The organism is Mesorhizobium sp. M1217, assembly GCF_040318275.1.
Classification (GTDB): domain Bacteria; phylum Pseudomonadota; class Alphaproteobacteria; order Rhizobiales; family Rhizobiaceae; genus Mesorhizobium.
The window spans coordinates 1-56,930 of the sequence record NZ_JAMYMA010000028.1; the positions used below are offsets into that span (position 1 = coordinate 1).

Here is a 56,930-nt window from a genome sequence, read left to right on the forward strand (position 1 = left end):
GGGCGACGACGGACTTGCCGCCGACTGATGACAAACCGCTCAGCGGCAGCGCAAGATCGTTCATGGTGGGTGTGGTCTCCGGGAAATGGTTCGGATCGGCTTAAGCAACCAAATCCTACGTCATTTCAACGATCAGATCCCGAGCAGCCAGTCAGTATTCGACCGTCGCTGGCGCCTCCGCCCACTGAGGCCTTGTGCTTCCTCCAGCGAGTCAAGCCGATCACCATGCGTGTCGCCAGTTCTGGTGCTCACCCACGTGCCATTTGCGATCTTGTGTCGGTGAGAGCACCGCAAGCACCTCCCCTGCTAGAGCGCAAGGCGGCTCGCGTCGCCGTGTTGTTACTATTCTTCGCTGTGGTCGGAGTTTTTTCCTTGGCTTCGGAATCGGGACATTCGGCTTTGCAAAAAAATAGGCCATCGTGGTCGATCGTCACGCCCCCGAGTTCGGCGGCACGATGGGACGACAACGGCAGCGCAAGCTCCATTTGCGCGAGGGGCTCGTCCCTTCAACTACTTGATGCATTTGCGCTTTGCGTACCTCCGTGCATGTTGCTCGATGCCAGGCGGAGATCTCCGTCTCAAACGATCGCGCATCGATGCAACGCCCACGCGTTGATCGCCATGATCGCGGCGATCGCTTTGCCGCGATCGCCGCCGCCGTTTTCGAGCACGACAATCATGCCGGCGGTTCGGCAGCGATGCGCATGCAAAAATTCACAGATGCATTCTAGCCAAATGCTAGCTGCCCAGCAAATGTCCGGCATTTCGCAAGGCCCCTAGGAAGAGACTGGCATGGCCGTTGGCATCGATCTTGGCCTGCATCGACAGGGGCATGCTGTGCCAGGTCTCCAAGGGCGCAATGAAATGTGAGAACGTACCGTTGACGATGCAATGGTGGGTAACAAGGCCCTGTCTGTCCAACGCCAGCACGCCGATCTGGTCGCCCTGATATCGGATGGCTGCGACCCGCTGGACCCCCGCATGACCGTCGACCCGCACGTCGAAAAGCAGGATGCCGCGGCTCCTGGTGGCTACCTCGGCGGCCTTTTCAGCGAAGCTTAAGGAGAGCGAGCGGACGCTTTCGACCGCCAGCCGTAAAACCATCAAATCCAGTTCATCCACTGCCATAAGGTACCTGCGCGCAACACATGGGTGATAGCAATCGACCACACCGCTTGTTCACAGATGTCGGCTCACGACCGATCATTCAGGGTTTGCCGGTCGTCCATTGACCGAGGGCGTGCTCCGGTTCGAACCGATCCTGAAGCGGAATGCGCTGGATCTACGGAACCCGAGGCCAAAGTTGCCGCGACAATTGATGTCGTGATCATTCCAGACATCTGCATCGGCGTCGCTGAACATCCCACTGGTAAGTCCGTTCTCTTGCGGCAAGCCCATCTTCGGGCCGTCTTGTACCTGAAACCCTCGCGGTGGCGTCCCTCGAAGCTCTGGACCGCCGGGCGCTTGATCGTCGAGAACTTTGTTTACGAAGGTCCGGACCTCCTGCAGAGCATATTCCGGTGCGCTCGCCTTTGAGCATTCCGCTGAAGCGTGACGTTTCGCTAGTCCGTGTTCCTTGCAGGCTCACCGCGAGGGCGCCTTGCACACAGCGGCACGTCAGCGCATGAAACTCGTCCCCCGTTCACTTCACAAAATGGATTTCCTGAAGTACTGGGAGCGCAGAGAAATCTCCGGTCGCAGCCTACCCGGTTAAAACAAGGACCCAAAAATGAAGACTCTCGTCGTCTGCTCCGGCGGATTGGACTCCGTTACCCTTGCTCACAAGGTGGCAGCGGAGCACGAACTCGCCGGCCTCCTATCTTTCGATTACGGCCAACGGCATAGGAAGGAATTGGGCTTCGCCGCCCTTTGCGCGGAGCGACTGAGCGTCCCGCACCGCATCATCGACATCCACGAGATCGGCGGCGGCCTTTCCGGCTCCGCGCTGACCGATAATGTGGACGTGCCCGACGGGCACTACGCCGAAGACACGATGAAGGTCACGGTGGTGCCGAACCGGAACGCCATCATGTTGGCCATTGCCTTCGGCTTCGCCGCAGCGCACGGCGCTGAGGCGGTGGCGACGGCCGTGCATGGTGGGGATCATTTCATTTATCCCGACTGCCGTCCGGCCTTCATCGACGCTTTCCAGATGATGCAGGACCACGCGCTCGACGGCTACGCGGAGATTCGCATTTATGCACCCTATGTGAATCTCACGAAGGCGGACATTGTTAGGAATGGAGCAGCATACGGCACGCCGTTTGCGCAGACCTGGTCCTGCTACAAGGGCGCCGAGCGTCACTGCGGGAGGTGCGGGACCTGCGTCGAGCGGCGCGAGGCGTTTCATCTCTCTGGGCAGCCGGACCCCACCGACTACGAGGACTCCGACTTCTGGCTCGATGCGCTGCGAAGGAGGACCGCGTAATGTTCCGCATCACCAAGGAATTCCACTTCTCAGCCTCGCATCAGCTCACCTCGTTGCCACCCGATCACCAATGCGCGCGCCTGCACGGGCATAACTACATCGTTGAAGTGGAGCTTTCAGCGAATGGACTGAACGACAACGGCTTCGTGCGCGACTATCACGATTTGGCGCCATTCAAACGCTACATCGACGAGAGCTTCGACCACCGACATCTCAACGACGTGCTGGGACATGAGCAAGTCACGGCGGAATATCTGGCCAGACATTTTTATGAATGGTGCAAGGCACGCCTGCGCGAAACCTCGGCCGTGCGGGTGAGCGAAACGCCGAAAACCTGGGCGGAATACCGGCCATGACCGATACGCATCCCGCAATCCGCGTGAGTGAGATTTTCGGGCCGACGATCCAGGGCGAGGGCGTGCTCATCGGTTTGCCGACGGTCTTCGTCAGAACCGGCGGGTGTGACTATCGCTGTTCCTGGTGCGACAGCCTGCATGCGGTGGACAATCAATTCCGCCATGAATGGGAGATGATGTCCATTGGCGCGGTGTGGCAAAACGTGCTTGCGCTTTCCGGTGGCCGCCCGCTGATGGTGTCGCTGTCAGGCGGCAATCCGGCCATCCAGCCGCTCGGCGCGCTCATCGAGCGAGGCCATGGTGAAGGTTACCGTTTTGCGCTGGAAACCCAAGGTTCGGTGGCCAGGGACTGGTTTGCCGACCTTGACGTGCTAGTCCTCAGCCCAAAGCCGCCGTCAAGCCAAATGACGACCGATTGGGCCGCTTTCGAGGCGTGCCTCCAGGCGGCACAAGGCAGGCCGCAAGTCGTGCTCAAGCTCATTGTTTTCGACGAAAGTGACTACGCCTACGCGAAAGACGCCGCTGCGAGATTTCCGCGGCTTCCGATCTATCTGCAACCCGGCAATCACACGCCGCCACGCCCCGCAAATGAAGACGCGCCTGTCGACCTTGACGGAATATTGAAGCGCATGGAGTGGCTGGTTGATAGCGTGACCCGCGACAGGTGGTTCGAAGCCCGTGTGCTGCCGCAGCTGCACGTTATGCTCTGGGGTAACAAGAGAGCTGTGTAGCCTAGGCCCGCTTTTCACTGAAACTGCGCCGACGAATATTCGGGTGGACGGGTTGTCCCACGCTTGACGGCGCTGCCGGGGTGCTTGCGGACTTCTGCCACCGGCACCAAGAGCGTGGCCAGCCGCTTACGATTAGGATTGTTGCCGAGGCTCGGTTTCGACGGGCGTCGGCCTGGCGGGAACCAATCAAAGGTTAGCGCGAGCCACGGGTGGAATAGTATGGTGTTGCGATCCGGCGGCGCCTGCTGCAGCTGGCACGGTCCTTGCGGATTCTCGTTGCAAGGCCGAAGGGAGCTGTCGGCCGACAACCATGATCTGGCCAGGACGATTGTCGACTGCTTCCGATACAGAAAAGAGGCCACTCGACGTGGCGCTTCAGGGACTGCGAAATGGAATACGGCGCCGGAAGGCACGACCGGACGATATCGTCGCTATGCCAAGACGCGTCTGGTCCGCTCCGAATCCTGTCTTGACACGACGGTCGCCGGTCAACAGTGAAAAATGTAGCGCAATCGGTTCACGATCGACTGAGAACCATGACCGTTCCTCTGCGGTGCTCAGACTGCCGCTGAGTGCCTGGCCGTTCCACTTTCGAAATATTTGTCGAACTTTGCCGCGATGCTCCTGACAAAGGGCCGGCTTTCCGCAGGCACGACGAAGCGGTCACCATCAAGTTCAAGCAACCGCGCAGGATCTTGGAGGGCCGTGGAACTCGCCTTGAGGAGAAGTCTTTGGCCGGCTTCGCCAAAGCGCTCCACCAGCTCAATCGCCGAGAAGGCGAAGTCACACATCAATCGCTCGATGATCCAGCCGCGAACACGGTCGTCGTCGGAAAGCGCGATACCCCGAACAGCGGCCAGCCCGCCATCAGCAACCATGCGTCCATACTCGGCGGTCGAAGGCATATTCTGTGCATAGCCCTGGCGAAACTGGCTGATGGACGATGGGCCAAGGCCGATCAAGGTCTCGTAGCAGTCCTCGGTGTAGCCTTGGAAGTTCCGGTGCAAAGTCCCGGCGCGTGCCGCAAGCGCCAGCGCATCGCCCGGCTTGGCGAAATGATCGAGCCCGATTGCTTCGTATCCCTGGTCCATGATCGCCCGCGCTGCCAATTGCGATTGGGCAAACCGCTCCGCCGGACCCGGCAACCAGGCCTTGTCGATCATCGTCTGATGTTTCTTGAACCACGGCACATGGGCGTAGCCAAAAAGCGCGATCCGATCCGGTTCCAGGGTCAGGGCCTGTGCAACTGTGGAGGCGACGCTCTCCCTGGTCTGATGCGGCAGGCCGTAGAGCAGATCGAGATTGACGGATTCGACGCCGCGCGAACGAACGCCATCAACAACTGTCTTGGTCTGCACAAAGCTCTGCTCGCGGTTGATCGCTTTCTGCACCTTCGGGTCGAAATCCTGGACGCCGAGGCTCGCCCTTGTCATGCCGATTTCGGCAAGTGCATCGAGGCGGGCATGGTCCATATCGTTGGGTTCGATCTCAACGCTGATCATTGCACCGGGGAGAAAGGTGAAGCTGTTGCGCAGGACGGTTCCCAGCGCCACCAGATCCTCCGGTTTGAGCATCGTTGGCGAACCGCCGCCGAAATGGACGGCACGCACGCGGCCCTTGCCTGCGACAAGACTGGAGACGGTTGCGATCTCGGCATGCAGTGAGCGCAGATATGTGGTCACTGGTTCGTAGTGGCGTGTCTGCTTGGTATGGCAAGCGCAGAACCAGCAAAGCTTGTCGCAATACGGGATGTGCAGATAGAGCGAGATCTCATCGCCATCGTTGAGCGCCTGCAGCCAGCCACGACAAATTGCAGCATCAATGCCGGTATGAAAATGCGGCGCTGTCGGATAACTGGTATAGCGCGGGACGTTCTCGCCAAGTCTGGCAGCTAGCTCCAGTCGCATGTCGTGGTCCACCGTGTTTGCGTCGCCGGAACTGTGGATGCTTGGATGAGCCTAAGCCCTGATTTCGATCAACGTTCAGCACGGACAAACTGCCGCAAGGATTTTTCTACCGTCGATTGCTATCCTGCCCGCAAGTGGACCGGAGCGATCGAATGACATTACGGCAGGACATTCACAGTTCCGGCATTCCCGTTCTTTGCCTGTCTTGCGAGGCACGGCACCGCGGTGTCTGTGGTGCGCTCGAACCAGACCATTTGGCTCAGCTCGCCAAGACGTCGTCGCGGCACAATATCGAGCCGGGGGTCGAACTGATCGGCGACGCCGAGGCGGTCGACTGTTATTCAAACGTGCTTTCAGGCGTGGTGAAGCTCACGAAGAGCCTTTCGGACGGCCGCCAGCAGATCGTCGGTCTCCAGTTCGCGCCGGATTTTCTGGGACGGCCCTTCAAGATGAAAAGCGCGATCAATGCGGAAGCGGCAACAGCTGTCTCGCTATGCTCGTTTCCGAGAGCGGCCATCGAACGGTTGATGAAGGAATCACCGGAATTTGTGCATCGCCTGTTCAAGCAGGCGCTGAACGAGCTCGACGAGGCACGCGAATGGATGGTGACTCTGGGGCGCAAGACCGCACCGGAGAAGGTGGCGAGCTTTCTCCTCATGATCGCCCGGAACATCGGTTCCAGTGTTGACCCGGCGGCCAGGTCGGCGTGCTTCGAGCTGCCGATGACGCGTGCCGACATCTCTGATTTCCTTGGAATTACAAACGAGACCGTGAGCCGTCAGCTGACCAGCCTGAGAATGGACGGCGTGATTCGGATCGAGAACAACCGCCGTATCACCGTGGACAGCATGAGCCGGCTGGAACGGCGCTGCGGCGGCCGAGGCGCAACCGCCGTTTGAATGACACCGAAGCTGCATGGCCTACGTCACTTACTTCGTTCGGGGCAGGGCATGCTCGCGTTGGGCGTTAGAAGAAGTCGCATAGCGACAGCCCGCTCTCCATCCGATCGCATGAGCCAGGTGCGTTTCGGCCAACTCGTCGGCGAAGCATCCATCCTCGACGTGCTCGACGTGCAACCGGCTGTTCCAGGCAGGATCGCACTCGGCCGAAGTCAATACGCTTCATACGCAGGGGAAAATCGCCGTCTCCCCGAACCATGTATGTCACGAAGTTAGCGCAACGCTGGCGCTGGCTGTCCCAAGGCATTGAAACGATCGACGTTCGGCAAGGCATCGGCCTACTTTCCAGCGTCACAGAAGGCGCGCTTCCCACACCTCCAAACCCGGCCCGACCTGGGACGCCGGGCCTGTCCATAAGCGTGGCGGCCGGTGCCGCGCTTCCACATTCGATCGCCACAGTCTGATCGCACCGAACTCGATCCTGCTCGAAGCAAAATCGTGCGGCTCTGACATGGATCAGGGCGAGCAGGCCACGGCTGCGCAATAAGGCACTGCGGTTTGGCGCCCGCCGGAATCGGAAATCGGGGCTTGCGATGAAATTCGGCACAGAGATCGTCCTTCTAAGCCTGTTTGCGTTTGCGGCCCTGGTGGCTGCCGGCTTCGGCGTAGATGAACCTTTTCGGCGGCATATGTGGGTTTTGTTCTTCGCCGTGGCTGGCTTCACGGCGATTCTGTTGCGCAACACGGAGTTCAAGCCGGCAGTTCCGATCGACCCCGCCGCTTACATGGATGGGCCGATCCGCTACGGTGCCATCGCCACCGTATTCTGGGGCGTCGTCGGCATGCTGGTCGGCGTGGTCATCGCCCTGCAGCTCGCCTACCCGGATCTCAACATCCAGCCCTGGTTCAATTTCGGCCGTTTACGGCCATTGCATACGTCGGGCGTCGTCTTCGCCTTCGGCGGCAATGCGCTGCTCTGCACGTCGCTGTATGTCGTCCAGCGCACCTGCCGCGCTCGGCTGTTCGGCGGCGATCTCGGCTGGTTCGTGTTCTGGGGCTACCAGCTCTTCATCGTCATGGCGGCGACCGGCTACCTGCTCGGCATAACCGAGAGCCGCGAATACGCCGAGCCCGAATGGTATGTGGACCTGTGGCTGACCATTGTCTGGGTCGCCTATCTCATCCTGTTCCTCGGCACGATCCTAAAGCGCAAGGAACCGCACATCTATGTCGCCAACTGGTTCTACCTTGCCTTCATCGTGACCATCGCAATGCTGCATGTGATCAACAACCTGTCGATGCCGGTCTCCTTCCTGGGCTCCAAGAGCTATTCAGCCTTCTCCGGCGTACAGGACGCCCTGACGCAGTGGTGGTACGGCCACAACGCCGTCGGCTTCTTCCTGACCGCCGGCTTCCTCGGCATGATGTATTATTTCGTTCCCAAGCAGGCCAACCGACCCGTCTATTCCTACCGGCTGTCGATCATCCACTTCTGGGCTTTGATCTTTCTCTACATCTGGGCCGGTCCGCACCACCTCCACTACACCGCCCTGCCGGACTGGGCCCAGACCCTCGGCATGGTGTTCTCCATCATGCTCTGGATGCCGTCATGGGGTGGCATGATAAACGGCCTGATGACGCTCTCGGGCGCCTGGGACAAGCTGCGCACCGACCCGATCATCCGCATGATGGTCATGGCCATCGCCTTCTACGGAATGTCGACCTTCGAAGGCCCGATGATGTCAATCAAGGCCGTCAACTCGCTCTCGCACTACACCGACTGGACCATCGGTCACGTCCATTCGGGCGCGCTCGGATGGGTCGGCATGATCTCGTTCGGCGCGATCTATTTCATGGTCCCGAAGTTATGGAACCGCGACCGGCTTTATTCGCTGCGGCTCGTCAACTGGCACTTCTGGCTGGCGACGCTTGGGATCGTCGTTTACGCCGCGGTGATGTGGGTCTCCGGCGTCATGCAGGGCCTTATGTGGCGCGAATACAACGAGCAGGGCTTCCTGGTCTACTCCTTCGCCGAAACCGTCGCCGCCATGCATCCCTACTACATCATGCGTGCCATCGGCGGCGCGATGTATCTGTCGGGCGCCCTCATCATGGCCTGGAACATCGCCATGACCATCCTCGGCTACCAGCGCGAGGAGGATCCGATGCCGCGCTCCATCCCCGCCCTCCAGCCTGTGCGATCAGGAGCCAGAAAATGGGCCTGATGGACAGACACGCGGTCATCGAGAAGAACGCCACACTTCTTCTCCTCGGGTCCCTGCTGGTCGTAACAATCGGCGGTATCGTCGAGATCGCGCCGCTCTTCTATCTCGACAACACCATCGAGAACGTGGAAGGCATGCGGCCCTATTCGCCGCTCGAGCTCGCCGGGCGCAACATCTATGTGCGTGAGGGCTGTTACCTCTGCCACAGCCAGATGATAAGGCCGTTCCGCGACGAGGTCGAGCGCTACGGCCACTATAGCCTGGCGGCCGAGTCGATGTACGACCACCCGTTCCAGTGGGGCTCGAAGCGCACCGGGCCGGATCTCGCCCGGGTCGGCGACCGCTACTCGAACGGATGGCACGTCCAGCATCTCACCGAGCCGCGTTCGGTGGTGCCGGAATCGATCATGCCGAGCTACGCGTTCCTGAAGGACATGCCCATCGAGGTGAAGGATTTCTCGACGCATCTGATCGCCAACAGCCGTGTCGGTGTGCCCTATTCAGACGACATGATCGCTCATGCCAATGCCGATCTCATGGCGCAGGCCGATGCGAATGCCGACACATCGGGCCTGGAGAGACGCTATCCGAAAGCCAAGGTTGGGGACTTCGACGGCGATCCGCAGCAGGTCACCGAAATGGATGCGCTGGTCGCCTATTTGCAGATGCTCGGCACGCTGGTCGATTTCAGGACCTATGACGAAGCCGCCGGTTACCGCTGAGGAGAATGGCGATGACCTACAATTTCATGCGGGAGTTTGCCGACAGCTGGGGCCTGCTTGCCATGGCGCTTTTCTTCCTCGGATGCGTTGCCTTTGCACTTCGTCCCGGCAGCCGCAGGCAAGCCGAGAGAGCCGCTCACATTCCTCTCAAGGACGACTGATCATGGGCAGCGAGCATATCGACGAGGTTTCGGGTATCTCGACGACCGGCCATGAGTGGGACGGCATCAAGGAACTCAACAACCCGCTTCCCCGCTGGTGGGTCATCACCTTCTACATCACCATTGCCTGGGCGATCGGCTACACCGTCGTCTATCCGGCATGGCCGATGCTGACTTCCGCGACCAGGGGTGTGCTGGGGTATTCGAGCCGCAGAGACGTCAAGAATGAACTGGCCGCGGCCGAAGTGGCCAAGGGTAAATTTGTCGCTGCCATTCAGGCGAAGACCGTCTCCGAGATTACTGCCGACGATACGCTACGCGAATTCGCCGTCGCCGCAGGTGGCGCCGCGTTCAAGGTCAATTGCGTGCAGTGCCATGGCTCGGGCGCTCAAGGGTCCAAGGGTTTTCCCAACCTAAACGACGACGATTGGCTGTGGGGTGGCAACGCCGAACAGATCCAGCAGACGATTGCGCACGGCATCCGCTTCGCATCAGACCCGGATACGCGCCTGTCGGAAATGCCTGCTTTTGGCGACATCATCACGACGGATCAGATCAAGCAGGTCGGCGCCTATGTCGCAAGCCTCTCCGATCCTGTTCAGGACACAAGCCTGATCGAACTCGGCGCAAATGTTTTCGCCGAGAATTGTGCGGCTTGTCATGGCGAGAATGCAAAGGGCAACAGGGAGCTCGGCGCACCCGACCTGACCGACGCGATCTGGCTATACGGGTCTGGCGAAACAGCCATCGCCGCGCAGGTCCGCGCGCCGAAGCACGGCGTCATGCCGGCCTGGATCGGGCGTCTCGGCGAGATCAAGGCCAAGGAACTCGCGGTCTATGTCCATTCGCTTGGTGGCGGAGAATAGGTACGCAAGCCTATTCTCGTCCTCCCCGCACCGCCAAGCGACGAGGCCCGGCGCGAGCCGGGCCTCGGCATCATCCAGAAACCGATGGGTCGGGCTTCCGGCAAAATCGTCGCTGGTGACTGGAGCTTCTCGTGCTCGATAACACGCAAATAGAACGGCTCGAAGCCGATGCGGTCAACTCCGCCAAGACCCGTCAGCCGCTCTATGCCGCACGCAAGAAGATCTTCCCGAACCGGGCCTCTGGCAGTTTCCGCCGCTTCAAGTGGTCGGTGATGGCAATCACGCTGGGGATCTACTACCTGACGCCCTGGCTGCGGTGGGATCGCGGGCCATTTGCCCCGGACCAGGCCGTGCTGGTCGATCTTGCCAACCGCCGCTTCTACTTCTTCTTCATCGAGATATGGCCGCAGGAATTCTACTACGTCGCCGGCCTGCTGGTCATGGCCGGTATCGGCCTTTTCCTGATCACATCCACCGTCGGCCGGGCCTGGTGCGGCTATACGTGCCCGCAGACCGTGTGGGTCGATCTGTTTCTGGTCGTCGAGCGAGCCATCGAGGGCGACCGCAACGCGCGCGTCAAGCTCGATGCCGGTCCCTGGACTGCGCGCAAACTCGTGGTGCGAACATCGAAACACGCCATTTGGCTGGTCATAGGGGTGCTGACCGGCGGCGCCTGGATCTTCTATTTCGCCGATGCGCCGACGCTGCTTGGGGAACTCTTCACCGGCACCGCCGCCCCCGTTGCCGACATCACCGTGCCCGTGCTGACGGCGACGACCTATACGTTCGGCGGGCTGATGCGCGAGCAGGTCTGCACCTACATGTGCCCATGGCCGCGCATCCAGGCGGCCATGCTCGACGAGAATTCCCTCACCGTCACCTATAATGACTGGCGCGGCGAACCGCGCTCGCGTCACGCCAAGAGGGTCCTTGCCGCCGGGCAGCCCGTCGGCGACTGCGTCGACTGCAATGCCTGTGTCGCGGTGTGCCCGATGGGGATAGACATTCGTGATGGCCAGCAGCTTGAATGCATCACCTGCGCGCTCTGCATCGATACCTGTGACGGTATCATGGACAAGCTCGGCAGGGAGCGCGGACTGATTTCCTATGCGACGCTGGCCGACTACAACGCCAACATGATGCTGGCGACCCCGGGCGGCTCCGGTTCAGTCAACCCGTCACTGGTCAGGAGCGCTGACGGCCTGTTCTCCGACAAGGTGGCCCGTTTCCATATCCGCAAGATCTTTCGACCGCGCACCTTCGTCTACATGGGCGCCTGGTCGGCGGTCGGTCTCGCGCTGCTCTATTCGCTGCTGACCCGCGAACGGCTCGAATTGAATGTCCTGCACGATCGCAACCCGCAGTTCGTGACGCTGTCCGACGGTTCGATCCGCAACGGCTACATCGTCAAGCTGCTCAACATGATCCCCGAACCAAGAACGATCATTGTCACGATGCGGGGCCTGCATGGAGCCGAAATGAGCGTTGTCGGCATCGACCTGCCGGCGGATCGCTCCTTCGCCATCCCGGTCGAACCCGACCGGCTGAAGATGCTCAAGGTTTTCGTGCGTCAGCCGGCAGATCAGGTTCGGGGTGCAGCGCAAAGCTTCAAGTTCCGGGTCGAAAACAAGGCAACGTTCGAGTCGGACGAATACACGGCCACTTTCAACGCACCGGAGATCGCCAGATGAGCGACACCTCGCGACAATCCCGCGAATTCACCGGCAGGCATATGCTGTTCACCATCCTTGGCTTCTTCGGCGTGGTCATAGCGGTCAATCTGACCATGGCGACGCTCGCCAACACGAGCTGGACCGGCCTTGTCGTCGAAAACACCTATGTGGCGAGCCAGCAATTCAACAAAAAGGCCGAGCAAGGGCGAGCTCAGGCAGCCCTCGGCTGGACTGGCAAACTAACCATCGCAGGCGGTGAGGTCCGCTATGGCGTCACCGACGCCGCCGGCAAGGCGGTTCCCTTGCATGGCGTCAAAGTGCTGTTTCGCCATCCCGCTTACGAGAAAGAAGATGAGTCCATCACGCTCGCCGCCGCCTCGGGCCAGGAGTTTGTACTGCAGCACATCCCAAGGGACGGTGTGTGGATCGTCGAAATCGACGCCGATGCCGGTCTGGCAAGACCTTTCCGCGACGTGCGCAGGATCATGATCTCCGATGGAGCGCTGCAATGAGCTGCTGCGCGCCAGGCGCCGAAATGGCATTGGACCTGGAAAAGGTCACACTGATCCTGCCTTCTGGCCAGGAAATCAGACTGGCGAGCCGCTCGATCGGCGAAAATCTTCGCCAGACCGACCTCTCGGTGCCGGCTGTACATTGTGCTGCCTGCATCCAGACGATCGAGACGGCGATCGGCAAGCTGGATCGCGTCGAAGACGCACGTGTCAATCTTTCGACGAAACGTGTTTCGGTCCGGTGGCGCGGCGAGGAGGTTCCGCCATTCGTCGCCACACTTGGACGGCTGGGCTATGGCGCGCACCTGTTCGATCCCGAGGCTGACGGGAAGGACAAGATGCTCTCGGAACTGATCCGCGCCGTCGCGGTCGCCGGCTTTGCGGCGGGCAACATCATGCTGCTATCAGTCTCCGTCTGGTCCGGCGCGCAAGGCGCGACCCGCGACCTGTTCCATTGGGTCTCGGCCTTGATTGCCATTCCTGCGCTCGCTTTCGCCGGCGGCATCTATTTTCGCTCGGCCTGGAATGCGCTGCGCCACAGCCGCATGAACATGGACGTGCCGATCGCGGTCGGGGTATCGCTCGCTTACGCGATGAGCCTCTACGAGACGATTAACCATGGCGACCATGCTTATTTCGACGCGTCGGTGTCGCTGCTGTTCTTTCTGCTGATCGGCCGCACGCTGGATCACGTGATGCGGGAACGGGCACGGACGGCCGTAAACGGACTGGCTCGGCTGGCGGCGCGCGGCGCCATGGTGCTGCGCGAGGATGGTTCGCGCGACTACTTGCCGGTTGGCGAGATCGAACCAGGAATGGAGCTCTTGATCGCGGCCGGCGAGAGGATGCCCATCGACGGCAGGATCATTGGCGGGGCGTCGGATCTCGACTGTTCCCTGGTTTCCGGGGAAAGCACGCCCATAACGGTGGGCCCGGGGGCGCAGGTCCAGGCCGGTACGCTCAATCTCACCGGTCCGCTGACCATCGAGGCGACGGCCGCCGCGAAGGATTCCTTCCTGGCCGAAATGGTTCGGCTGATGGAAGCGGCAGAGGGCGGCCGCGCCCGCCATCGCAGGATCGCCGATCGCGTCTCCGCGCTCTACGCCCCCGTGGTCCACCTCACCGCCTTTGTGACGTTCCTCGGCTGGATGGCGGCGACCGGCGACTGGCACCGGGCAATAACAATCGCGATCGCCGTTTTGATCATCACATGCCCGTGCGCGCTCGGTCTCGCCGTGCCGATCGTGCAGGTGGTCGCTGCGCGGCGGCTGTTTGAAAGCGGCGTCATGGTCAGGGACGGCTCCGCCATGGAGCGCCTGGCGGGGATCGACACGGCATTGTTCGACAAAACCGGCACGCTTACGCTCGGACTGCCCAGGCTGATCAATGCGCCGTCCATCGATCCGACGATGCTCGCCATGGCGGCCGAGATGGCAGCGCATTCCCGCCATCCCTTTTCGAAGGCAATCGCTGGCAATGCAGCCTTTGCCGGCCAGCCGAAACTCGCGTCCGTCAGCGAGCATCCGGGCTTCGGCATCGAAGCCATCGCCGAGGGCAGTACCTGGCGGCTGGGTCGCCGCGGATGGGCTGAGTGGAAAGCCCGGACCGGCGGCGAAGGCAAACAAGGCTATGGCGGAACCGTTCTGACGAAGGACGGGGTCATTGTCGCGACTTTCGATTTCGAGGATGAGCTGCGTGCCGATGCCAAGGCGGCCATCGAGCAACTGAACGGCGCCGGCGTGTCGGTGGAGATGCTGTCGGGCGACACAGAAGCTGCCTGCGGCGAAGTCGCGGAAGCACTGGGCGTCGAGCGCTTCGTTCCCGCGCTGCTTCCCTCCGGGAAGGTCGAACACATCGAAGCATTGACGCGAACTGGCCACAAGGTGCTGATGGTCGGCGATGGGCTCAACGACACGCCTGCATTGGGCGCCGCACACGTTTCGATCGCTCCGGCCACGGCGGCGGATATCGGTCGCAACGCCGCGGATTTCGTGTTCCTGCGTAAAAGTCTTCTGGCGGTCCCACTTGCTTTAGACATTTCGCGGAAGGCCGGACGGCTGATCCGGCAGAACATCGCCATCGCGATCGTTTACAATGGCATCGCCGTGCCGGTCGCCATTCTGGGGCACGTTACGCCACTGATCGCGGCGGTCGCGATGTCCGCCTCGTCCCTCCTGGTCATCGGCAATGCGCTACGCTTGCAAGGTTTCGTGTCAAATGCATCGGTGCAAGATGCCCGACATGACAAGCACTCCGACATTGGCGCACTGGCACAATCCTCATGACGACGCTCGCCTACCTCATACCTGTGGCCCTGTTCCTCGGAGCGCTTGGGCTGGCCGGGTTCCTGTGGGCCTTGAGGAGCGGCCAATATGAAGATCTCGATGGCGCCGCCGAGCGGATCCTGATCGACCGCGACGAGCCACGCAGCTGACCCAGCCTGTCCTGCGACGACTCGCTCGAATATTTTCCGCGGTTGCTTCGCGTCATGCCGATTTCGGCGCGCGACGGGTGCGAACGGATCAGCCAGAATACGTTGCCGAACTTTCGGCCAGGAAAGGGCCGCACCGAACGGGAAGCCGGCCATTCGATGATGACCTGACCAGACCATGGCGTGGCGATCGACCAGTCGACCGTGAACCCGCCGTTGCCGTGTTTATCGAGCCTGGTTGATCCACATCAGGGTTATCTCTTCATAGGCATGGTTTATTGAGCATTTTTGAACGGAGAACGGATGTCTAACGGACGGTTAGGTCGCGTGGAGACGCTTGGGGAGATGAGCCGCAAACCGTGGATCGATTGCGATGCGTTCCAGTGCCCTTCGTCGCAGATAGCCGACGCAATGGCGGCACGCTGATGGCCGGCTCTGTCGATAGATTCGACGTTATTGTCGTCGGAGCCGGGCCGGTCGGACTTTCCTTCGCCGCATCGCTTGCCCAGAGCCGACTCAAGGTGGCAGTGGTTGAACGGCAGTCGCTCGAAAGCCTGGCGAATCCGGCTTTCGACGGTCGCGAGATCGCGCTGACCCACGCATCGGTTGGAATCCTTCGCGAGCTCGGCGCCTGGGATGCCATCCCCGCTTCGGACAAATCACCGCTACAAGGCGCGCGCGTGCTCAACGGATCGAGCCCTTTCGCCCTGAGCTTCGATTCTCCCAGCGGATCTGGGGAACCACTCGGAATTCTGGTCCCAAATTGTCGGATCCGCGACGCCCTGTTCAAGATTGTCCGCTTCCAGGATCATGCCCGGCTGCTGTGCGGCCACTCGGTCGTCAATGCAACAACCAGCCACAAAGAAGCAGTCATAACGCTCTGTGATGGCAGGCAATTGGCCGCTCGGCTGCTCGTTGCAGCGGATTCGCGTTTGTCCGCGACGCGCGACCTGCTCGGCATTGGCGCCGACATCAATCGGCTTGGCAACTCCATGCTGATTTGCCGGGTGAGGCACGAGCGCGCCCATCACCAGATCGCGGTCGAATGGTTCGATCACCATCAGACGATAGCGATGTTGCCGCTCATGGAAGGCGTGTCGTCGCTGCTTCTCACTTTGCGCTCAAGCGAGGCCGACAGACTGCTTGCTCTCGACGACGATTTGTTCCTCATGGAATCGACGAGCCGGTATCGAGGACGCCTCGGAGAGATGACCTTGGCAAGCACCCGCCATGCCTATCCGCTGGTCACGACCTGGGCGCACAAGTTCTGGGCTCCGAGTGCGGCACTGATCGGCGATGCTGCCCTCGGCATGCACCCGGTGACCGCGCATGGCTTCAACATCGGCCTCAGTGGCCAGAAGCAACTCGCCGATAGAATCCTGGCGGCATGTCGCGAGCGCCGCGACATTGCTGATCCCGAGATACTCGGCAGATACGAAAGCCGGCTGCGTCTGTCGGCGGCACCGCTCTATCATGCTACGAATGCGCTTGTCGCTCTCTACTCAGGCGAGCACCCGGCGGCACGGCTTGCAAGACATGCAGGGCTTCGCTTTGCCCAATATCTTCCCTTTATCCGCCATGGCATTTCGGCCATGCTCAGGCGGTGAATCGCAGGCAGCGCTGCCGCTTTGGAACGCTATCTCGGCCCGGCTTCCTTTTGTCTCGCCGGGCGCGTTGATACCGTTGGCAGGGCTGCTTCCATGGTGACGTTGCCGATCCTGGGATGATTCGGATCAAGGCACGCGTGCGGGCAAGAGCTCGATGGTCAGACGGCAAGGCCAAGAGCAGACGTGCGCCCCGAAGACATGGTGAGCGCACTGGTTACCCCCGCTGGATAGTTAACCCGTCCTTCAGTGGGCCTGCGTAAGCTTGTCCTCGCGAACAACGATGGGAGCAAGCTGGTCCGTCCATGGCCCCGAAGAAAGTAGACACGCTGGAGGCCAAAATCCGTCAGGATCAGCTTGCTGACCTGAGGACCGGCCTCTTCGTGTCGATGCCGATAAGCGGTATCCTGTCAGGCCTGATTTGGGCGGTGCACGCCCTTTCTGGCAGCGGCTTTGCCGCTGCAATCTGGTTCCTGGTCGTCAATGCGATAAATGCCGCCCGCCTTGCACTCGCGCGTTATCAGCTAAAGGAAACGGGGCGCCATGACGGTTTAGTGGGGGTTTTGCCGCGGCTTCGCTGGTTTGGCATCCTTGCTCTTCTGGCAGGGTTTGCCTGGTCCTTCCTGGCCGTCCTGACTGTTGGATACACGACACCTCAAGCACCGCTGCATCTGGTCATTCTGGCGGGCATTTCCGCTGGTGCGGTTACATACGGCAGTTCGTATGCCGCGGCGGCGACCAACTTCATCACACCTCCGCTCCTCATCACGGTGGCTTGCCTTTTGGCGAAAGGCAATTTTGAAGACTACATTCTGGCTTTTACCGTTCTGCTCTTCATGGGCGGCTTGGTTCGAGCTTCGTTTGTTGGGCAAGCACGGTTCCGCGAAGCGAGCCGCCTGAGGCATGAGGCCGAGCGGCTTGCGGCGGAGATGAAGGCCAGTTCCAGGCAGGACCACCTGACGGCCCTTCTCAACAGGCGTGGCCTCGAAGACGCAATCGGACGTTTCGAGACCGCGGATGGCCCCTTCGTGGCAATGCTGGTTGATCTGGACGGGTTCAAATCCGTCAACGATACCTACGGTCACAGGACCGGTGATGAACTGCTTGTCAGGATCGCCCGCCGCATAGAGGAGGAAGCACCGGAAGGCTCAACGCTCGCTCGTATCGGCGGCGATGAATTCGTGCTGTTTTTTCCCTCAACGAGGGTTTCGCTTTCTGCCAGTGATCTCGCCTCCAATATCATAGCCAAAATTGCCCGACCCTATATCGAGGTCGCGTCCGTCCGTGTCGGGGCATCGATAGGAATATACCTGGCGGAAAGCCCGGGCCTGACGGAAATGTTGTTGCGGGCGGATATCGCCCTTTATACGGCCAAGCGTCGTGGCAGGAACGAATTTTGCCTGTTCGATGCCGAACTCGACAGGGAACTGCAACGCCGCCAGTCCGTCGAACGGGACCTTCATTCGGCGATAAAGACGAGAAGCTTGCAACCTTGGTTCCAGCCGATCGTGAAACTCGACACCGAGGCCGTGGTCGGTTTTGAAGCCTTGCTGAGGTGGTCCCATCCGATTCATGGTGCCATCTCTCCACCCGAAATCATCACAGCTGCACGCGAAACCGGAATGCTTCAGCTGCTGACGCAAACCGTCTTCGCCGACTGTTGTGCTTTTATCGACGGCTTGGTGAAAGCTGACTGTCGTGATTTCCGTGTGGCGATGAATGTTTCGCCGCGCGAACTGGAAGCCGGCGATATCGACGACATGGTTTTGGATGGTCTGGCGGCAAAAGGCCTCCCTGCAACGATGTTCGAAATCGAGATTACCGAAGAATCCCCGGTGGACCCGGACAGAGTGGATGAAAAGCTCGGACGGCTTTCACATGCCGGCATTTCCATCGCGCTCGATGACTTCGGCACCGGCTTTTCCACGTTGGCATCGCTCAAGGACAGTCGGATACGCAAGGTGAAAATAGACCAGGGCTTCATTCGCGGCTTGGCCAAATCCCGAGAGGACCGACTGCTTGTCAAATCGGTCATCGATCTCGGTAACATGCTCGGGATCGAGGTCATGGCCGAGGGCGTCGAAACAGAGGCGGATCGGCAAACCCTGCACAAGCTTGGCTGCAGGACCGCTCAGGGCTTCCTGTTCTCGAAGGCGGTGCCTCTGAGCCAAGCACTAGAAATGGCAGTCAAACAGCACGCGAACCAGTTGTGACCGCTCCAGCCGCGCTGTCTCTCGCGGCCGTGCGCTCATGAATGGCGGCTATCTGAACTTCCTTGTTTGAAGAGCATGACAATCCGTGCTGTGCGTCAGCCGGCGAACAGTTCTTTGTAGCCAGTCGTCACCATCCAGTTCGCCCGGTCGATATGGCTGCGAAGAGCCTTGCGGGCGCGGACCGGTTCAAGGGCCGGGTCGATGCCGAGAATGAGATCAGCCATCTCCTCTTCGCTGGCATTGTCGGCGCAGGCATCCAGGATCCGCAGGTAGATCGTGAAATGCTCCCTGTCGTAGCTCGTGAGGTTCTCCGACCAGGGGACTTCGTCGCACAGAGTTGAGCTTCGAGTCTCATCTGTTCCCATTGATCGATTCATGCCTGCGAACCTCGCCTGTTGAGCGCCCGCAGCATATCCCAAAATGGGATAATCCGAAACCAGGATTAGTCGCTGATCCGGTCTTTACCCGACCGGTTCGCCTAAATGCCCAAATCTCTTCGATCGCCCCGCCACCAGCGGTTCCTGGCCCAGCTGGTTTCCCTGCGCAAGGCCAAAGGCCTGACTCAGGCGCAGGTGGCCGAGAAGCTTGATCGTCCCCAATCCTTCGTGGCCAAGTACGAGGGTGGAGAGCGGCGTCTCGACGTCATCGAGTTTCTCGACTTAACTGCGGCGCTTGACGCTGATCCGTGCGAGATTCTGTCCAGCCTGCGGTCCTAGCGGGCGCCCGCGCGCCTAACGGCTCGCGCCGGTGCCGTGAACCGAGCGCGCTTTTCTTCGGCAAGCTGCCATTCCGCTGCGGGTGGGTCTTTACCAGGCCATGCCGATATAGGATGATAATCCTAGGTGGGGCGATTCCTCAACGGAGATCGCAATGGCTAGGACCAAACTTTCCAGGCAGCTTTCACAGGCTGAAATCGAGCGCTTTCTGGCGGACGCGGAACGGCTGCACAAGAGCATCGTCCAGCCGCTTCTATCACCTAGCAGCGACCATTACCGGGCTCTCCAACACACCCATGAAGCGCTGTTGAAGACGGTGAAGGATATCACGGGTAAGGATGCGCCGTTCATTCAATGGTTCGGAACAGGACCGCTGAATTAGACCCGACTTGTAGACCCCATGCTGCAAACGTCGCATTCTCTCTTCGGGGAGAAGGGGCGTGGGCAACCATCGCTATCAGGACAACTCCTGGCTGGCATTCTTGCCTTCGAATCGACCCTGCCGCTGTCGGCTGCATCATCAAAGCCAATATAAGCCACAAACGGGCGAGCGCGTCTATCATGATCCCGGTCAGGAATATTACTGGGACACGCGCCTCAACCTGTTGAAAGGCGAGCGCTGGCTTTGTTCGGAGGAAGCCGCGCGCACGGCGGCGATGTCGTCGAGTTTCTCGACGTAACTGCGGCGCTTGACGATGATCCGTGCGAAAAATCTGTCCTGGCGGGCGCCCGCGCGCCTGACGACGCGCACCAGGTGCTCGTGAACCGAGCCCGCTTTTCTTCGGCAAGCTCAGGCGGTCTCGGCCATTCGGCTTCGCCCCTTGGCGTGGGCAGCCCTTCGGGCTGAGACGGCCGCCGCCCTTGCGGGCGGCGCGGTTTGTCTGTTGGCCTTTCCCGGTGGCGCGGGGTGGGCGGCACTCCCTTCTAGGCCCGCCGCGGCAGCCCGCAACCCTTCGCGTGCCGCTCAGGGTCCTCCTCTTCGTTCCGGTCCTTCGGATGCGGTCCGCCTACCACGGCGGGCCTTTCCGGTCGCGACTCGCCGCCCACCCCGCTTCCGGGGAAAGGCGCGGCGATTGGCGAGCGGAGGATGAGACGATGCATGCAAACAGCAAGCGTTGTGCCAGCACAGAGGCTGGCGCAGGCAAGGGCGGGCGCCCGGGCGCCAGCCTTTATCAGGAGATCACCGACCGCATCATTGCCGAACTGGAGCGCGGCACCGTGCCATGGGTCAAGCCATGGGGCAGCGCAAAGGCAGGCCTTGGCCTGCCGAGAAATGCATCCTCTGGGCGCATCTATTCCGGCATCAATATTCCTCATCCTGTGGGGCGCGGTCATCGAGCGCAGCTATCCCAGCCAGAACTGGCTCACCTTCCGGCAGGCGCTCGTCCTTGGCGGCAATGTCAGGAAGGGCGAGCGCGGCACGACCATCGTGCATGCCGACCGCTTTGTCCCCAAGGACGAGAAGGAGCGCGCACGCCACGAGGGCGATGAACCACAGGCCGTGCCTTTTTTGAAGCGCTTCACCGTCTTCAATGTCGCGCAGTGCGATAATCTTCCGGAAGACCTCTATGCGGCCGCCGAGCCGCTGCCTCAGTGCGAGATCGTGCCGCAGGCCGAGACGCTCATTCGCGCCAGCGGTGCGGATTTCAGGGTCGGCGGCGATCGCGCTTTCTACATGCCGGGCAGCGACCACATTCAGGTGCCGCCGCAGCCGGCGTTCCATCACCAGATCGACTATTACCGGACCTGCTTTCACGAGCTTGGCCACTGGACCGGCCACCCGACGCGGCTTGCTCGCGACCTCTCCGGCTCGTTCGGCTCCAAGGCTTACGCGCGTGAAGAATTGGTCGCCGAAATCACTGCCGCCTTCGTCTGCAGCAATCTCGGTATCGAGCCGACCGTGCGTCATGCCGATTACATCGGCTCATGGCTGAAGGTGCTGCGCGAGGACAATCGCGCCATCTTCCGTGCCGCCAGTCTTGCTTCCAAGGCCGCCGATTTCCTGTTTGGCCTTCAGGCCGATGCCGAAAGCGAGGCGCAGGAAGGGATTGCGGCATGACGATGCGCGATCCTCAACTGACCGCGAGCGAGCCGACGCCGCAAGGCGAGCAGATGCTCATTCCCGGTGTCCGGCCGATCACCACGCGCGATCGGCTCACCCTCCTGATGGACGCGCCGATGTGTCCGCGCGCGGCGCAAAAGCCGCTCGATATCGGCCTCTTCGATGAAGCCAGCAGAAATCAACTCGACCTGTTCTGACAAGGAGTCTTTCCATGATCCTGATCACCGATCCACTGCGCGCACGACTGCTCGCCAATGGCGCCGCCGAGGCCGACATCGACCATTTTCCCGTTGTGAAACTGTTTAATCCCTCAGGTGCCGCCACGTGGCTTTTGACCGAACTCGACGCCGATGGCGACACGCTGTTCGGCCTTTGCGATCTCGGCTTCGGCTTCCCCGAACTCGGCAGCGTCAGTCTGGCCGAGCTTGCATCCGTAAAAGGTCCGCTTGGCCTCGGCATAGAGCGCGACCTGCATTTCCAGGCGCGCTTTCCGCTCTCCGTCTATGCCGAAGCCGCCCGCATTTGCCGCCACATCACCGAGACCGAGCGACTTCTGCGGCAGGCAGCAGACGCCCTTTCAAAGCCCCATTCCGAGCTTCCGCCCGACACGGCGGAACAGCAGCGCCTATAGACGCAAAAACCGTCCCGCCGCGCCGGCCGTCGGCCTCTGCGGCGGGGACAACCTCAACCAAAGCGAAAGGAGAGTAACCATGCAGCTTGCCCACATTCCCTTGGATCAGCTCAACATTTGCGCGCTCAACATGCGCCATGGAAAACGCGCGCCCGACATATCCGACATCCTGCCGTCAGTGCGTGCGCGCGGCGTGCTGGTGCCTCTCCTTGTGCGGCCCAACGGCCAACCGGAAACCTTCGAGATCGTTGCCGGCAGGCGGCGCTATTTCGCCGCGAAATCGCTTGCCGACGAGCGCGGCGAAGGCGATCCCTTGCCCTGCGCCATCATGGAGGATGGCGACGACGCCGATGCGCTGGAAGCCTCGCTGATCGAAAACCTTGCCCGCCTCGATCCTGACGAAGTATCGCAATGGGAGACGTTTTCGCGGCTCGTCAGGCAAGGCCGCACCGTTCCAGACATCGCTGCGACCTTCGGCATCACTGACCTGAAGGTCAAACGCATTCTGGCGCTTGGCGACCTCTTGCCCAAAATCCGCGAAGCCTATCGCCGCGAGGAGATCGACGCCGAGACGGTGCGCCATCTCACCATGGCGTCCAAGGCGCAGCAGAAGGACTGGCTGGCACTCCGTGCCGATCCCGATCAACACGCGCCGCGTGGCTTTCAATTGAAGCAATGGCTGTTCGGCGGCCAGTCGATTTCCACCAAGGTGGCGCTGTTTGCCATCGACGAATATCCCGGCCTGATCACCTCGGACCTGTTCGGCGAGGACAGCTATTTCGCCGATGCCGACCTGTTCTGGCAAAAGCAGAACGAAGCGATTGCCGCCAGACGCGACACCTATCTCAACGACGGCTGGAGCGAGGTGGTGCTGCTGGAGCCGGGCCAGTATTTCCACCCATGGGACCACGAGAAGACCCCGAAGAAGAAGGGCGGCAAGGTCGTCATCACTGTCTCGCATCGCGGCGAGGTCGAGTGTCACGAGGGCTGGCTGTCACGCAAGGAAGCCCGCCGCGCCCGCGAGGGCGGTGAGCAAGAAGAAACAGCCGCCAAGCCGCCGCGCCCCGAACTCACCGGCCCGATGCAGAACTATGTCGATCTGCATCGCCATGCGGCGTGCGCGCGGCCATGCTCGACCATCCCGCCGTGGCGCTGCGACTCGTGGTGGCGCACGCCATCACCGGTTCCGGCTTGTGGCTGGTGCGCCGTGAGCCACAGCGCGCGGCCAACGAGACGGTGACTGCCAGCCTTGCCGGCTGCAAGGCTGAAGCTGCATTCGGCAAAAAACGGCGCGAAATGTTGGCCCTGCTCGGATCACCGGATGAGGATGGCGTGGTCGCCGGCGGCGATGGCGACGCCTTTGCTATCGCCGGCGTGTTCGCGCGCCTCTTGGCGCTCTGCGACGACGATGTCATGCGCGTTCTCACCCTTGTCATGGCCGAGACGCTTGCAGGCGTAGCGCCGTCATCGAGGCGCTCGGCAACCATCTGAACGTCGATATGGGCACATGGTGGCAACCGGACGATGCCTTCTTCGACCTCTTGCGCGATAAGGAAATCGCCAATTCGATGCTGGCCGAGGTCGGCGGCAAGCTGGTCGCGGATGGCAATGTCGCCGAGAAGGTCAAGACGCAAAAGAAGATCATCCGCGACTTCCTGGCGGGCGAGAATGGCCGCCAGAAGGTCGAGACCTGGCTGCCGCGCTGGATGGAATTCCCGGCCGAAAGCTACACCAGCCGCGGCGGCTTCCGCACCGCCGATCAGTGGGCACAAATGCAGCCGCTGTTCGTGCGCGAATGAACCCATCAGCCTCAAGCGGCGGTTCTCTCGAGTGCCGCCGCTCAGGGCGCGCGCGCCGCTCCGGGCCGCGCCGGCTGCCGATTGGTCGTCTTGTCGAGCCAGTGCCTTGCGCGAGAAATCCCGACGCCAACTCGCCCCCATTTCGGCAGCCCTGCACCGCGCCGGGTTGCTTGCCGAGGCGCTCCGCGCATGGGCCAATTGTCCGATCCGGTTGGCGACAGAGCCCCCGCAGCCAGCGCCCTGTAATGCCGCCTGCTCGTTTGTGTCACCGGATCGCGCCACCTGTCTCCATGCGTCTCAGGGACCATTCCCCTGCGGCTGGCTTGACGACCTATGGGCGGATCCGGCCCGCCCGAAACCCTCGCCAGCAGCTTTTTTCCCCGCCGCCTGCGGCGGCTTCCTCGCGCCGCTTCACTTCAAAAAAGCTGCCCGCTCGGGTCCTCCGCTATCGCTGCGGCCGTCCCGGTTCCGGCGGTCCGGACGCGCCCATCACGGTCCGCCATCGCAGGGGAATGGTCCCCGGCGAGCACCACAAGGAGACTAAAAATGACCGCGATCGGATACGTCACCAAACAGGAAAACGGCGGCTACAAGGGCCAGCTCAAGACGCTCAGCGTCCGCGCCGACATCGACATCGTGCCCAATCAGGCAAAGAGCGCCGACACCCATCCCGACTTCCGGGTGCTGACGCAAGGGGTCGAAGTAGGGGCCGGCTGGATCCGCACCGGCGAGACCTCCGGCAAGGACTATGTGAGCCTGTCGATTGCCGCCCCGGAGTTCGGCCCGCGCAAGCTCTACGCCAATCTCGGCCGCGCCGCCGGCCAGGATGACGACGACACATACGCCATCATCTGGAACCCGGTCGACTGAACCGCCAGCCCCGAGCCCCGCCCCGCAACGGGCGCGGGGCTCTTCTCAAGAAGGGGCGGCGAAAACTCGCCCCCCACTCTTCGCCCGTCCCCAAAATGATCTCGCTCGCCGATCCTCGCCTTCGCTTGTCCGTAGCGAAACGAGGACCATCATGGACGACGAAAACGAACGCGCGGCCCGCGCGAAGAAGGGCAGTCCGTTTCTCAACACCGCGCAGGCCGCCTTCTATATCGGGCTATCCCAGCGCACGCTGGAGAAGATGCGGCTCAAGGGCGGTGGCCCGCAATTTCGCAAGCACGGCCGCTATGTCCGCTATCACATCGACGAGCTCGACGACTGGTCGAAGGGACGCGCGCAGGAGACCAGGCCCGAGGATGGCGGGCACAATTCCGGCTCGGCCGGTGAGGGAGGCCGCTCATGAGCCGGCGTCCCACTATCCGTCTGATCGGCAGCCATCTGCGGCGAATTCGGGCGCGCAAGACGATCGCCGTGGCCACAATAGGCCTCGGCCTGATCGGCTTCGCCGCTTTCGACAACCCATCGCCCTGGCTGGTCTGGAACGCCTCGGCGAGTGCGCCGGTCGGCCTCTATCGCGTCGCGTCCGGATCACCGGCTCGTGGCGATCTGGTGCTCGTCCGCCCGCCAAAACCGGTCGCCGATCTCGCCGCCGAACGCTTCTATCTGCCCAGCAATGTGCCGCTGGTCAAGCGCCTTGCCGCGCTGCCTGGCGAGCATGTCTGCGCCTTCGGCGACGCCATCATCATCGGCGGCGAGATCGTCGCGCGCCGGCTGGCAACCGACACGCAGCACCGTCCGCTGCCTTGGTGGAATGCCTGCCGCAAGCTCGCCGCCGACGAGTTTTTCCTGCTCGGCACCGATAGAAATCACTCCTTCGACAGCCGCTATTTCGGGCCGGTGCCGGCCGAAAATATTGTCGGGAGGCTGGTCCCGCTATGGACCGAGTAACCCTCCTGATGCTGGGCATGATCGCGATAGCGCCATGCGCCTGTTCCGCCGCGACCGACGCTCAGCCGGCCGCAATCTCCCCTGGTCCGCAGCTGGCAAGATGGCAGCCCTTGGTAGCCGAAGCAAGCCAGCGTTTCAGCATTCCACAGCCCTGGATTTATGCCGTCATGGATGCCGAAAGCCGGGGGCAGACAAGGCTGGACGGACGGCCGATCGCCTCACACGCCGGCGGCATTGGCCTCATGCAGGTGATGCCCGGCACCTACGAGGAGATGCGCGCAGAGCTTGGCCTGGGAGCCGATCCGCACGACCCTCGCGACAACATTCTGGCAGGCACTGCCTATCTGCGCGCCATGTATGACCGCTTCGGCTTTCCCGGCCTGTTTGCCGCGTATAACGCTGGGCCGGACCGCTACGAACAGCATTTGCAGCGTGGGCGACCGCTGCCCAGCGAGACGGTTTCGTATCTGGAAGAGCTCAAGGCGGCGGGGATCTCGGCCGCCGACATGGACGCGTTCACCGGCAAATCCCGTTCCGGAAAAGCGCCGGAAATCCCGTCCGGGCAGTCGCTGTTTTTCCTGCGAAACGGTGTTTCCGCGACCGATCCGAATGGCCAAATCGTGGTGCCGCTCGGATCGGAGCGAGCAAGGTCAGGCCGGCCGGATCGCAGGTGAGGGCAGGGTACCGTGGGTCGGGCGGGGCAGGGAGGCAGGTCCGCGGAAGGCAAGATAAAGGCATCGCCTCCTGGAGCCGGCGAAGTCTTTGTCTGCACATCCTTTTTCACGGAGGCTGCCTTCAGCGTCAGGAGAGCTGCTGCCGACAAACCTCTGATTTTGCTTAAGACTACTAGGAGGCTCAATGCAGGATGAAGAGTTCAAGCCGAGCCTGGGCAAAATCGGATCGCGCGGCTCGAAGGCAGGCAAGCGTTTCGCCGGCCAGATCCGCGCCGCGATCAACCGAGCCGGCGGCGGCAGCGGTCGCCGTGGCCGCTTCATCGGAAGCCGGGCGGGGCGCGGCGGGGCTGCTGCCGCCGTTCTCAGAGCGCGCGACCCCCACGCGGCGTTTCGGCAGCGGCGCACCGTCGTCAAGGCGCGTATCGTCAAGCTGGCCGGCAAGGGTGTTGACGGGGCACGTGCACACCTTCGCTACCTCCAGCGCGACGGCGTCACCCGCGAAGGCGAGCCTGGCGAGCTCTATAGCGCCGACAGCGACCGCGTTGATGGCAAGGCCTTCATCGATCGTGCCGATGGCGACCGGCATCAGTTCCGCTTCATCGTCGCACCTGAAGACGGCATCGAGTATGACGACGTCAAGCCGCTCACGCGGCGCCTCATGGCGCAGATGCAAGAAGACCTCGGCACAAAGCTCGACTGGGTCGCTGTCGATCATTTCAACACTGGTCATCCGCATACCCATATTATCGTCCGCGGCAAGGATGACCGCGGCGAAAATCTTGTCATCGCGCGAGACTACATCTCGTCTGGCATCCGTGAACGGGCGGCCGAGCTGGTCAGCCTCGACCTTGGCCCGAGAACGGACCGCGAGATCGAGCAACGCCTGCGCCAGGAAATGGAGCGGGAACGCTTCACCAGCATCGATCGGCAGCTGCTCCGCATGCGCGACCATGAGGGGCATGTCTCACCGGCCAGCCGAGACACGTTTCGCCAGACGCTGCACCAGGGCCGCCTGCGCAAGCTCGAGCGGATGGGTCTGGCTGAGGAAGTCGGCTCGGGCCGCTGGCGCCTTGATGGCGAGCTTGAAGCGACGCTGCGCCGCATCGGCGAGCGGGGCGACATCATCAAGACCATGCACCGCGAACTGACCGGCAAGGGGCTCGCCCGCAGTGCCGCCGACTATGTTATCCATGATCGATCTGCAGAGCAGATGCAGCCTGTCGTCGGCCGCATCGTTGCGCGCGGCCTGGCCGACGAAATCACTGACCGCCATTACCTCGTCGTCGACGGCGTGGACGGCAAAAGCCACTATGTTGATATCGGCAAAGGCGAGGCCACCCAACCGACGCCAGAGGGCTGCATAGTGCGGGTCACGCCGAGGGACACCGGGCCAAGGCAAGTCGACCGCACAATTGCCGAGATCGCCACGGCCCATGACGGGCGCTACAGCATCGATATCCATCTCAAGCATGACCCGTCGGCCACCGAACGCTTTGCCGAAACGCACGTGCGGCGACTGGAGGCGATCCGCCGGGCGACCGGTGGTGTCGAGCGCGAGCCGGACGGTACATGGATCGTCGCACCGGATCATCTCGACCGTGTGTCTGACTACGAGCGTCAGCGGGCCGGGGCCGAGCCTGTCACGGTTGACAAGCTCTCATCGACGCCGCTGGAACAACAAGTCAGCTTCGACGGCGCCACCTGGATCGACCAGGAGCTCGTATCAGCTCATCCTGAGCCCTTGCGCGACTCTGGCTTCGGTCGCGAAGTACGTCAGGTCCAGGCCCGTCGACAGCAGTGGCTGATCGCGCAAGGTCTCGCGCATGAAGCGCAGGATCGGGTCATCTATCGCGCGAACATGCTTTCGATGCTGCGCCAACGCGAGTTGAACCGCGTGGCCGGCCAGTTGTCGAACGAACTCGGACTCTCGTATTCCGAAGCGCAGCCTGGTGATCGAATAGAGGGTCGATTGCGCCGCTCGATCGACCTTGCCAGCGGCAAATACCTCATAGTCGAGAAGGCGCGCGAGTTCACGCTGGTACCATGGAGGCCAGTGCTTGATCGGCATATTGGCAAGGAGGTGTCTGGTGTCATGGGTGGGGAGGGGATTTCATGGACCATCGGCCGGCAGAGAAGCGGACCAAGCATTTCGTGACATGGCTACACAACTTCTTTTGCCCGCGTTGAAACGGGTACTCAGTCCGGACGGAGTTCGCCTGCTGGTTGCCCGCGGCATCGAATTGGCGAGGGATAAATGGCTGGTCGTGCAAGATTTATCGTTCGCTCTACAAAAGCGCCGCGATCATCCATCGTGTTCCATGGTTCTGAGCCAAAACCCTCGTGCGCCACCACGGCACTCTTCCAGGTGCCACGGAAGCCGCGCCGACGACGGCGGTGCCGGCCTGGTTGCGCAGGGTTGCCCCCGACCCAAACAGTTGCGGCGCATTGAGGACATTGCAATCACTGCCGGTCCGGCCATCGGCGCGCTCAATGCGATGGTCCGCCAGCTAGAGAGGTGGGCTGGCGCCTGGTGACAGCGCCTAGGGGCTTTCGGCGGCCGCGGTACGGCGAAGCAGGCTCGCGGCGTCGAGGATGAAGCCGCACTTCGCGATGTTCTTCTGGTCACACGACCGTGAGACGAGGTCGGCGCCGCGGGCCGGATGCTATTGGCCGGGCGTGAACTGGCAGCCCATCCCGCTGAGCCCGTGACGACGAGGCGGTCAGCGACCTGGCCGGACGAGCTTCGGCAGCTTTCCGCTGCGGCATGATGACCGGCGCGATCATGACCGCCGAGCGACATCGCTTCGGCCGCACCTTCAGATGCTGGCTCGCCGACGCGGGCCCGACGGTCATTGCGGCATCTGGAGTCGAGGCCGGGTCAGACCGGGCGAAAAATCTGCTCGTCGCGCAGGAGCCCGCGTTGCGCCGTCGATCTTTCCGCCCAACTCAGCGCCGCGCCGACCAGGGCTTGCCATTCCCCCGAAACTGAGGGTTACTTTCTATGGCTGCGTTCATGTGCTTTCTTGTTTGGGGAAAGAAGGGTACGTCTACAACAATCTCGGTTTGATCTACGATGCACAGTCGGCCAAACAAGTGTTGCTGATGTTCGCTGGCTCGGTAGCAACTTCTGCAGTGGCGATGCAGCTTATATTCCTATGCTGGAGAGTTGGCTATTCAACTCGCGTAGCTCGCTTTGTCGCGGTGGAGCTTGGTCAGAGCACACTGCTGCTTTACCTGCTTCAGGGTGCCGTGTTTCGCTTCATGGATCTAATACCGTTCGGAGAGCTTTGGGATCTCACGAGCAGAATCGAGTTCGCCACTTTGCTTGGTGCGGCGATTGTTGTTACAGCGATGAGAATTCGCAGGATTGTGCGCCACCTTGGATATGTGTCGCGGAGCTATGCATAACTGATGATGTGACTGCCGACAGTTGGCATTGAAGTCATTGGCGAGCCACGCCGGCGTGGCATTCCCCTCACGGATCACTTGATCCGCCGCCCGAAGTAAGGCGTGCCTGTAGGCCGGGATCGGTCCCGAATGCTCGTAGGACGGCAATTCGCTCGGGAGCCCGATCAGATTTGAAGCTCCGCGACCGTCTGGCGCCGACCGCAGCCAATCAAAGGGCGTCTGACCGATCGTCGCGTCCATCTCCAGAAGCCCGCCTAGCAGGTTGTGGCCATTGCTGTGGCAATGCAGCAGTCCTGGATGGCTGCATCAAATAAATCCAAGATGCCCCGGGTTCGCTTCCACCGCACCACCGGGACCTTCGCTGCAGGCTAAATGCAGAAAATCCAGGCGCGCGCTGAAGCATCGTGAGAAATTCATGGATTATGTCAGCTGGTAAAATGACCCGATCCAATTTTAGTCGATCAATCAGCGCCCTTCGTCGGGGCTGTCGGTCCGCATCGCGCCTGACGGCGGCGCTATGCTGGTGCTCCTACGGCCGCCCTGTTGAACCGCTTTCTCCAGCACCGAACTGAATTGGTCCCGCTGGCGGACATTTCGATGCTTCCGCCTTGTAGGGCTTCTTTGTTGCGGCCGCCTCTGCGGCACGGCTGCGCCGACGTGACGTGCTTGGCGGCACGTTTTGTCAGGGAGGGGAAAGAGGCGCGCGGCCCTCTCCCTGCAAGCCGCCGCTGGCGGATTCCTCCGTCTGCCCGCTTCGCTCCGTGCAGACCGGGGAGACCCATAAGCGCTAACTTAGGGGTAGACTGGTCGAATCGAGATGTGATTCCTCGGCCAGATGCGAACGAATGATTCCATCGAAGCAGACTGGCAGGCACTGATATCGGGGCTGTCGCAATCCATTGATCTTGACGCGACGGCGCGGGCGACAGGAGCGCTCGTGCGTCGTCGCAATGTTGCGGACGCGGCAACATTGCTGCGCCTGGCATTAGCTTATGGCCCCGGCGGGATGAGCCTGCGCTCGGCTGCCGCCTGGGCCGGGGTGAACGATGTTGCAAGCCTTTCGGATGTTGCTCTTTTGAAGCGCTTGCGCGGAGCCGCCGATTGGCTCGGCTGCATCGCAGGCGCCTTGCTCGAAAACGCTTGTGCCAAAAGCACCGTGCCGAAGGGGCGTCGGCTGCGCATTGCCGACGGCAGTTCGATCTCGCGTCCCGGCAGTGCTGGCACGGACTGGCGGCTGCATGCCACCTACGAACCTGCGCTTGCGCGCTTCACGCATCTGGAGATCAGCGACGTCCACGGTGGTGAGAGCTTCTCTCGTGTTCCGCTTCGCCAAGGCGACATCGTTGTTGGCGACCGCGCCTACGCCCGTGCCCCATCTCTTGAAAAGGTGGCGTTGGCGGGCGCCGACTTCATCGTGCGCACGGGCTGGACCAGTGTTCGGCTGACCACGCTCGACGGCCAACTGGTGGACTGGAACGCCATCTACGCGCCCATGCAGCCCGGCGAGATTTGCGAGATGGACGTGCTCGTGGAGCATTCGGGCCCCAAAGGCAAGGGCCGAGGCAAGCCGCTCTTGCGGGCAAGGCTCATCGTCAGGCGCAAGAATGCGAAGGCCACCGAAAAGTCAGAGAAAGCGGCAAGGCGGGGTCATCAGCGACGCCGCAACACCAGACACTGCAGTTGATGACCGTCACTGCGGCAGGCTTCGTCATGCTGCTGACATCGATCCCGGCCGACGCGATGACGGCCGAGGAGGTTCTGCAAACCTATCGCCTGCGCTGGCAGGTCGAACTCGCCTTCAAGCGGCTCAAGAGCGGAATGGGCATCCATAAGCTTCCCGCACGCGATGAGCGGCTCGCCCGAAGCTGGCTCATGGCCCATCTGATCCTGGCGCTGATTATCGACGAGGCCGTCAACGACGTTCTCGACTCTCCCCCCTGTGAAGACGAAACCACGCATGGCGCAATCGCTGTCCCTTTGGAGGCTGCATAACCTTCTGCGTACTGCGATCCTCAACGCCATACTGAGCGTGCTGCGACCGGGAAAAATCGCCGCACGCTTCGCCGAAATCATTCGCCATGTCTGCGATCCGCCAAGACGGCGCAAAAACCAATCCGCCGCAGCAAGGATAGCTGCCGTGCCCTAAGTTAGCGCCTATGCCGGGGAGACCCCTCCGCCCCCCTTGCTCCCCGCTGCTCGCCGCGATGCAGGGGGACAGGCGACCTGAACCCGTGCCCAAGCCGATCTGATGGCAGAGGCGGTGGGGCTGGACATGGGCCCGTGGTGGACATACGTGCCACACAAATCCTCATGCTCGCCTAACCGGCCGCAACGTATGGCAATCCGGGCTGACCCGACGAAAGAAGGAGTAGGTCTCGGCCATTCCCGTGTCCGAGCCCAGAAAAGTTACTGGTTTCCTTACGGGCGCGATACAAAGGGCACAGGCTGGACTTGGCTGGCGGGGGCGAGGCTTGTCGACCGCTCGATCGAAAGTGAGAGACGAGGAGGAGAATCACCGACCTGCAGAGCGGCAAGGCGCTCGCCTACCTCCCTGTCAGTCACCGTTAGCCGATGGTTTAGACGAAGATAGTCCGTCCATGTCGGCGTGCGGAATGTCTCGGTCCAAAGAGTCGAGTTCTGAAGATCGCGCTGGAGGGTCCAGTCCCGCGCACCGGCACGGCTCTGAACGCGCCGCCTTTCGCGCATGCAGCTCAGAAATTCCTCGATATTCTCCTCGGGTATCGAGTACTCCACCTTGATCACGATCGGGCCGCTCCTGGGCTTCAAATCGAGGGCCAGTTCTGGTGGCCTGAAGTCGAAGGCCCCTTGATCCGATTCCTCCCATAGCCGTACCGGCAATAGCTTTCCCACAGCTGCAACCAGCAACAGCGCCGCTGCAGCACCTTCCAAAGCCCACGTCAGGGAATAGTACTGCGCGACAGCACCCCAGATCCAGCTGCCCGCTGCCATGCCGCCGTAGGTCAGGGCGTAATAGATCGACAGGGTGCGACCAACGACCCACCTTGGGCTTGCCAACTGCACACACACGTCGGTTCCGGTCCAGGTGACAACCCAGCCTGCGCCAGCGATTGCAAGCGCGATCGCTGCTACGGCCACCGATGATGTGAGAGCCAGTAAAAGGCAACACGTTGCGCAAGCAACGGACGCGAGCGTGATCAATCGATTTTGGGACGTGATGCGTCGCAAGTAGCTATTGCCAATGCCCGCGATGAAGGCGCCTGTGCCGAAGCCGGCTAACAGGACGCCGTAAACAATTGGCCCGCCCGCCAGTTGGTCGCGAACCACGAGGGGGAGCAGAGCAAGGATCGAGATGCTTGACAGCCCGAACAGGGTTGCGCGCACGATCGCCACTCTGATCTCAGAGGAGATTGCCGTGAAGCGCATGCCATCATGAATGGCCGTCGTCATCCGCTCGCGCGGAAGAGGCGAAGAGCGAACTTGCCACTTGGAGCGCAGCACAGCGCTCAACGGGACCAGGTCGGTCAGCGCAGCGAAGGCGAAAGCCGTAAGGGGGCCCAGCAAAGCCAAAATTACACCGCCCAGCGCCGGTCCTATGCTCCGAACCACGTTGTACCCCACCGACATCAGCGTCACTGCAGCGGGTATGTCGCGCTTTTCCAGGATGTCGCCGACCGAGGCGTGCCAGGCTGGATCATTCAAGGCAAAGCCGCATCCCGCCAAGAAACACAGTCCCAAGATCAGCCATGGACTGACAAAGCCCAGTCCAACAGAGAGAGCCAGCGCCGTGGATGCCAGTGCGATCAGGCAATGTCCGGCAAGCATCACGCCGCGGCGGCTGAAGCTGTCTGCAATCGCTCCAGCAAGGATCGACAAGAAGAAGGCGGGCAGTGTCGATGCAGCCTGCACGAGCGCAACCATCAGATCGGAGGCTGAAATCGTTGCCATAAGCCAGCTTATAGCCACGCTCTGCACCAGCCAGCCAAGGCTGGATATCTGCGTGGCTGTCCAGATCGAACGAAAGACCGGATTCTGAAGAGGGATCAGTGTGTTTGCCGCAAAGGGCGGGGAATCTTGACGCCGCATGACTTCTCACCTCCACCACGGAGTTCTTTCACTCACTCACTTGCTGACAGCGGTGCGCTTACGCACAGCTGCGTCACAACCAAGTTCCGATATCGCGCTCGCAACAAAGTAGATGTCGCATCCACGGTGCTGATGCGCGATGAGTGTGCCAGTTGGGCGTCAGCTGGTCTGGGTCGCGCAGCCCGATGGGGTGCGGTCTGCCCTGCGACTCTTGGCCTTGGACGGTGCTACCGCCCCGATGGCCGGGTTGTCAAACTGCCACTGTGCTAGCAGCGCCCATCCCATCCTGACAGGCATGAGCATACGACGCAGTGCATCGCTGGTATCGGAGGCGGGTGCAAGATCAAGGGTGGCATCGTCTTGACAAGTACGAGCTGGTGGGCGCCTTTGCCCGACCTACACATCGGCGATTCATGGGGCCGCCGTTCAACTCGTTGGTCTATGCGCAAAAAAACATAATACGCTTGTAAAAGACGTTTCGTGCCGGCGCAGGCGCCGAGGAGGGCGCGGAAGCCTTCACCATCGTCATCCCGCCACCGAACGTCACCGGCTCGCTGCATATGGGTCATGCGCTCAACAACACGCTGCAGGACATTCTGGTGCGCTTCGAGCGCATGCGCGGCAAGAATGTCCTTTGGCAGCCGGGCATGGATCATGCCGGGATCGCCACACAGATGGTGGTCGAGCGCCAGCTGATGGAGAAGCAGATCCACCGCCGCAACCTGACGCGCGATGAGCTCATCGAGACCGGCGGCGCGATCCTCATCAGTTGAAGCGGCTGGGCGCCTCGGCCGACTGGAGCCGGGAGCGTTTCACCATGGACGAGGGCCTGTCCAGGGCGGTGCTCGAAGTGTTCGTGACGCTCTACAAGGAAGGGCTGATCTACAAGGACTGGGACCCGAAGCTGTTGACCGCCATCTCGGATCTCGAGGTCGAGCAGCAGGAAGTCAACGGCAACCTCTGGCACTTCCGCTATCCGGTCGAAGGCAAGACGTTCGATCCGGAAAATCCGAAAACCTTCATCACCGTTGCGACGACCCGCCCCGAGACGATGCTGGGCGATACGGCTGTCGCAGTCCACCCCGACGACGAGCGTTTCCTGCATCTCGTCGGCAAGAACCTCATCCTGCCGATCGTCGGCCGCAAGATCCCGGTGGTGGCGGACGAGTATTCCGATCCCGAAAAAAGCAGCGGTGCGGTCAAGATCACGCCGGCGCATGACTTCAACGAATTTGAGGTCGGCAGGCGCCATAAGTTGCCGGCGATCAATATTCTCACCGTAGAGGCGGCGGTCACCCTCACGGACAATGACGACTTTCTCGCCGGGCTGGAGGTGACGCCGGAGCGCCAGGCGGTCTGGGACGACCTCGACGGTCTCGACCGTTTAGTCGCGCACAAGAAGATCGCCGAGCTGATACCGGCGGTTTCCTCGAAAAGGTCGAGCCGCATCGCCAGGCCTGAAGCGGCGGTTGCGGCGATCCTGAACAAGGTGCGGTCTCTCCGCGCCAACGCATCCGACACCGAGATTTTCGATCGAAATCTAAGCATCGTCGAAGATGCTTTGCCTGATCTAGGCGCCCAACCGTAGCAGGCCGCATTGCTGCGCCAGCCGCCACGTAAAGCGCTGCCAGAGTTCTTGCACCCGCGTCATTCGGCTGCCGCTTTGAAGGTTCCGCCTAGGGCCTGCATCAGATCATCGATAATGTCCTGAGGATGCTCAAGTCCCACTGACATTCGCAGTAATCCGCCTGGCGCCTTGGACTTGGCACCCTCGACGGATGCGCGATGCTCAATCAGAGAGTGGGTCCCGCCAAGGCTTGTCGCCCGGGCAACAACCTCGAGGCGGCCGGCCACGGCCATCGCAGCATCGGCTCCGCCTTTGACGATAAAGGATAGCATCGCTCCGTAATGGCTCATTTGCCGCTTAGCGAGATCGTGTCCCGGATCAGTTTGCAGGCCAGGAAAAAGTACTTTTTCGACACGCGGATGAGACGCCAAAGCCTCAGCAACCTTCTGGGCGCCTTCGCAATGCGCGCGCATGCGTACCGACAATGTCTGCAGGCCCCGCAATGCCAGCCAACAGTCGAATGGCGCTGCGACGCTGCCCTTGTGTTTCTGGACCATCCGCAGTGGGCGACCGAAGGGTGACGAGTGCGGGACAATGACGACGCCCGCCATCAAGTCCGAGTGGCCGCCGATGTACTTTGTCGCCGAGTGCATAACCGCGTCCGCCCCAACTTCGAGGGGCCGTTGAAGCACTGGAGTTGCCCACGTGTTGTCCACTACGGCCAAGGCGCCAGCCTCGTGCGCGATTTTGCAGATGGCCGAAATGTCGACAACCCGGATCATCGGGTTTGACGGCGTCTCGACCCAGACGAGGCCAGTCCGCTTCGACGTGACCGCGGCGCGCACGGCATCCAGATCGCGCATGTCGACGGCCGCAAAGTCGAAGCGAGACCCAATGTCGGTCTCGTCAATCAGCGAACGAATGCCGAAATACATGTCATCCGGCAGAACGATCCGACCCGTCGACGGATGGCTCTCAAAAACTGCAGCGATTGCAGCCATGCCCGACGCGAAGGCAATGCCATCTTCTCCGCCCTCGAGCGCGGCCATGGCCATTTCGAACGCGTTGCGTGTCGGATTTCCATCCCGGGTGTATTCGAATCCGGAAGGAAACGAGCCGTCGACGCTACGTTGGAATGTCGTGCTGGTGTTCAGCGGCAGGGACACCGCCCCCGTGGAAGCGTCGACAGCTCGGCCGCAATGGATCGCCTTTGTTTCAAAACGCATCGGTCATTTCCTCGCTAACGGGGCAGTTGCACAATTTCAGGCCGGTCATTATATTGACCGTAATAAGTGAGCCGAGGCACTAAGTCAATATAATGACCGATGTTACGACAGCGTTGGACCCCGAGCGGGTGCTTGGCCAAGCGATAGCGGTTCGGATCCGACAATTGAGGCGCGACCAAAACCTGACCCTGGATCGACTGGCAAAACTGAGCGGCTTATCCAAGGGAACCGTCGTCACGCTGGAGCAAGGCAAGGCGAACCCCAGCATCGGCATACTTTGCCGACTGGCGGCGGCGTTTTCGCTTTCGGTGGCCGATTTGTTGAATGACCATCCTTCCACAGTTCGCCTTCCTATTGAGCGGACAGAGGCGAGGACGCTTTGGACAAGCGCTAAAGGAAGCTTTGCACAACTTCATTCATCGATCTCGGGACGAACGATGTTCGAACTGTGGAGCTGGGCCATCATGCCGGGCGACGTGTTTTCCGCAGATGCTCATAGTCCGAATACGCGCGAGTTGATCTCGGTGACTCAGGGGTCCCTAAGTGTAGTGGTGGGTACCCACGCAGTAATTTTGAGCCAAGGCGAGAGTGTGCGGCTTGTCACTGACCAACCGCACTCATACGCGGCGGCATCTGATCTGCCTGCCCACTTCTCGATGGCAGTTCTTGAGCGTGGTGGACAGCGAGATCCGGGGCCCTCTTCGCCGGCATCGAAGATGCCCGGGCTCGTTCCGCAAGACACCGCCGCTCGCTAACGACCGCCCATTCGCGACAGGAGATCCACCGTTGTACGCTCCGCCCCATTTTGCCGTCCCGATCACAACACCCTGCTGACCTAATCGAGAGACATCCGCTCGGTATCCTGGTCACCCACAGCAAAGGCACACTCGACGCGAACCACATTCCCTTCGAGCTTGACGGCTCGAAGGGAGACAAAGGCGTCCTCAATTGCCATGTTGCACGCAAAAAATCGAGTCTGGGAGGAAGTTGCCAATGGCGATGAAGTCCTCGTTATCTTCCCTGCGGCCGACGCTTACATCTCGCCGAACTGGTATCCAAGCAAGCATGAATTCCATAAGCAGGTGCCGACGTGGAACTGTCTCGTCGTCCACGCCCCACGGACGCATCACTGTCCGGGATGATGAGCGCTATGTGCGCCGTAACGTGGCGAAGCTCACTCAGATGCATGAAGCCTCGCAGCCTGCCCCGTGGAAGATGGGCGACGCGCCGAAGGACTTCATTGACACGATGGTTAAAGGCGATCGCCGCCCTGGAAATCGAGATCACCGGCCTGGTTGGTAAATCAAAACTCAGCCAGAACAAAGAGGTGCGCGACATTCAGAACGCTGGTGAAATGCTGAATGCCCGAGGCGTCAATGGGATGGGAGAAGCGATGCTCGCGGCTGCGGCGGCCAAATCCCAATAGCATCTATCTTGTCCCGACAAGCCGCTGGTGCTGGATTTCCAAGGGGTGAACCTTGAGAGACAAATGCTTCGGCTCGCCGGAAACGCGACCAGCACCTGACCACCCGCTATGCGGCAGATGGACAAGAACTCAGGCCGCCATCGCCAGCCAGATCCGCAATGCCGCCGGATCGATGGAAGCTGCTTACCCCGCGAGCCTTTCCGGTCACGTCGCCTGCTTCGTCAATACCTCGAACAGCAGCCTGGCGCTTAAACCGAGTTGCGTGTTCGGTATGGCGGCATAGCGGTTTCGAGATCGGAGCCGACTGGCAGCGAACGCCACGCCCCACGGTGGCGATGCCTCGCAGCCAGGTTGGATGACCAAGCAGCTGGGATGTTCGGCAGGCTTGCACCCGCTTCAGATGCGAGACGGGTCAAGACGATCATCCTGCACAACGTCACGCGGCGGTGGGCCGGTTCCGAAAAGGGCCGGCCCCGGCCATTCATACAAGTGGAGTTGGGGGCGCGGGGCCGGGTCAAGCCTATCGGGTCGGACCCGCCGGGACAGCGCGTACATCATCCTGGCAACGCCAGGCGCTCGTCCGGCGTCATGCGGGCTTCGGCTTGGCGCGCCGAATGTCTGGACCGGCATCGCGGAGCATGGCGCACCCCATGCTGCCCCTGGCCAGATCGCAAATGACGCACGGCTTGTTCGTAACCGTTCGGCCAAGGTCGGCCAAGGCCGCGGTGGCTATGATTTCGGGCGATGGTTTCTGCGGTAGGTTTGGGCGGTGCGTGGCCCGCAGCCCTGCGCGCGTCGACGATATGCCGAAGGTTGTTGATGCCGTCTTCGGTGAAGACGACGGTAGGTTCGCTTAATTCGGATGCGGGATAGTCGTCATAGCGGCCTGGTGACGTCTCGTGGACGGATGGCCTCAGGACTTCTCGCGCATCGGTTCTTCTCGGCTTCTCGCCCGCAATCGCCATTGCCGCAATCCAGAGCAAGGTGGCTTTGGTCAGCTCCGGCGGATCAATACGGCTTAGGACGCGCATGTGTTTTTAGCGGCCGGATGAGCGGCTCCAGAAGCGAAGTCGCTGCCATGACTGTCGCCGGAAGCCCCGGCTATGCCGAACCCTGATGAACATCTGACGCGATGGCGACTTTCGAGCCGTCCACGCCACAAAGGAGGAACGGCTATGAAGGCTGGGCGGCGGCACTTTCATTCTCAGGCGCCGCTCTATGCCACCTTCCGGCCAAGCGCAGTTGGCACAAATCTTGAACCTCTCTTTGCGCGGCGGCAGGAGCTGCAATCGCACGTTCGGCCTCACGCAATGAAAGACCGGTCACGATTGCCATGATGCACAGGCTTGCCATGCGCTTCCGCTGCATTTTGCGGGGCCGTGAATTGGACAAGCTCGACCACCTGGATCGACGATGCCGTCAACGCCGGGCTCGTCGCCATCACGCGTTTCGCTCGGGTCCTACGCCGTGACATTGACGCCGTTCGCAATGCCATTGAATTTCCGTGGAGCAACGGCCAGGCGGAAAGGCAGATCAACCGCCTGAAGACGATCAACGATCACCACACAAAGTGAGGAAGAACCTCGTTAAGTGCAAAGCGACATTGCCTCGACAGCGGGTCCCGGAAGGTTTATGCTGCCCAGTGTTACCGCAATCCGGAATGGCGATGAGTACCTTCACGAGTGAAGGGATTCCCGCGGTCTTAGAGATGAGTTGTCGAATGGCGCGAAGTCGCACAGAATCGTGTGTTTGATATCGATCAGGATCGCGAGCTATTTCAGGCGCAGAGAGGTCTTGCGCCCGATGCACAAGTTGCTCCCGGTCCAACGGAAGTGAATGGGGTGAAACTGCTTTGTCGGCCAAATTGTTGACGGAACGTCCGGCGCCCATTGTTGCTACATGTCTGGATTCTTGGGGCAATTTGGATGATGCAATCCACCATCTCACTCCAAAGGGGAGTGGAATCTGGAACAATGTCGCTTTTGTACGCACGACATCCTTCGCGCCCGATTGGCATATTGTCTTTAACTCTGCTTCTCTTTTTGGGCTCCCTGTTGATATCGAGGCGAGCCCAAACAGGATAATTTTTGCAATCGGCGAACCGCCGACGAAAGCTCATCGCGCATTTCATGAAGGGCAGGGGAAAAATACTATCATCCTGACGTCTGACGCAGAGCTGGCTGCTCGGCAGAATGCAGGGCGCCGATTCGTATTGTCTCCACCTATCACTCGGTCTTGGTCTGTAAACAAGACATATGACCAACTTCTGGTCAGCGAAGTCGTGGACAAGCCGCTTCGGCTCTCATGGATTACCAGTAACATCGCCCTGCTTAAAGGGCATCGATATCGGCTGGCGTTTCTGGAACGGCTGAGAGAGGAGCTCGATTTTGACCTGTTCGGCCGAGGTTTTCGGCTGATTGGAGATAAATGGAACGCACTCGCACCTTACCGTTACAGTATAGCTTTCGAGAATACTCGTGCTGATTACTATTTTACAGAGAAGCTTATGGACTGCTTCGTTGCTGAAACAATGCCGATCTATTACGGCAGCCCGGCAATCACGAGGTTCTTCCCTTCGGACTCAATGGTTCTGATTGACCCAGAGGACAAGAACGTAATCCAAAAAATTCAAGGAATCATCAACTCGGACCTGTGGAAGGAGCGTCGCGGCGCAATACTAGAGGCGAAGCGGTTGGTTCTCGAGAAATACAATACGTTTGCTTATCTCGCGGGCTTCATCGAAAGCGTTCAGGATAAACCGTTACCGCCGGAAGTTATACACATCGGTTCGCCTGCGGTCGATTTTGGGAGAGACGCATGAAGTACTCCAACGCTCGCTTCGCGTGCCCGGCGGTTGGTGGTCTGGCGAGATCGGTACGGAACGCTCGGCGGAGAATGCCTACCTGCGCAGACGGGCCGGCAGGGCGCACGAGGTCATGCGCCCCCGGCCGCCGCTGATCAGACGAACTGGGGAAGGCCAGGAACGGAATTGAGGACCTCGTCCACGAGTTCGTCGCCGGCATGTTCCTTGGCGAAGGCGATCGTCTCGTTGGCGAGGGCGGCGATGTTTAGAATGCTGAGACCCTCACTCATCAATTGCTGGCCGAGCCCAATGAGGCCGCCTCCGTCGTCTGGGTCGTCGCCATGATACTTCGCCACTAATTCCGAAGCTCCGGGAATGGCCTCGATCATGCGCGCAACGGGACCGTCGGCCGCGTGGCGTTGCAGGAAACCCAGCATTAACCCAACGGCCTTCTCTGCGAGAGCCGGGCCGATGCCGGCACCAGTGGCGATGCGCGATAAGAATTCTTCCATGGCAGGGTTCCTCTCTCTTTAATGAGGTTTACACGGGGCCGGTCCGGCGCCCAAAGCGCCGAGCTTGGATAGCGGCATCGCTATCACGCTGAGAGCCCGTTATGCTGGTCCAGCGTTTGATCGCAGTCTTGATCCATGCGAGCAGCTTGTGAGGGATGCAACCGAACGAGGCGCTGCTCCCACAGTCGTCGCAGGCCCTCCATCAAAGCGTCACGCTTAGCCTGATCCGGCGCAATTGTATTGAGGAGATCTCCCAACATGGCTTCGCCCTCAATCCGCATCAGCAGATTAAACAAGTCGTGTGAAATTCGCACACTGTCACTGCTGAAGTGGGTCGTGCTGATCTCGCAGTGAGTCTCCCGACGATCTGGCGCTTTGTAAGCGCGGGTTTGATGGAGGGACACATAGGGCGGCAACGAAACCGCAAGCGCAGTCCAATCCTGCAGCGTTGCAGCCCGCTTTTTTACCAGGAAGGGCCCGACCACAAGTCCATCCAGCTCTGTCGTCAGAAAGGTGGCAATCGCGTCTGCAACCGAATCCACGATCGGTTCGGCATTGTTGTTAAAGGAGGTATTGAGCAGAATTGGAGTGCCTGTGCGCTTCTTGAACGCATTGATGACCTCCCAGTACGCGGGATTGGCGTTGCGCGATACTGTTTGCAGGCGAGCGGTACCGTCGACGTGCGTGATGGCACCGAGCAAGGCGCGCTTTGAGTCACGCACGCGAACGACGAAATTCATGAATGGAAATTCGTGCCTACCGTCCGGGAGGTCGAAAAATTCGCTCGCATCCTCCTCCAGCACAGATGGCGCGAAGGGCCGATAGCCTTCGCGCTTCTTGACCATCGCATTGATCCGGTCCTTGTTTGCGGCGGGCCGAGGGTCGGCAAGAATGCTGCGGTTGCCCAGCGCACGTGGCCCAAACTCCGAACGACCCTGCACCCAGCCGATCACGGCGCCGTTGGCGATCCAGTCGGCTGCACTGCTTGCCACGTCATCAGAGCGTTCAACCTCGAGATGTCCGGCCCATGCATTCAGTTCCTGTTGCACGGCGCGCTCGCTCCCGAGATCAGGACCCCAATAGACCTCCTGCAGTCGCTCACACGGCGCGGGGCGGCCCATCTCGTTAGAGACTATCAGCGCAGCTCCCAATGCGCAGCCAGCGTCGTGAGACGCGGGTTGCACGAAGATGTCTTCGAAAAGCCCTGAATACAGCAGCTTACCGTTCATCGTGCAGTTGTGGGCCACCCCCCCCGCCAGGCACAACCGCTTCATGCCGGTGGCCTCACGGTGATGCCGGAGAATGTGGAACACGATCCGCTCAAGCGCTTCCTGCAGTGACGCACTCACATCTCGATGCTGCTGGGTGAAGGGCATTCCCTTTCGCCTGACCTCGATATTGCGGAGCAACGCCGGACCGATGCGGTCGAGGTGAACACGGTAGCCACCGCCGTTGGCGGAGAGCTCGTAGAACTGCTCGAAGAGCTCGCGATAGGGAGCGGGGTCGCCGTAGGGCGCGAGTCCCATTACCTTATACTCGTCGAACAAGCCGTAGCCGAGATAGCGGATCGTCTCGAGATAAAACAGCCCAAGAGAATTGTTCTCGGGAAAAGCCTCGAGTTGCGTAATTTCTGTGCCAGACCCTACCGCCACGAGGCCCGATAGGAAATCACCAGAGCCATCAATCGCTAGAATGAGACTTTGTTCGAAGCCCGACATTGCAAAGGCGCTCACGGCGTGCGCCTGATGATGACTTACGAATGAAATACGCGAACTGTCCAACTTAGTGCCGAACTCACGCGTTAACAGATCCTGCACCAACGTTTTAGCACCCAACGGAATGGAGAGAATGTCCGGGTGGGATGCGGACATACCTTCAAGCATGGCGTTGGCATAGGGCTCGCTGGCGTAGAGCGCGACACGATCAATGTCGTTGAGCTGAACCCCCGCCGCTGACAGACAGTATTGAATCGAACGAATTGGGAGCTTGTTGGAGTGTTTCATCCGATTGAGGCGTTCCTCTTCGACGGCTGCTATCACCCGTCCGTCTCGGACGAGCACCGCGGCGCCATCGTGCATAAAGGCGTTCCGAAGCTCGAATCGGTTTTCATGGACTTGGTCAAGTCCGCCGCTAATTCCTAGACACAGCATTTCTTTCTCCACATAGTGACGGGCAAGCCAAATTGGCCTGCCTCCGTTTCCAACTAAATAGGCCGCATTGTCGCTTGCAGCTGCAACCGCCTGTCAGGCATCACCGGCATCAAAGAACGCCTCATAAGGGGTCCGCCTGAATCAACATGAGATGCTTCGATCGTGGCGCCTGCCGTTCCATGACGCCGAGAGTTTGGCTGGATCCGAATCTTGAGCGGCTGCTGACTTGCATGCCGGCGATGCCGTTTTCATCTGCAGCACGAACGTGTGACGCGGAGTGCCTGTATCCTGCGAAGGGGCGGCTGTTGACGAATAATACCGCGCCGTGAACTGGCCCGATTTCATTCCCCGAAAGACCGTCGCACAGGCGAGTGACACGTGCTGCACTGTCCGCCTGCTTCCCGGTCGCACATCCGATAACGCCTTCGCTTGTGCAGGAGGCCGCATCGCGTCATGCGTCGGCCAAACATGGCACCGACTGGAAGCACGGCAATACCGCGTAGATGTAAAGTGCGCTGATGTTGTATGGTAGCGCTGCCGGCCGGGTCTCCAATCCGCTGCCCAGACGAGCCGACCATCTGCCTGCGGCAATAAGCCTGTCACAAGCAGAAACGCGCTGGGCAGCTGGCTCCCTGCAAGACTTCGCAGCTCAGGAACATTGAGGGACGACTAGCGTCGAACCGCCGACATGGTCGGCCAGTTGCAACTCATTTCTCGGCACGACCTCCACTGCACGTCAGGGCGCATGGAATATTTTCTCCTTTGGATGGGTGATCGGTGCGGGATGTGCTTCTGTCCATGCAAGATTTCCGAAGAGTTATGAAATCGTTTGTTTCGATCAAAGTCATCCACGCTATGAATAGCTGCCGGACATGCGCTTCGAAGGGCTTCAGGCTTCCCGGATGGCTACTCCGATTTGAAGCGCGTGGCATTCCATGCGCTCTGTCACAACATTTTTCAGCAAAGGGTATGAGAGCAAACCCACACTTCTTGTTCGAAAGTCGCTTCGCGCATTCGGGATGTGGTGCTGGGCGATTCACGCATCCACGAATCGAAGAGCTCTATTCCGAAGCCTTCGAAATCCTTCGGATTACGCGTTACCAGAGTGAGCCCTGGGCAATGGCTGTGGCTGCGATCAATCCGTCCATTGACGTCAGCACGCGGCCGCGGCGCTTCGCAAGACCAATCAGATCGCGCAGGCCAGAGCAACCGGCTCGTCGACGGGGAGGACTCTCTGCTCTAAAACGCTAAGGCAGGTCTCGGGCAAGCCATTCGGCCAGCGCCTCACGCTTCCGACCCTCGCCCATGAGAGCAACGCCGCGCCGGATTTCGGCGATCGAGACCACGCTGATGAACGAGCGATCCTCGTCGAGCTTGTCCAGCCATTCCAGAACGCGTGCGTCCGGCGCCGGCCTTGTCACCTAGGACAGGATATTCGTGTCCAGCAGTAGCCTCACAGCGGCAGATCACGCGGTTCATCGCGTTGACGCTCAAGGTCGAGTTCCGCGCCGCGTAGCGGCGACTCCAGCAGAAACTCCTCAAGCGTACCCTTGCGCACCGTCTTGCGTTGCCATTCCTCGGCGGAGACGACAACGAGGCTTGGCCTACGGTTGCGCGTAATCGTTTGCGGCGCCGCCTGCGCACGCTCGATGACTTCCCACAGCCGCGCCTTGGCCCGAGCGACGGTCCAGTTGGCATCCTCTTTGGAGCAGACTGCATTCTGGCCTCCGTGACCATTGTGACTATCGTGACTACATAAAAATGACTTAGTGACCGTGACAGGGGAGGGGGGGACTTTTTTCTAGAGCCCGGACGCCTTAGTGAGATTGACGCGAAAGCGATCGCGCCGACGCTGGTATTTACGCGTCATTTCCGCTGAGGCATGGCCGAGCTGCTTTTGCACATAGCGCTCATCGACTTCGGCTGAGGAGGCCAGGCCTGCGCGCAACGAATGGCCCGCGAACTTTTGCTGTCGTTCGCCTTCCGACAAATCGCCGCGGACGCCGGTGGCCAGCGCGGCACGCTTGACCAAGCGGGCCACCTCCTGATCGTTCAATCGCTCCGCGCCGACTGCTTTGCCCTGTCCTGTGACACGCCGAAACAGCGGCCCGTGGGCAATGCGGGCCAGCTTGAGCCAGGTCTGCAGCGCAACCACGGGGCAGGTGGCGTCGGCGGAGCCGCGGCCGATTTCGACCTCGCGCCAGCCCGTCTTGCCACGTAAGGTTACCAGAGCGCCTTTGTCGAGAATCTCGACCCAGCCACGGCCGTCATCCGTCTGATCCCTGCCGACGTCGAGGCCGACAATTTCGGAGCGACGCAGGCCGCCCGCAAAGCCGAGAAGCAGCATGGCGCGGTCGCGCAAGCCGCGCAGGGTGCCCCGGTCGAGCGTCTGCAGCATGGCGATCAGGTCTTCGGGAAGTATGGCCTCCTTCTGCACAGACGGTTTTGCGTGGCTCTTACGGATGCCGGCGAGCACGGTGGCGATATGGCGGTCCTTTCGATCGAGCGGCTCGCCACGCTGCGTATAATTCCAGGTCAGCGAGGATAGCCGGCGCTCGATCGTCGCCACCGTTTTTTTGCCCCCAGAGGCCGTGCCGGATGCAAGGGCCGTGATGTAAAGTCCAACCACCTGGGGATCGGGCGGAACCACCTCGACGCCTTGGCGCCGGCACCAGCTCGAAAACTGCCGCCAATCCGATCCATAGGCGCGGCGCGTGTTGGCCGAGCTCGCCGCCTCGACATACTCTCGCGCGCGGCCGGCGAGCGCGTCGAGATGTGTCGGCAGGCGGGGATTGGCGATGGCCGGAGGAGGGGAGGGAGTTTCGGCCGACTCTTCCGGCGTCTTCCCCATCTCCAGAACGACGTCGATGATGTCAGGCAGGTCGTCCTCGGCCTGTGCCACGAGATCGGCCGACGTCCGCGCAGCCGAAACATCGTCGGCCAGCCCTGTGCTGTGGGACGCTCCGGAGGGTCGCTCAGCGTGATTTTTGGGCTTTTGCTCGACGAAAATGGCCATTTCTTCTATAAAGAGCAATACGAACGATAATGCAACATTATCATTCGTTTAATGGCGACGACAGGCACAGCGCTTTTTGCCCATTTACGTTGCTAAAAGCGCCGCCATGATTCATCGTGCTTTCGATGATTCTGCGCCCCGAACCCTCTCGGCCTCGCCACGGCACGCTGTCCGGTACCGGCGCTGCTCCGCCGGTGGCTGCGGTGGCGATGTGGCTGCGCCGAGCCGTTCTCGATGCGCAAAGCCTTGCGGGAAAAGATGTTGAAGACGTCGCGCTCACCGCCGGCGCCGCCATCGGCGCGCTCGATGCAGTGGTGCGCCGGCAGGAACGCTGGGCTGGCGCCTGGCGGCAGCGCCTGGCGCTTGTCGCTGCCGCGGTGACGGCAAAGCAGGCCGGCCGCGTTGAGGATGAAGCGGCATTGCGCGATGTCGTGCTGCTCACACGCCCAGGCGATTTTTTGTCCGTCGGCCCCGCCGGATCGATGCTGCTGGCTTGGCGACGGCTGGCCGGCACGCCTGCCGCGAAACTGCTGACCGAGGCGAGCATCGGCGCGGTGCTGGATGACCTCGGTCTCCGCCGCGACGACGAGAAGGTCAGCGACCTGGCGGACGATCTTCGACAGCTTTCCGCAGGTATCGGAATGGTCGGCATGCTGACCGGCGCTTTCGCGGCTGCCGAAAGATATGGTTTCGCACGAGCCTTCGGATGCTGGCTCGCCGACGCCCTGCTAGCGCAACGGCTGGGTTGGGCATACGCCATGCCGCTGCTGGGCGCCGAGGCAGGGTTGGGGACAGGCGCCCGCCCACATCGATCGGCAGCCAGCTCTGTGGCGACAGGCATCGAGCGTGCGAAAGCCCTGCTGGCGGCGCAGGCACGCGCCGCGCTGCGCGCCATTGATCTTTCCGCCGAGCTCGAGCGTCGCGCGGACCGGCTGCTGGCGGTCGCTCCAAAACTCCGGGCCAAAGCGGCGAACATGGTCGTCGAAAGAGTCCTGTCCGACGACGCAGTCGTGGCGTCGGCAAAGATCGCCGGCATGAGCGACCGCGGGCTCCGCCGCTTGTTCGACCGGCTGGTCGAACTCGGCGCCGTCCGCGAGATGTCCGGCCGCACCGCGTTCCGCATCCACGGGCTCTGACGACCATGGTGGAGGCAGTGCGCAGGCGAGGGGGGAGCCCGTCAGATAACCGTCGATCGGCTGACCAGCTGTTTGACCGGGAGCTGGATCACCTGCCGCCGGAGGCGCGCTGGCGAGAATGGATGCATCGCGTCGAGGCAACGATTTTTGCGGCCAGCGAGCCGGTCAACCGCGAAACGTTGGCGCGCATCGTCGGCAAAAGCTGCAGCATTGAGCTTCTGATCGACGACATCCGTGAGGAGTTGCGTGGCCGGCCCTATGATCTGGTCGCTGTCGCCGGCGGCTGGAAACACCTGACCCGCCCGGCCTATGCCGACGCCATCCGCAGTGCATTTGGCACCGCCGTCGGCGGCAGCGGGCGGGCCGTTGACCTGACGCAGTCAGAGGTGCTGGTGCTGATGTGCATCGCCTACTTCCAGCCGATCACCCGCACCGAACTTTCGAGCTTTTTTGGGAAGGAGATTTCGCGCGATCTGATCGGCCATCTGCGCGGCGCCGGCATGATCGCCTCCGGCCCGCGCAGTCCGACACCGGGTGCGCCCTACACCTACGTCACGACCAAAGAATTCCTGCTGCAGTTCGGGCTCGAGACGCTGCGCGACCTGCCGGATTTCGAGGCGCTCGAGGACGCTGGTCTGCTCAGCAAGGAGAAGCTGCTGGCTGGTGACATCATGCCGGACTTTGCCGGCCTCCAAGAGGGCGTTGAAGTCGAGGCCGACGAATAGCCGCGGCTTATTGTTTGTGAGGCTTGTCCGAAATTCGTAGCATATTTCTGACGTCTCAACCGTGATCTCGTCCGAAATAGGACTAGATTGTTCGGACAAAGTCCCCAGCGTTAACCCGCCAATCGCCGCCCGAAGCGCGAGTTGTCGCGGAGCCTCAACAGGTTTCCTAGGTTAGGTCGACGCGACTGATAGGTGGTTTGGAGCGTCGGCGCATGTCCCAATTACAGAGGCGTGGGGCACGTTGACAGGTTGACCTGGCTTCGCTCAAGGTGCTCACTCCAACGACGCGGGAGGGGACACGGCATTTGACCGGCCTGCGATCACTGATGCGCATGATCGCGTTTACAGGGCCAGCAGGCTCAGCCGCGTTGGCCGGAGCGGAAGAGCTATCACAAGAGTTGCTCGCTATGCCGGGACAAGCTTCTTGACCTCGATCTCAGCCGAATTCGGCATGTCATCGGCTTCGTACTTGCGGACCCTGGCGATGATGTCCTTGTCGCGCGTGATCTTGTCGCGGCTGAGGCCATTTTCGCTTCTAGCTGAGAGGCCTGTTCCGGAGTGTCAATGTACTGAGAAAGAGCAGGTTTCGACCCAAAGATATGCCGCCAGACGATCTGGATTTCATTGTTGTGTCGGCGGACCTCGGTGCTGATCGTCGGTACGAGATGCGCATGGGCACAAATCAGCGCATCGCTCGACCGGTCCTGGCCGACGGTCATCCGGTACGCGAATTGAGCGATTGTTCGATTGAACCGGGGAACTTTGTGCTTATCCGTGACGTCGCGGTGCCGTGACAGGACGCCAAACGGCTGACGCTTGCTTGAACCGAGCACCAGCATGCGGGCGGTCAGGGGAAAGATCAGCTCGATGTCACCGGAGTGATCGTAGGGGGTGCGTGCGAGCAGCGGTTTGCGCGGGTCATAGGTGCACACCGGATTGTCGGAGGTGAGGAATGGGATGTCGGTCTTGTTGTGAAGAACCTCGAAGCCAAGCCGAAAGCAGAGATCGCCGAACGTCTGGAATTCGTCCTCCATCGCGAGCAGAGTTTCTTGCGGATTGATGCCTACCGGGACTGTGTCGAACTGACCGGCGTAGCGTTCCAAGTCTCGGGGCAGTTTACCGATTTCCTCGAGCACCTTGCATTCGCTTCGCAGCTTAGCCTCCAGCATAAGCGCAATGCGATCACGGGTCGCCGGAACGCGCGTGCGCATGATCGTTTGCATGCCTTGGATATTGAAGGATAAAGCCGGTGAAAGACGACGTGCTTGAAGCGCACGGACGGTCTCCGGCCAAACGGTTTCGATCGGATTCCAGAGGTCTTCGAATCTGTGGTTTTCTTGACCGCCACCGGGGAGTTTCTGAGAGTAATAGTAGTTCTCGTACCCAGTTGCCCTCGGCTGCTTCGGCAGCGGTGCCTCTGGCGCCTCGGCCCGATAGACTTGGACGCGGCCGCGGTCATCGGCGAAGCCTTCCATATAGGTGACCGAGATGAAGTGGTGTTTTCGGTTCGTCCGTCCCGCCCCGCTGCGGACCGGATTGAAGATGCTAAATGGCCTCACATCGCCGTCGATGGGGACGTCTCCCCATTTGCCAAAATAGAAGGTGGTGACTGCTCCATGGTCCTGTGGTCGGGCTCTCCGGTCACTGCACCTTGTCGGGCATGACCCTACGGATTGGCATCCTCAGCTTCGGCTCTTCACGAAGCGCCGCGTGGCGTCCGTTTTCACCACCCGGATCGAATTGTACTGGCTGGCGAGTACCTTGTAGTCGACGATCAGCTTGCGGGCCATCAGATAGGCCAGAGCGGGGTTTATGCGCCTCGGCTCCCAGCCGTACCGCCCGGCGACCTGGCCTGTATCGTGGGGCATCAACGGGTCGTTGATCAGGTCGGCAGCGATACGCAGCGCGTCATCTTCGGGCGACCAATCCATGAAATATTTGTCGAATGTGGCAAACAGGTCCTCCTTGGGCAAGACGCGGCCGAAGCTGACGGAAACCAGATCGCGCAGCTCGTGCAGAGCGTCCTCGATATCCTCCTCTGACGCTTCAATGGTGGCCGCCAGCTCATCTACCCCCTTCTGAGGGTGCGAGAACATTGCATCCGACGTCTCCTCAACAAAGATCTTGGCAATTGCCGTTGCGACCTTGGAGTAACCCGTCGCAGGCTGCACAGCCGCAATGGGCGCTGGGCCGAGCTGCGGCTTACGCGTCACGCCATGGATGTCGTTCACCAGATTGCGCACGCCTTCGTCTAGGCGCGCGGCATCAAGTTCTGGCGAGAGCATGCCCGACAGAAGCGGCGGCAATTCCCGTGCCGCGACACCGTAGCGAAGGGCTATGAAGCGCGCCTGCCCAGAGATGCGGCGGACTAGGCCGGCATCCATCTCCTGCTGGACCCACGGCTTCTGCATGGCGCTCGGAGTCAGCAGCACGATGAAATGCGTGCAGTTGCCCAGTCCCTCGTCGATTTTGCGGCGCAAGGAATCTCCGGAACGGATCTCCCATTCCGCCCACCAGGTATCGATTCCATCCGCCATCAGGGCGCGCGCGACCGTCTCTGCTAGCTCGCGATCGTCGAACGAGTAGCTGAGAAAGGCTTTCGGGGAGCCCTGTTGCAGGGGCAGGAACACAGTCGACGCCTGCTCATTGTCGCTCATCTTGTCCTTCACCAGCGCGAGAAGCTGCGGCGAGCCCTCAATACTGAGCCGCAAATCGTCGAGGGCTTCTCCAAGGACCAGGTCGCCTGTATCAGGATGGCGAATGGCACTGAACCTCTCCCACAGCTGTTCCTTGATGCTCTCGACAGCCGCAGCTTCAAAATCCTTTGCAAAATCCCCCGAATCAAACGGCCGGCCATTGTATCGCATGCCCATATTGAGTCCTCGAGTTGGTCCCTTGATATGAACATACGCAGAACAAATATCAAAGGAACCATTGAAAAACCACGGTAGATTATGGGTCCGGTACCGGAAATCTTTCGAGTTTCCGGAGCCGAGGGATCCATATCGAGGACAATGGCATGACGGCAGGACTTGAACCTGCGACCTCCTCGCCCCTAGATAGCGGTGTCACGCACCACCCAGGTCGAAAGCGAGGCGCTCTATCCTCTGAGCTACGCCACGATCTGCCTATGCATCGTTGTCCACGACCAGCTGCGGCTTCTTGCGCTTCAACCGGTTCGATCTCTCCTCGGCCGCCTTCTTGATCTCGGCGGCCTTTTCCAAGGCAAACGGCCTGGCGGCCTCGATCAGGCCATCGAAATGATAGCGGTTCGTCATGCTGCCATTGGGCGTGTTGCGCCGTTCCTCCCGGCCAAGAAGTTTAAGGGCCTCGAGGGCGGCAATGCGTTTCTGAATGGTGCGGGGCGTCACCCCGATTGCCTTGGCGATCGTCTCGACCGAGGGGTGGGGCAGGTTGTCGGGCAGCCACCAGTACTGGACCAGGTGGATGATGATGTTCATGTCGAGCGCATCGAGGCCGAGAGCCTGCTGCTTCTCGATGATGATGTTGGGAAAAGCGCTCCAGCCCGTAGCCATGAGTGCCTTGGTCCACTTCTTCTCGTTGGTGCGTAGCTTGTCGACGTCTGCTTTGGCGGTTTCTGGCTGGGCCATATGAGGCTCCCTGTGGTGAACTGCATCCAGATATGGTGGTTTCCCGTGATGACGCAAGGGCATTGGGGACGGTTCTGCATTCAGGGGGAGGGTGTTTCAAGGTTCGTCCGGCCTGTGTCTCTGGATTCAGGGGCCGGGGAACCGCGCTGCACCCAAAGAAGAGGACTTGATAATATGAAGTGTCGATTAGACGAACCGTGCTATATGCAAGCGATAAGATAGGGACCCCCCGACCAGAGGTTCACCCGGAGTGTTGACAAAGAGAGTGTCAATACCCATACTTTGGACGTGAGCATCGCTCCGGGGTTGGCGCTAGGCGCCAGCCGAACCTTTTCAAAACGAAGGCCCGGCTAGTCCGGGTCTTTGTTTTTTATCCTTTCAAAGCAGCTGTATTTGATGCCGCAGGATGCCAGGTCCTCGGGCGGCAGGTGCGCGTCGATCAAACGCTTGTGGTCCATCAGGGCCCTGTAGGGCCGGTAGGACGGGTCATAGCCGCCCTTGGCCATCGGATAGAGGTAGAGATCGGCGATTTGCAGCATCGGTGTGGATTTGGTTCTGCCGCGGGGCTCCCCGCGCACGATGTCCCTAAACTCCTCGGCAGTTAACGACCCGTAGCTGGCGGAGTTAGCGCCGTCGAACGGCATCCCCTGCGTCTTCAGGATCCGCGTGTAGGCCACCAGGTCGCGGTCCTCGGCTTTGCCGGCGCGCTCGAAGAACACGCGCAGCTTGCGGTCCTGGCTGCGGGCATATTTGGCGGCGCGCTCGATCAGGATGCAGTAGGCGGTCTTGCACATGAACCAGAGCTGGTCCTGGTACCGGTCGCGGTAGCGGGCAACATAGCCCGGTCGGTCGATGACCGCGGCGATGCCGATCACGGGCAGCGCAAGCAGCATTCCCTGCAAATCTCCCAGGAATTCAAAAGCGGACTCCGGCTTCTTCAGCCAGCCGAAGTCGCCACGGCCGCCCCGGATCGCCCAGGAGTGAAGCGGGTAGGTGATGCCGTGGTTCTGGCAGAACGCCTTATGCCGGGCATAGAGCTCGTCGACGTCTTCCTCGTTGATGAGGATGCCGCCGAGAGCGAAATAATCCATTTCGTCCCGGCGCTTCTCTTTGGGCTCTCGGTCTGGCTCGCGGCTGCCGCTGTCGTCGAGGTAGAGGTGGATTTCGCGATCTGTCACGGGCAGGCTTTCATATCCGCACCAGCTTGGCTCAAAAACCGGAACCTGTACAGCTTTGCGACGCTCGCGCGCCACACTGGCACGTTGAAACTCAGGCCGATTTCATCTGTACGATCAAAGCTTCGCAGCTGAGCGTGAGTTGGCGAGCGTATGCCTTGGAGGCGTCAAGCACGGCGCGCCGGGTGACGCCGAAGATCAGGTAGCCCGCATGGACGGCTGCGAGGATGCCGAGTGCGACGAGCTTGCCGTGGGTCAGCTCGGCGAAATCGGGCTTGTAGTAGATGATCGCGGCTGCGGCCGCGATGGTCAACAGATTGAGCATGATGCCGTAGGGCTTCAGCGCCAGGAGATTGCGGTAATAGCCGTAGGCGATGTTCTCGTTCAAAAGGATCCGGAATTTCTCGGTGTCGCGCGTGTTTTCGCGCAGCCAGTTGTAGCACTGCACGTAGAACGCGGCCGCCTCATCGGGGTCCTCGACCTCCATGTCGCGCGTCGGCGCAGGCTGCTCGAGCTGGTGGGCAAGGAATTTGCGGTAACGGCCCTTGGTCCTCTCGTCCAGCGTCTTGTCCAGATGGCTGAGTTCGCGGTTTTCGGGCCGCCCGCCGGTCGTCGCGAACAGCTGCCGCTCCTTCCTCTTGCCCAGGCGGCGGGCCACATTCGACGCGGCGAAGAACAGAACCATGACGGCGAGACTGATGATGGCCTCGGGGAGGCTAGGCTGGGCCCAGTTGAAGGCCAGCACGATCAGGACAATGACCGGGGCAATCGCCAAAGCTGCCGGTGCCAAGCGCGCCTTGATGGCGTAGGCGTCGAGATAATCGTTCATCGTGCCTCCTGATGCATGATCGCGTGGTAGGTGGTCGGGGTGGCGATCAACAGGATCGCCGGCGGAGAGCGTTCGGCCGCCACCTGCCTGGCCGTCGTCCGGTCGGTGGGCGAGGGGCCCTGTTCGGCGAGGTGGCTGTGCCAGGTGCCCACGTCGAGTAGCGAGCGGCCGCTGTCTTCGAAACGGGCGTCGATCCGCCCCTTCATGCCCCTGGTGCCGAGCACGAACAGCGTGGGCGTCCGCCGGCTATCTTCCGGGGCCTCAATCAAGTCGACCACGGTCACCGTCTTCACGAGCGAGCTGCACGAGCCGATCAGGAGCCCGCCGGTTTCGACGCCCGGGTAGTTGGCAATGTCGTCTCGGATCATGCCCGCAACGCGCGCGGCCAGGCGCAGCGTCCAGTCGCCGCCCTCCACGCGAATCTCGATGAAGGCCGGAACCGTGAGCCGCCGCCACGTGGTCGACGGGCTGTCGGGCGCCGTTACCCCGACGGCGATGTCCCCGTCGGCCGCGTTGTTCGCGGCCAGCTGCACCAGTTCCTCGGTGGCCATCGCGGTCATGGCCGAGAGCCGCGCGTCGGTCATCGGCATGGTCAGCGAACCGCAGCCTTCACCGATCTGGATCTGCGCGAGGCCGAACTCGGGATCGAAGAGCAGTCGGCGTTCCTTCGCCGTCACGTTGGCACAGAGCACGGCATGAAGGTCGGCGAGACTCGGATTGCGGTCGGCCCCCTCATGATACACGAAAGCGCCCCGGCCACGGCCGAACAGCGCGACTTCGGCGACCCGGGCCGGGAGGTCGGCCGGCGCCACCATCGACAGGGCCTGGCGGGCCAGTTTCGAGGCGGTCGAGTTGACCAGCGTCGCGGTTCCGGGCGGCGCGATGCGCAGACGATCCTGCGGCGTCCGCAGGGCCTTGACCACGTCGACGACGGAGGCCACCGGCTGCTGCCCGAGGTGCGATAGCTCGTCGGCAAGTTCGAAGGCCTTGGGCCAGGGCAGAGGCGGTCGGGCCAAGGCGTGGCGGGCCATGTTGTGCGGCCGTAGATCGCGACTGTCCGAGACCGCGCGGATGTCGCCGCCGGCGCGCGCGAGGTGCATGGCGACCTTTGATCCCACGCTGCCGCAACCGATCAAGCTGAAGGGTCTATACTGGGGCGCTGCCGACAGGGTGCGCAAAAGCTTCGGGGTGGTGCGGTCCAGCTGTTCGACCGGCACCACGCCCTTGCCGCGCGGTCCGCCGAACAGCGACCTGCGCTGCTCTGGCACCTTGATCTCGAAGAGGTAGGGGAGCATCTCGACCGCCGAGTCGCGACCCATCAGCGGGAACGGGCGGCGCACGCAGAACACCACCGCTACCGGAAACACCGTCTCCGAACGCCTACGCTGCCAACGCCGTTCAAGTCGGTCAAGAAAGGTCTTGAACTCACGGCCGCAACCGATCTCACCGGCGCGTCTTGCCAGATCGTCAAGGGTCTCAATCGTCTCGCCAAGGACATGCTTGGTGACGGCGCCAGTGGCGGGCCACATCAGCGCCGTGACGGTGATCCCGCTGTAACGGGTTTCGCCTCCAGGGTCGAACGGGAAGGGGGCCATGTCGCCGACGGCGGCGGCGAACTCGTTGTGTGCGGCAAGGAGGTAGGATGGTCTGCCGTCGATGACGTCGCTGCGCATGTATTTCGTTGCGAGCCAGACGCACCCCGACCGGTTGGTGACCTGACCTCGGGCAAAGTCGGCATCGATGACCAGGCGGTCCGGCAACCCCTGGCGCATCACCGGTTCCCAGCCCTGTTCGGCATTCATCAGGTTGCCGATCGCCGCCCGCCCGAGCCAGATGCCCATCTGGTTGACGATTGCGCCGATACCGAGCTCCAGCAGTCCGTGCTGGTGAAAGAACTCGTCGAGATTGCCATCGACCAGACAGGGCGACGGATTGAGGGTCGCAGACCCCGGCGTCAGGTGGGCGAGGTCGCGCGGGAAATCCTTGCGGAGACTGAACGACGGACAGCGCCACGGATAGTCCCGGCCCAGCACCACCTCGACGCGTTCGGTGGGCAGGACGCCGTTGGGGGCGGACCCCTGCGCCTGCCAATGCGTCGGCATCTCGACGGCGAGGTTGAGGAACAGGGTCGCCACGTCGTCGCCGACGGCCACCAGTCCGCAGCCGGTGCATTGCGGAATGTCGTGGGCGACACGCAGAAAGTGCTCCGCTTGCCGCCGCATGTCTGCCAGGGCCATGGATCAGCCATGTTCCCTGGTCGTGGTGGTGACCTTGTTGACGCCGGCGATGGCGGCGGCCTTTTTCGGGGTCAGCCCCAGCTGCTTGGATGTGCCGACGCCGGTAATGTTGAACTCGACCGGCCCGTTGTGCTCATCGGCATACTCGGTCGTGCAGATGAAGCGCTCGGCCGAGGTGATCGAGACATATTCCCGCTTGGCCCGCTCATGCGGCGGGTTGTCGTCGTCCTTCTTGATGGGCTTGCAGGAGGCGACGATGAGGGCACCGTCACGGGTCTGGGAAAGGGCGTTCCTGGCGTCCTCGGAAACCTTGACCTTCTCGCCCATCTCGGACCAGCGGTCGTGGCTCAGGGTGCGCCAGGAGCAGTGGTGCGGCGTCTCCATGACATCGTAGCTGAGCCAGTCCTTGTTGTTATCCTTGTGGCGCTGCCACAGCCGGTCCCAGATGGAGACGTCTGCGTCGCCGCCAGTCAGAAAGCGGCACCGGTCTGCGACGCCGTCGCCGGCGATGGAGAAGCGCACTATCGCCGAGGAGTTGTTTTTCTCGAGGACCTCGATCAGCTCCTTGTCGTTCTCGTCGACATACATCGGCGCCAGC

At 61.3% G+C, this 56,930-nt stretch carries 52 protein-coding genes, 1 tRNA gene and 6 pseudogenes (1 of these 59 running past the window's edge); 40 read left to right on the forward strand and 19 right to left on the reverse strand.

Features of this window, described 5'->3' with window-relative positions; genetic code table 11:
• Positions 1-738 precede the first annotated feature (738 nt).
• Positions 739-1,128, reverse strand: a complete 390-nt coding sequence (locus tag NKH37_RS31255; RefSeq protein ID WP_352453859.1) for a hypothetical protein — start codon at positions 1,126-1,128, stop codon at positions 739-741.
• A gap of 601 nt (positions 1,129-1,729) precedes the next feature.
• On the opposite strand from NKH37_RS31255, the gene queC reads away from it, so the two are divergent.
• From queC to queE, 3 genes are read left to right on the forward strand one after another with little or no spacing between them, the layout of a single operon-like run.
• On the forward strand, positions 1,730-2,428 hold the full coding sequence (gene queC, locus NKH37_RS31260) for a 7-cyano-7-deazaguanine synthase QueC (protein WP_031194962.1): 699 nt from the start codon (positions 1,730-1,732) through the stop codon (positions 2,426-2,428).
• Positions 2,428-2,784 (forward strand): 6-carboxytetrahydropterin synthase QueD, encoded by a 357-nt coding sequence (gene queD / locus NKH37_RS31265; RefSeq protein ID WP_023722053.1) that lies wholly within the window; start codon positions 2,428-2,430, stop codon positions 2,782-2,784. Before queC ends, queD begins: the two co-directional genes overlap by 1 nt.
• Positions 2,781-3,515: a 7-carboxy-7-deazaguanine synthase QueE gene (queE, locus tag NKH37_RS31270; RefSeq protein WP_352684181.1), complete on the forward strand. Its 735-nt coding sequence runs from the start codon at positions 2,781-2,783 to the stop codon at positions 3,513-3,515. The genes queD and queE overlap by 4 nt, the downstream gene beginning before the upstream one ends.
• Positions 3,516-4,072: 557 nt before the next feature.
• Here the strand turns inward: queE and hemN are convergent.
• On the reverse strand, positions 4,073-5,422 hold the full coding sequence (hemN, locus tag NKH37_RS31275; RefSeq protein ID WP_353042227.1) for an oxygen-independent coproporphyrinogen III oxidase: 1,350 nt from the start codon (positions 5,420-5,422) through the stop codon (positions 4,073-4,075).
• 152 nt (positions 5,423-5,574) lie between these two features.
• On the opposite strand from hemN, the gene NKH37_RS31280 reads away from it, so the two are divergent.
• From NKH37_RS31280 to NKH37_RS31330, 11 genes are all read left to right on the forward strand, one after another.
• Positions 5,575-6,321: a Crp/Fnr family transcriptional regulator gene (locus NKH37_RS31280; RefSeq protein ID WP_352690206.1), complete on the forward strand. Its 747-nt coding sequence runs from the start codon at positions 5,575-5,577 to the stop codon at positions 6,319-6,321.
• 593 nt (positions 6,322-6,914) lie between these two features.
• Positions 6,915-8,546: a cytochrome-c oxidase, cbb3-type subunit I gene (gene ccoN, locus NKH37_RS31285; protein ID WP_353042229.1), complete on the forward strand. Its 1,632-nt coding sequence runs from the start codon at positions 6,915-6,917 to the stop codon at positions 8,544-8,546.
• The gene (ccoO, locus tag NKH37_RS31290) at positions 8,537-9,268 is read left to right on the forward strand and encodes a cytochrome-c oxidase, cbb3-type subunit II (RefSeq protein ID WP_353042231.1); all 732 of its coding nucleotides are present in this window, start codon (positions 8,537-8,539) and stop codon (positions 9,266-9,268) included. Before ccoN ends, ccoO begins: the two co-directional genes overlap by 10 nt.
• An 11-nt stretch (positions 9,269-9,279) precedes the next feature.
• Positions 9,280-9,429: a cbb3-type cytochrome c oxidase subunit 3 gene (locus NKH37_RS31295; RefSeq protein WP_023679629.1), complete on the forward strand. Its 150-nt coding sequence runs from the start codon at positions 9,280-9,282 to the stop codon at positions 9,427-9,429.
• A gap of 2 nt (positions 9,430-9,431) precedes the next feature.
• The gene (ccoP, locus tag NKH37_RS31300; protein ID WP_352516163.1) at positions 9,432-10,295 is read left to right on the forward strand and encodes a cytochrome-c oxidase, cbb3-type subunit III; all 864 of its coding nucleotides are present in this window, start codon (positions 9,432-9,434) and stop codon (positions 10,293-10,295) included.
• Between the two features lie 131 nt (positions 10,296-10,426).
• A complete protein-coding gene (ccoG, locus tag NKH37_RS31305) occupies positions 10,427-11,986 on the forward strand; it encodes a cytochrome c oxidase accessory protein CcoG (RefSeq protein WP_353042233.1) in 1,560 nt (519 codons plus the stop codon).
• Positions 11,983-12,480 (forward strand): FixH family protein, encoded by a 498-nt coding sequence (locus NKH37_RS31310; RefSeq protein WP_352457384.1) that lies wholly within the window; start codon positions 11,983-11,985, stop codon positions 12,478-12,480. The genes ccoG and NKH37_RS31310 overlap by 4 nt, the downstream gene beginning before the upstream one ends.
• Positions 12,477-14,765 (forward strand): cation-translocating P-type ATPase, encoded by a 2,289-nt coding sequence (locus NKH37_RS31315; protein WP_353042235.1) that lies wholly within the window; start codon positions 12,477-12,479, stop codon positions 14,763-14,765. Before NKH37_RS31310 ends, NKH37_RS31315 begins: the two co-directional genes overlap by 4 nt.
• Positions 14,762-14,914 carry a cbb3-type cytochrome oxidase assembly protein CcoS gene (gene ccoS, locus NKH37_RS31320; protein WP_023679633.1) on the forward strand — a complete coding sequence of 51 codons (153 nt, stop codon included), beginning with the start codon at positions 14,762-14,764 and terminating at the stop codon, positions 14,912-14,914. The genes NKH37_RS31315 and ccoS overlap by 4 nt, the downstream gene beginning before the upstream one ends.
• A 422-nt stretch (positions 14,915-15,336) precedes the next feature.
• Positions 15,337-16,518 (forward strand): 5-demethoxyubiquinol-8 5-hydroxylase UbiM, encoded by a 1,182-nt coding sequence (gene ubiM / locus NKH37_RS31325; protein WP_353042274.1) that lies wholly within the window; start codon positions 15,337-15,339, stop codon positions 16,516-16,518.
• A gap of 302 nt (positions 16,519-16,820) precedes the next feature.
• Entirely contained in the window at positions 16,821-18,728 is a 1,908-nt protein-coding gene (locus NKH37_RS31330) for a putative bifunctional diguanylate cyclase/phosphodiesterase (protein WP_352610884.1), read from the forward strand.
• A gap of 95 nt (positions 18,729-18,823) precedes the next feature.
• Here the strand turns inward: NKH37_RS31330 and NKH37_RS31335 are convergent, their stop codons facing one another.
• Positions 18,824-19,105, reverse strand: coding sequence for a DNA -binding domain-containing protein (locus NKH37_RS31335; protein WP_353042276.1), 282 nt, complete (start codon positions 19,103-19,105; stop codon positions 18,824-18,826).
• Between the two features lie 105 nt (positions 19,106-19,210).
• On the opposite strand from NKH37_RS31335, the gene NKH37_RS31340 reads away from it, so the two are divergent.
• From NKH37_RS31340 to NKH37_RS31410, 15 genes and pseudogenes are all read left to right on the forward strand, one after another.
• Positions 19,211-19,444 (forward strand): helix-turn-helix domain-containing protein, encoded by a 234-nt coding sequence (locus NKH37_RS31340; protein ID WP_023679646.1) that lies wholly within the window; start codon positions 19,211-19,213, stop codon positions 19,442-19,444.
• Between the two features lie 154 nt (positions 19,445-19,598).
• Positions 19,599-19,826 carry a hypothetical protein gene (locus NKH37_RS31345; RefSeq protein ID WP_353042237.1) on the forward strand — a complete coding sequence of 76 codons (228 nt, stop codon included), beginning with the start codon at positions 19,599-19,601 and terminating at the stop codon, positions 19,824-19,826.
• A 58-nt stretch (positions 19,827-19,884) separates the two neighbouring features.
• Entirely contained in the window at positions 19,885-20,124 is a 240-nt protein-coding gene (locus NKH37_RS31350) for a hypothetical protein (RefSeq protein WP_353042239.1), read from the forward strand.
• A 415-nt stretch (positions 20,125-20,539) separates the two neighbouring features.
• Positions 20,540-21,503, forward strand: a pseudogene (locus NKH37_RS31355) (ArdC family protein).
• Positions 21,500-21,703 (forward strand): hypothetical protein, encoded by a 204-nt coding sequence (locus NKH37_RS31360; RefSeq protein ID WP_352549568.1) that lies wholly within the window; start codon positions 21,500-21,502, stop codon positions 21,701-21,703. The pseudogene NKH37_RS31355 and the gene NKH37_RS31360 overlap by 4 nt, the downstream one beginning before the upstream one ends.
• Positions 21,704-21,717: 14 nt before the next feature.
• Positions 21,718-22,137 (forward strand): DUF2958 domain-containing protein, encoded by a 420-nt coding sequence (locus NKH37_RS31365; protein ID WP_352881689.1) that lies wholly within the window; start codon positions 21,718-21,720, stop codon positions 22,135-22,137.
• A 79-nt stretch (positions 22,138-22,216) separates the two neighbouring features.
• Complete coding sequence (locus tag NKH37_RS31370) at positions 22,217-23,377, forward strand: ParB/RepB/Spo0J family partition protein (RefSeq protein WP_353042241.1); 1,161 nt, start codon at positions 22,217-22,219, stop codon at positions 23,375-23,377.
• Positions 23,338-23,628 (forward strand): hypothetical protein, encoded by a 291-nt coding sequence (locus NKH37_RS31375; protein ID WP_353042243.1) that lies wholly within the window; start codon positions 23,338-23,340, stop codon positions 23,626-23,628. The genes NKH37_RS31370 and NKH37_RS31375 overlap by 40 nt, the downstream gene beginning before the upstream one ends.
• Before the next feature lie 8 nt (positions 23,629-23,636).
• Entirely contained in the window at positions 23,637-23,936 is a 300-nt protein-coding gene (locus NKH37_RS31380; protein WP_353042245.1) for a hypothetical protein, read from the forward strand.
• 546 nt (positions 23,937-24,482) lie between these two features.
• Positions 24,483-24,806 (forward strand): DUF736 domain-containing protein, encoded by a 324-nt coding sequence (locus NKH37_RS31385; RefSeq protein ID WP_023672372.1) that lies wholly within the window; start codon positions 24,483-24,485, stop codon positions 24,804-24,806.
• 151 nt (positions 24,807-24,957) lie between these two features.
• On the forward strand, positions 24,958-25,227 hold the full coding sequence (locus NKH37_RS31390; RefSeq protein ID WP_352453595.1) for a helix-turn-helix transcriptional regulator: 270 nt from the start codon (positions 24,958-24,960) through the stop codon (positions 25,225-25,227).
• Positions 25,224-25,772, forward strand: coding sequence for a signal peptidase I (gene lepB / locus NKH37_RS31395; RefSeq protein WP_352484167.1), 549 nt, complete (start codon positions 25,224-25,226; stop codon positions 25,770-25,772). The genes NKH37_RS31390 and lepB overlap by 4 nt, the downstream gene beginning before the upstream one ends.
• Positions 25,760-26,446, forward strand: a complete 687-nt coding sequence (locus tag NKH37_RS31400) for a lytic transglycosylase domain-containing protein (protein WP_353042247.1) — start codon at positions 25,760-25,762, stop codon at positions 26,444-26,446. Before lepB ends, NKH37_RS31400 begins: the two co-directional genes overlap by 13 nt.
• Positions 26,447-26,630: 184 nt before the next feature.
• A complete protein-coding gene (rlxS, locus tag NKH37_RS31405; RefSeq protein WP_353042248.1) occupies positions 26,631-28,601 on the forward strand; it encodes a relaxase/mobilization nuclease RlxS in 1,971 nt (656 codons plus the stop codon).
• 837 nt (positions 28,602-29,438) lie between these two features.
• Positions 29,439-29,854, forward strand: a pseudogene (locus tag NKH37_RS31410) (nodulation factor fucose acetyltransferase NolL); the annotation flags it as partial.
• A 9-nt stretch (positions 29,855-29,863) separates the two neighbouring features.
• On the opposite strand, the pseudogene NKH37_RS31415 reads toward NKH37_RS31410, so the two are convergent.
• Positions 29,864-30,112 (reverse strand): annotated as a pseudogene (locus NKH37_RS31415) (hypothetical protein); the annotation flags it as partial.
• A gap of 1,251 nt (positions 30,113-31,363) precedes the next feature.
• On the opposite strand from NKH37_RS31415, the gene NKH37_RS31420 reads away from it, so the two are divergent.
• The gene (locus NKH37_RS31420; protein WP_353042250.1) at positions 31,364-31,846 is read left to right on the forward strand and encodes a transposase; all 483 of its coding nucleotides are present in this window, start codon (positions 31,364-31,366) and stop codon (positions 31,844-31,846) included.
• Between the two features lie 426 nt (positions 31,847-32,272).
• On the opposite strand, the gene NKH37_RS31425 is transcribed toward NKH37_RS31420, so the two are convergent.
• Positions 32,273-33,919 (reverse strand): MFS transporter, encoded by a 1,647-nt coding sequence (locus tag NKH37_RS31425; protein WP_353042252.1) that lies wholly within the window; start codon positions 33,917-33,919, stop codon positions 32,273-32,275.
• A gap of 476 nt (positions 33,920-34,395) precedes the next feature.
• On the opposite strand from NKH37_RS31425, the pseudogene NKH37_RS31430 reads away from it, so the two are divergent.
• Positions 34,396-35,377: pseudogene (locus NKH37_RS31430) on the forward strand (class I tRNA ligase family protein); the annotation flags it as partial.
• A 189-nt stretch (positions 35,378-35,566) separates the two neighbouring features.
• Here NKH37_RS31430 and NKH37_RS31435 read toward each other — a convergent pair.
• Positions 35,567-36,712: a trans-sulfuration enzyme family protein gene (locus NKH37_RS31435; protein ID WP_352895740.1), complete on the reverse strand. Its 1,146-nt coding sequence runs from the start codon at positions 36,710-36,712 to the stop codon at positions 35,567-35,569.
• A 92-nt stretch (positions 36,713-36,804) separates the two neighbouring features.
• Here NKH37_RS31435 and NKH37_RS31440 point away from each other — a divergent pair, with 92 nt between their 5' ends.
• The 7 genes and pseudogenes from NKH37_RS31440 (at position 36,805) to NKH37_RS31470 (ending at position 40,959) form a co-directional block, all read left to right on the forward strand.
• Positions 36,805-37,467 carry a helix-turn-helix domain-containing protein gene (locus NKH37_RS31440; RefSeq protein WP_353042254.1) on the forward strand — a complete coding sequence of 221 codons (663 nt, stop codon included), beginning with the start codon at positions 36,805-36,807 and terminating at the stop codon, positions 37,465-37,467.
• Between the two features lie 50 nt (positions 37,468-37,517).
• On the forward strand, positions 37,518-37,715 hold the full coding sequence (locus NKH37_RS31445) for an FMN-binding negative transcriptional regulator (RefSeq protein WP_353042256.1): 198 nt from the start codon (positions 37,518-37,520) through the stop codon (positions 37,713-37,715).
• The gene (locus tag NKH37_RS31450) at positions 37,666-37,854 is read left to right on the forward strand and encodes an FMN-binding negative transcriptional regulator (RefSeq protein WP_352706952.1); all 189 of its coding nucleotides are present in this window, start codon (positions 37,666-37,668) and stop codon (positions 37,852-37,854) included. Before NKH37_RS31445 ends, NKH37_RS31450 begins: the two co-directional genes overlap by 50 nt.
• Complete coding sequence (locus NKH37_RS31455; protein ID WP_352706955.1) at positions 37,778-38,014, forward strand: FMN-binding negative transcriptional regulator; 237 nt, start codon at positions 37,778-37,780, stop codon at positions 38,012-38,014. Before NKH37_RS31450 ends, NKH37_RS31455 begins: the two co-directional genes overlap by 77 nt.
• Positions 37,953-38,138, forward strand: coding sequence for a hypothetical protein (locus NKH37_RS31460; RefSeq protein WP_352707076.1), 186 nt, complete (start codon positions 37,953-37,955; stop codon positions 38,136-38,138). The genes NKH37_RS31455 and NKH37_RS31460 overlap by 62 nt, the downstream gene beginning before the upstream one ends.
• A 1,336-nt stretch (positions 38,139-39,474) precedes the next feature.
• Positions 39,475-39,691: pseudogene (locus tag NKH37_RS31465) on the forward strand (transposase); the annotation flags it as partial.
• A gap of 299 nt (positions 39,692-39,990) precedes the next feature.
• On the forward strand, positions 39,991-40,959 hold the full coding sequence (locus NKH37_RS31470) for a glycosyltransferase family 10 domain-containing protein (protein ID WP_198030557.1): 969 nt from the start codon (positions 39,991-39,993) through the stop codon (positions 40,957-40,959).
• Positions 40,960-41,096: 137 nt separating this feature from the next.
• Here NKH37_RS31470 and NKH37_RS31475 read toward each other — a convergent pair whose 3' ends face one another.
• The 5 genes and pseudogenes from NKH37_RS31475 to NKH37_RS31495 form a co-directional block, all read right to left on the reverse strand.
• A complete protein-coding gene (locus tag NKH37_RS31475; protein WP_023722001.1) occupies positions 41,097-41,453 on the reverse strand; it encodes a hypothetical protein in 357 nt (118 codons plus the stop codon).
• 83 nt (positions 41,454-41,536) lie between these two features.
• Entirely contained in the window at positions 41,537-43,603 is a 2,067-nt protein-coding gene (locus NKH37_RS31480) for a carbamoyltransferase family protein (protein WP_352680931.1), read from the reverse strand.
• A 1,044-nt stretch (positions 43,604-44,647) separates the two neighbouring features.
• Positions 44,648-45,024: pseudogene (locus tag NKH37_RS31485) on the reverse strand (PIN domain-containing protein); the annotation flags it as partial.
• Positions 45,025-45,056: 32 nt separating this feature from the next.
• Positions 45,057-45,266: a type II toxin-antitoxin system prevent-host-death family antitoxin gene (locus tag NKH37_RS31490; RefSeq protein WP_352895752.1), complete on the reverse strand. Its 210-nt coding sequence runs from the start codon at positions 45,264-45,266 to the stop codon at positions 45,057-45,059.
• A 138-nt stretch (positions 45,267-45,404) separates the two neighbouring features.
• Positions 45,405-46,619: a site-specific integrase gene (locus NKH37_RS31495; protein ID WP_352895733.1), complete on the reverse strand. Its 1,215-nt coding sequence runs from the start codon at positions 46,617-46,619 to the stop codon at positions 45,405-45,407.
• 125 nt (positions 46,620-46,744) lie between these two features.
• On the opposite strand from NKH37_RS31495, the gene NKH37_RS31500 reads away from it, so the two are divergent.
• Both NKH37_RS31500 and scpB read left to right on the forward strand, forming a co-directional pair.
• Positions 46,745-47,755, forward strand: coding sequence for a DUF1403 family protein (locus NKH37_RS31500; RefSeq protein ID WP_353042278.1), 1,011 nt, complete (start codon positions 46,745-46,747; stop codon positions 47,753-47,755).
• Positions 47,756-47,760: 5 nt separating this feature from the next.
• A complete protein-coding gene (scpB, locus tag NKH37_RS31505) occupies positions 47,761-48,480 on the forward strand; it encodes an SMC-Scp complex subunit ScpB (RefSeq protein ID WP_353042258.1) in 720 nt (239 codons plus the stop codon).
• Positions 48,481-48,869: 389 nt separating this feature from the next.
• Here the strand turns inward: scpB and NKH37_RS31510 are convergent, their stop codons facing one another.
• From NKH37_RS31510 to mblB, 8 genes are all read right to left on the reverse strand, one after another.
• The gene (locus NKH37_RS31510; RefSeq protein ID WP_353042260.1) at positions 48,870-50,039 is read right to left on the reverse strand and encodes a DUF4238 domain-containing protein; all 1,170 of its coding nucleotides are present in this window, start codon (positions 50,037-50,039) and stop codon (positions 48,870-48,872) included.
• A 123-nt stretch (positions 50,040-50,162) separates the two neighbouring features.
• Entirely contained in the window at positions 50,163-51,353 is a 1,191-nt protein-coding gene (locus tag NKH37_RS31515) for a toll/interleukin-1 receptor domain-containing protein (RefSeq protein WP_353042262.1), read from the reverse strand.
• 144 nt (positions 51,354-51,497) lie between these two features.
• Positions 51,498-51,602, reverse strand: a tRNA-OTHER gene (locus tag NKH37_RS31520).
• A 6-nt stretch (positions 51,603-51,608) separates the two neighbouring features.
• Positions 51,609-52,091, reverse strand: a complete 483-nt coding sequence (locus tag NKH37_RS31525; RefSeq protein WP_023679072.1) for a helix-turn-helix domain-containing protein — start codon at positions 52,089-52,091, stop codon at positions 51,609-51,611.
• Positions 52,092-52,441: 350 nt separating this feature from the next.
• Positions 52,442-53,269 carry a DUF3800 domain-containing protein gene (locus tag NKH37_RS31530; RefSeq protein ID WP_353042264.1) on the reverse strand — a complete coding sequence of 276 codons (828 nt, stop codon included), beginning with the start codon at positions 53,267-53,269 and terminating at the stop codon, positions 52,442-52,444.
• A 91-nt stretch (positions 53,270-53,360) separates the two neighbouring features.
• A complete protein-coding gene (locus NKH37_RS31535; RefSeq protein ID WP_353042266.1) occupies positions 53,361-54,095 on the reverse strand; it encodes a hypothetical protein in 735 nt (244 codons plus the stop codon).
• Positions 54,092-56,332 (reverse strand): anti-phage 6A-MBL system cap2_3 protein, encoded by a 2,241-nt coding sequence (cap2-3, locus tag NKH37_RS31540; protein ID WP_353042268.1) that lies wholly within the window; start codon positions 56,330-56,332, stop codon positions 54,092-54,094. Before cap2-3 ends, NKH37_RS31535 begins: the two co-directional genes overlap by 4 nt.
• A 3-nt stretch (positions 56,333-56,335) precedes the next feature.
• On the reverse strand, positions 56,336-56,930 hold the 3' portion of the coding sequence (gene mblB, locus NKH37_RS31545) for an anti-phage 6A-MBL system MBL-fold protein (protein WP_353042270.1). Its footprint extends 578 nt past the window's final position; the window shows 595 of its 1,173 coding nt (coding positions 579-1,173); its start codon lies beyond the right edge, outside the window; it ends in the stop codon at positions 56,336-56,338.

What these genes read in the sequence shown, in the direction of transcription:
- NKH37_RS31480 (WP_352680931.1), bottom strand. Translation starts at nt 43,603, where the DNA reads ATGCTGTGTCTAGGAATTAGCGGCGGACTTGACCAAGTCCATGAAAAC.
- NKH37_RS31515 (WP_353042262.1), bottom strand. Translation starts at nt 51,353, where the DNA reads ATGGGCATGCGATACAATGGCCGGCCGTTTGATTCGGGGGATTTTGCA.
- NKH37_RS31390 (WP_352453595.1), top strand. Translation starts at nt 24,958, where the DNA reads ATGGACGACGAAAACGAACGCGCGGCCCGCGCGAAGAAGGGCAGTCCG.
- NKH37_RS31365 (WP_352881689.1), top strand. Translation starts at nt 21,718, where the DNA reads ATGATCCTGATCACCGATCCACTGCGCGCACGACTGCTCGCCAATGGC.
- NKH37_RS31315 (WP_353042235.1), top strand. Translation starts at nt 12,477, where the DNA reads ATGAGCTGCTGCGCGCCAGGCGCCGAAATGGCATTGGACCTGGAAAAG.
- ubiM (WP_353042274.1), top strand. Translation starts at nt 15,337, where the DNA reads ATGGCCGGCTCTGTCGATAGATTCGACGTTATTGTCGTCGGAGCCGGG.
- NKH37_RS31385 (WP_023672372.1), top strand. Translation starts at nt 24,483, where the DNA reads ATGACCGCGATCGGATACGTCACCAAACAGGAAAACGGCGGCTACAAG.
- NKH37_RS31495 (WP_352895733.1), bottom strand. Translation starts at nt 46,619, where the DNA reads ATGGCCATTTTCGTCGAGCAAAAGCCCAAAAATCACGCTGAGCGACCC.
- NKH37_RS31500 (WP_353042278.1), top strand. Translation starts at nt 46,745, where the DNA reads ATGATTCTGCGCCCCGAACCCTCTCGGCCTCGCCACGGCACGCTGTCC.
- NKH37_RS31400 (WP_353042247.1), top strand. Translation starts at nt 25,760, where the DNA reads ATGGACCGAGTAACCCTCCTGATGCTGGGCATGATCGCGATAGCGCCA.
- NKH37_RS31535 (WP_353042266.1), bottom strand. Translation starts at nt 54,095, where the DNA reads ATGAACGATTATCTCGACGCCTACGCCATCAAGGCGCGCTTGGCACCG.
- NKH37_RS31340 (WP_023679646.1), top strand. Translation starts at nt 19,211, where the DNA reads ATGCCCAAATCTCTTCGATCGCCCCGCCACCAGCGGTTCCTGGCCCAG.
- NKH37_RS31425 (WP_353042252.1), bottom strand. Translation starts at nt 33,919, where the DNA reads ATGCGGCGTCAAGATTCCCCGCCCTTTGCGGCAAACACACTGATCCCT.
- hemN (WP_353042227.1), bottom strand. Translation starts at nt 5,422, where the DNA reads ATGCGACTGGAGCTAGCTGCCAGACTTGGCGAGAACGTCCCGCGCTAT.
- NKH37_RS31525 (WP_023679072.1), bottom strand. Translation starts at nt 52,091, where the DNA reads ATGGCCCAGCCAGAAACCGCCAAAGCAGACGTCGACAAGCTACGCACC.
- NKH37_RS31280 (WP_352690206.1), top strand. Translation starts at nt 5,575, where the DNA reads ATGACATTACGGCAGGACATTCACAGTTCCGGCATTCCCGTTCTTTGC.
- NKH37_RS31345 (WP_353042237.1), top strand. Translation starts at nt 19,599, where the DNA reads ATGGCTAGGACCAAACTTTCCAGGCAGCTTTCACAGGCTGAAATCGAG.
- queE (WP_352684181.1), top strand. Translation starts at nt 2,781, where the DNA reads ATGACCGATACGCATCCCGCAATCCGCGTGAGTGAGATTTTCGGGCCG.
- ccoN (WP_353042229.1), top strand. Translation starts at nt 6,915, where the DNA reads ATGAAATTCGGCACAGAGATCGTCCTTCTAAGCCTGTTTGCGTTTGCG.
- NKH37_RS31435 (WP_352895740.1), bottom strand. Translation starts at nt 36,712, where the DNA reads ATGCGTTTTGAAACAAAGGCGATCCATTGCGGCCGAGCTGTCGACGCT.
- NKH37_RS31370 (WP_353042241.1), top strand. Translation starts at nt 22,217, where the DNA reads ATGCAGCTTGCCCACATTCCCTTGGATCAGCTCAACATTTGCGCGCTC.
- NKH37_RS31330 (WP_352610884.1), top strand. Translation starts at nt 16,821, where the DNA reads ATGGCCCCGAAGAAAGTAGACACGCTGGAGGCCAAAATCCGTCAGGAT.
- NKH37_RS31255 (WP_352453859.1), bottom strand. Translation starts at nt 1,128, where the DNA reads ATGGCAGTGGATGAACTGGATTTGATGGTTTTACGGCTGGCGGTCGAA.
- ccoS (WP_023679633.1), top strand. Translation starts at nt 14,762, where the DNA reads ATGACGACGCTCGCCTACCTCATACCTGTGGCCCTGTTCCTCGGAGCG.
- scpB (WP_353042258.1), top strand. Translation starts at nt 47,761, where the DNA reads ATGGTGGAGGCAGTGCGCAGGCGAGGGGGGAGCCCGTCAGATAACCGT.
- NKH37_RS31380 (WP_353042245.1), top strand. Translation starts at nt 23,637, where the DNA reads ATGGGCACATGGTGGCAACCGGACGATGCCTTCTTCGACCTCTTGCGC.
- lepB (WP_352484167.1), top strand. Translation starts at nt 25,224, where the DNA reads ATGAGCCGGCGTCCCACTATCCGTCTGATCGGCAGCCATCTGCGGCGA.
- queC (WP_031194962.1), top strand. Translation starts at nt 1,730, where the DNA reads ATGAAGACTCTCGTCGTCTGCTCCGGCGGATTGGACTCCGTTACCCTT.
- NKH37_RS31450 (WP_352706952.1), top strand. Translation starts at nt 37,666, where the DNA reads ATGTTGCACGCAAAAAATCGAGTCTGGGAGGAAGTTGCCAATGGCGAT.
- queD (WP_023722053.1), top strand. Translation starts at nt 2,428, where the DNA reads ATGTTCCGCATCACCAAGGAATTCCACTTCTCAGCCTCGCATCAGCTC.
- NKH37_RS31310 (WP_352457384.1), top strand. Translation starts at nt 11,983, where the DNA reads ATGAGCGACACCTCGCGACAATCCCGCGAATTCACCGGCAGGCATATG.
- NKH37_RS31475 (WP_023722001.1), bottom strand. Translation starts at nt 41,453, where the DNA reads ATGGAAGAATTCTTATCGCGCATCGCCACTGGTGCCGGCATCGGCCCG.
- ccoP (WP_352516163.1), top strand. Translation starts at nt 9,432, where the DNA reads ATGGGCAGCGAGCATATCGACGAGGTTTCGGGTATCTCGACGACCGGC.
- NKH37_RS31335 (WP_353042276.1), bottom strand. Translation starts at nt 19,105, where the DNA reads ATGAATCGATCAATGGGAACAGATGAGACTCGAAGCTCAACTCTGTGC.
- cap2-3 (WP_353042268.1), bottom strand. Translation starts at nt 56,332, where the DNA reads ATGGCCCTGGCAGACATGCGGCGGCAAGCGGAGCACTTTCTGCGTGTC.
- NKH37_RS31295 (WP_023679629.1), top strand. Translation starts at nt 9,280, where the DNA reads ATGACCTACAATTTCATGCGGGAGTTTGCCGACAGCTGGGGCCTGCTT.
- NKH37_RS31455 (WP_352706955.1), top strand. Translation starts at nt 37,778, where the DNA reads ATGAATTCCATAAGCAGGTGCCGACGTGGAACTGTCTCGTCGTCCACG.
- ccoO (WP_353042231.1), top strand. Translation starts at nt 8,537, where the DNA reads ATGGGCCTGATGGACAGACACGCGGTCATCGAGAAGAACGCCACACTT.
- NKH37_RS31360 (WP_352549568.1), top strand. Translation starts at nt 21,500, where the DNA reads ATGACGATGCGCGATCCTCAACTGACCGCGAGCGAGCCGACGCCGCAA.
- rlxS (WP_353042248.1), top strand. Translation starts at nt 26,631, where the DNA reads ATGCAGGATGAAGAGTTCAAGCCGAGCCTGGGCAAAATCGGATCGCGC.
- NKH37_RS31440 (WP_353042254.1), top strand. Translation starts at nt 36,805, where the DNA reads ATGACCGATGTTACGACAGCGTTGGACCCCGAGCGGGTGCTTGGCCAA.